At 59.1% G+C, this 56,841-nt stretch carries 51 protein-coding genes and 3 pseudogenes (2 of these 54 running past the window's edge); 27 read left to right on the forward strand and 27 right to left on the reverse strand.

Features of this window, described 5'->3' with window-relative positions:
- Positions 1–60, reverse strand: partial view of an AraC family transcriptional regulator gene (locus HU722_RS19755; protein ID WP_225930642.1) — the start only. It extends 720 nt beyond the left edge of the window; only the first 60 of its 780 coding nucleotides appear in the window; its start codon is at positions 58–60; its stop codon lies off the left edge, out of view.
- Between the two features lie 87 nt (positions 61–147).
- On the opposite strand from HU722_RS19755, the gene HU722_RS19760 reads away from it, so the two are divergent.
- Positions 148–753, forward strand: coding sequence for a VOC family protein (locus tag HU722_RS19760; protein ID WP_225930643.1), 606 nt, complete (start codon positions 148–150; stop codon positions 751–753).
- 392 nt (positions 754–1,145) lie between these two features.
- Here the strand turns inward: HU722_RS19760 and HU722_RS19765 are convergent, their stop codons facing one another.
- The gene (locus HU722_RS19765) at positions 1,146–1,604 is read right to left on the reverse strand and encodes a GNAT family N-acetyltransferase (RefSeq protein ID WP_024074954.1); all 459 of its coding nucleotides are present in this window, start codon (positions 1,602–1,604) and stop codon (positions 1,146–1,148) included.
- Between the two features lie 463 nt (positions 1,605–2,067).
- On the opposite strand from HU722_RS19765, the gene HU722_RS19770 reads away from it, so the two are divergent.
- Positions 2,068–2,481 carry a contact-dependent growth inhibition system immunity protein gene (locus tag HU722_RS19770; protein ID WP_065890391.1) on the forward strand — a complete coding sequence of 138 codons (414 nt, stop codon included), beginning with the start codon at positions 2,068–2,070 and terminating at the stop codon, positions 2,479–2,481.
- 616 nt (positions 2,482–3,097) lie between these two features.
- Here HU722_RS19770 and HU722_RS19775 read toward each other — a convergent pair.
- Positions 3,098–3,985, reverse strand: coding sequence for a serine hydrolase domain-containing protein (locus HU722_RS19775; RefSeq protein WP_065890393.1), 888 nt, complete (start codon positions 3,983–3,985; stop codon positions 3,098–3,100).
- 270 nt (positions 3,986–4,255) lie between these two features.
- On the opposite strand from HU722_RS19775, the gene HU722_RS19780 reads away from it, so the two are divergent.
- Positions 4,256–5,470 (forward strand): aldose 1-epimerase family protein, encoded by a 1,215-nt coding sequence (locus tag HU722_RS19780; RefSeq protein ID WP_065874200.1) that lies wholly within the window; start codon positions 4,256–4,258, stop codon positions 5,468–5,470.
- Positions 5,471–5,479: 9 nt separating this feature from the next.
- On the opposite strand, the pseudogene HU722_RS29375 reads toward HU722_RS19780, so the two are convergent.
- Positions 5,480–5,598: pseudogene (locus HU722_RS29375) on the reverse strand (magnesium chelatase subunit ChlI family protein); the annotation flags it as partial.
- A gap of 343 nt (positions 5,599–5,941) precedes the next feature.
- Between HU722_RS29375 and HU722_RS19785 the strand changes: the two are divergent.
- Together HU722_RS19785 and HU722_RS19790 are read left to right on the forward strand one after the other, a co-directional pair.
- Complete coding sequence (locus tag HU722_RS19785; RefSeq protein WP_065874201.1) at positions 5,942–6,196, forward strand: hypothetical protein; 255 nt, start codon at positions 5,942–5,944, stop codon at positions 6,194–6,196.
- 57 nt (positions 6,197–6,253) lie between these two features.
- Complete coding sequence (locus HU722_RS19790) at positions 6,254–6,775, forward strand: hypothetical protein (protein WP_065874202.1); 522 nt, start codon at positions 6,254–6,256, stop codon at positions 6,773–6,775.
- A gap of 199 nt (positions 6,776–6,974) precedes the next feature.
- Here HU722_RS19790 and HU722_RS19795 read toward each other — a convergent pair whose 3' ends face one another.
- The gene (locus HU722_RS19795) at positions 6,975–7,583 is read right to left on the reverse strand and encodes a LysE family translocator (RefSeq protein ID WP_065874239.1); all 609 of its coding nucleotides are present in this window, start codon (positions 7,581–7,583) and stop codon (positions 6,975–6,977) included.
- 112 nt (positions 7,584–7,695) lie between these two features.
- Here HU722_RS19795 and HU722_RS19800 point away from each other — a divergent pair, with 112 nt between their 5' ends.
- Complete coding sequence (locus HU722_RS19800) at positions 7,696–8,559, forward strand: LysR family transcriptional regulator (RefSeq protein ID WP_065874203.1); 864 nt, start codon at positions 7,696–7,698, stop codon at positions 8,557–8,559.
- A 156-nt stretch (positions 8,560–8,715) separates the two neighbouring features.
- On the opposite strand, the gene HU722_RS19805 is transcribed toward HU722_RS19800, so the two are convergent.
- Together HU722_RS19805 and HU722_RS19810 are read right to left on the reverse strand one after the other, a co-directional pair.
- Positions 8,716–9,450, reverse strand: coding sequence for a BPL-N domain-containing protein (locus tag HU722_RS19805; RefSeq protein WP_065890395.1), 735 nt, complete (start codon positions 9,448–9,450; stop codon positions 8,716–8,718).
- Between the two features lie 315 nt (positions 9,451–9,765).
- Entirely contained in the window at positions 9,766–10,392 is a 627-nt protein-coding gene (locus HU722_RS19810) for a glutathione S-transferase family protein (protein WP_065890397.1), read from the reverse strand.
- A gap of 163 nt (positions 10,393–10,555) precedes the next feature.
- Here HU722_RS19810 and HU722_RS19815 point away from each other — a divergent pair.
- Positions 10,556–10,690, forward strand: a pseudogene (locus tag HU722_RS19815) (DUF4442 domain-containing protein); the annotation flags it as partial.
- A 38-nt stretch (positions 10,691–10,728) separates the two neighbouring features.
- On the opposite strand, the gene HU722_RS19820 reads toward HU722_RS19815, so the two are convergent.
- The 4 genes from HU722_RS19820 to HU722_RS19835 form a co-directional block, all read right to left on the reverse strand.
- Complete coding sequence (locus HU722_RS19820) at positions 10,729–12,456, reverse strand: OPT family oligopeptide transporter (protein ID WP_065874209.1); 1,728 nt, start codon at positions 12,454–12,456, stop codon at positions 10,729–10,731.
- Between the two features lie 237 nt (positions 12,457–12,693).
- Complete coding sequence (locus HU722_RS19825) at positions 12,694–14,751, reverse strand: methyl-accepting chemotaxis protein (protein WP_065874210.1); 2,058 nt, start codon at positions 14,749–14,751, stop codon at positions 12,694–12,696.
- Between the two features lie 435 nt (positions 14,752–15,186).
- Positions 15,187–15,882, reverse strand: coding sequence for a tRNA (adenine(22)-N(1))-methyltransferase (locus HU722_RS19830; RefSeq protein ID WP_065890403.1), 696 nt, complete (start codon positions 15,880–15,882; stop codon positions 15,187–15,189).
- Positions 15,879–16,598: a FadR/GntR family transcriptional regulator gene (locus HU722_RS19835; protein WP_065880850.1), complete on the reverse strand. Its 720-nt coding sequence runs from the start codon at positions 16,596–16,598 to the stop codon at positions 15,879–15,881. The genes HU722_RS19830 and HU722_RS19835 overlap by 4 nt, the downstream gene beginning before the upstream one ends.
- A 339-nt stretch (positions 16,599–16,937) precedes the next feature.
- On the opposite strand from HU722_RS19835, the gene HU722_RS19840 reads away from it, so the two are divergent.
- Both HU722_RS19840 and gudD read left to right on the forward strand, forming a co-directional pair.
- Positions 16,938–18,293, forward strand: a complete 1,356-nt coding sequence (locus tag HU722_RS19840) for an MFS transporter (RefSeq protein ID WP_065890405.1) — start codon at positions 16,938–16,940, stop codon at positions 18,291–18,293.
- Positions 18,294–18,312: 19 nt separating this feature from the next.
- Positions 18,313–19,638, forward strand: a complete 1,326-nt coding sequence (gene gudD / locus HU722_RS19845; protein WP_065874217.1) for a glucarate dehydratase — start codon at positions 18,313–18,315, stop codon at positions 19,636–19,638.
- Positions 19,639–19,783: 145 nt separating this feature from the next.
- Here the strand turns inward: gudD and HU722_RS29090 are convergent.
- Positions 19,784–19,945 (reverse strand): annotated as a pseudogene (locus HU722_RS29090) (helix-turn-helix domain-containing transcriptional regulator); the annotation flags it as partial.
- 60 nt (positions 19,946–20,005) lie between these two features.
- A complete protein-coding gene (locus tag HU722_RS19850; RefSeq protein WP_065874218.1) occupies positions 20,006–20,929 on the reverse strand; it encodes an ABC transporter substrate-binding protein in 924 nt (307 codons plus the stop codon).
- A 240-nt stretch (positions 20,930–21,169) separates the two neighbouring features.
- Here HU722_RS19850 and HU722_RS19855 point away from each other — a divergent pair, with 240 nt between their 5' ends.
- Both HU722_RS19855 and HU722_RS19860 read left to right on the forward strand, forming a co-directional pair.
- A complete protein-coding gene (locus HU722_RS19855) occupies positions 21,170–22,411 on the forward strand; it encodes an acyl-CoA dehydrogenase family protein (RefSeq protein ID WP_065890407.1) in 1,242 nt (413 codons plus the stop codon).
- A 149-nt stretch (positions 22,412–22,560) separates the two neighbouring features.
- A complete protein-coding gene (locus HU722_RS19860; RefSeq protein WP_065874220.1) occupies positions 22,561–22,872 on the forward strand; it encodes a hypothetical protein in 312 nt (103 codons plus the stop codon).
- A gap of 137 nt (positions 22,873–23,009) precedes the next feature.
- Here HU722_RS19860 and msrA read toward each other — a convergent pair whose 3' ends face one another.
- Entirely contained in the window at positions 23,010–23,516 is a 507-nt protein-coding gene (gene msrA, locus HU722_RS19865) for a peptide-methionine (S)-S-oxide reductase MsrA (RefSeq protein WP_065874221.1), read from the reverse strand.
- Positions 23,517–23,786: 270 nt separating this feature from the next.
- Here msrA and HU722_RS29035 point away from each other — a divergent pair, with 270 nt between their 5' ends.
- Positions 23,787–25,808: an FIST N-terminal domain-containing protein gene (locus tag HU722_RS29035; RefSeq protein ID WP_065891044.1), complete on the forward strand. Its 2,022-nt coding sequence runs from the start codon at positions 23,787–23,789 to the stop codon at positions 25,806–25,808.
- Between the two features lie 91 nt (positions 25,809–25,899).
- Here HU722_RS29035 and HU722_RS19875 read toward each other — a convergent pair whose 3' ends face one another.
- Positions 25,900–27,255: a hypothetical protein gene (locus HU722_RS19875; protein WP_139114575.1), complete on the reverse strand. Its 1,356-nt coding sequence runs from the start codon at positions 27,253–27,255 to the stop codon at positions 25,900–25,902.
- An 865-nt stretch (positions 27,256–28,120) separates the two neighbouring features.
- On the opposite strand from HU722_RS19875, the gene HU722_RS19880 reads away from it, so the two are divergent.
- Genes HU722_RS19880 through HU722_RS19890 form a run of 3 tightly spaced genes read left to right on the forward strand, consistent with a single transcriptional unit; the run spans position 28,121 to position 31,155 of the window.
- On the forward strand, positions 28,121–29,155 hold the full coding sequence (locus HU722_RS19880; RefSeq protein WP_065891045.1) for an alpha/beta hydrolase family protein: 1,035 nt from the start codon (positions 28,121–28,123) through the stop codon (positions 29,153–29,155).
- 32 nt (positions 29,156–29,187) lie between these two features.
- The gene (locus HU722_RS19885; RefSeq protein WP_065880842.1) at positions 29,188–29,706 is read left to right on the forward strand and encodes a DUF2569 domain-containing protein; all 519 of its coding nucleotides are present in this window, start codon (positions 29,188–29,190) and stop codon (positions 29,704–29,706) included.
- A 54-nt stretch (positions 29,707–29,760) separates the two neighbouring features.
- On the forward strand, positions 29,761–31,155 hold the full coding sequence (locus HU722_RS19890; protein WP_065874227.1) for an aminotransferase-like domain-containing protein: 1,395 nt from the start codon (positions 29,761–29,763) through the stop codon (positions 31,153–31,155).
- Here HU722_RS19890 and panB read toward each other — a convergent pair.
- Positions 31,143–31,958 carry a 3-methyl-2-oxobutanoate hydroxymethyltransferase gene (panB, locus tag HU722_RS19895; RefSeq protein ID WP_065874228.1) on the reverse strand — a complete coding sequence of 272 codons (816 nt, stop codon included), beginning with the start codon at positions 31,956–31,958 and terminating at the stop codon, positions 31,143–31,145. The genes HU722_RS19890 and panB overlap by 13 nt on opposite strands.
- Before the next feature lie 150 nt (positions 31,959–32,108).
- Between panB and HU722_RS19900 the strand changes: the two genes are divergently transcribed.
- Positions 32,109–32,270, forward strand: a complete 162-nt coding sequence (locus HU722_RS19900; protein ID WP_065874229.1) for a DUF2986 domain-containing protein — start codon at positions 32,109–32,111, stop codon at positions 32,268–32,270.
- A 770-nt stretch (positions 32,271–33,040) separates the two neighbouring features.
- On the opposite strand, the gene HU722_RS19905 is transcribed toward HU722_RS19900, so the two are convergent.
- The 5 genes from HU722_RS19905 to HU722_RS19925 form a co-directional block, all read right to left on the reverse strand.
- Positions 33,041–33,838 (reverse strand): DNA/RNA non-specific endonuclease, encoded by a 798-nt coding sequence (locus tag HU722_RS19905; protein WP_065880841.1) that lies wholly within the window; start codon positions 33,836–33,838, stop codon positions 33,041–33,043.
- A gap of 133 nt (positions 33,839–33,971) precedes the next feature.
- Positions 33,972–34,991, reverse strand: a complete 1,020-nt coding sequence (locus tag HU722_RS19910; RefSeq protein ID WP_065891046.1) for a sensor histidine kinase — start codon at positions 34,989–34,991, stop codon at positions 33,972–33,974.
- 8 nt (positions 34,992–34,999) lie between these two features.
- Positions 35,000–36,460 carry an ATPase domain-containing protein gene (locus tag HU722_RS19915; protein ID WP_065874232.1) on the reverse strand — a complete coding sequence of 487 codons (1,461 nt, stop codon included), beginning with the start codon at positions 36,458–36,460 and terminating at the stop codon, positions 35,000–35,002.
- Entirely contained in the window at positions 36,457–36,891 is a 435-nt protein-coding gene (locus tag HU722_RS19920; protein ID WP_065874233.1) for a hypothetical protein, read from the reverse strand. The genes HU722_RS19915 and HU722_RS19920 overlap by 4 nt, the downstream gene beginning before the upstream one ends.
- A 62-nt stretch (positions 36,892–36,953) precedes the next feature.
- Entirely contained in the window at positions 36,954–38,165 is a 1,212-nt protein-coding gene (locus tag HU722_RS19925) for an MFS transporter (RefSeq protein WP_065874234.1), read from the reverse strand.
- A gap of 121 nt (positions 38,166–38,286) precedes the next feature.
- Here HU722_RS19925 and HU722_RS19930 point away from each other — a divergent pair, with 121 nt between their 5' ends.
- The 4 genes from HU722_RS19930 (at position 38,287) to HU722_RS19945 (ending at position 43,123) form a co-directional block, all read left to right on the forward strand.
- Complete coding sequence (locus HU722_RS19930) at positions 38,287–38,991, forward strand: TetR/AcrR family transcriptional regulator (protein WP_065874235.1); 705 nt, start codon at positions 38,287–38,289, stop codon at positions 38,989–38,991.
- Positions 38,992–39,173: 182 nt separating this feature from the next.
- The gene (locus HU722_RS19935) at positions 39,174–39,695 is read left to right on the forward strand and encodes a sigma-70 family RNA polymerase sigma factor (protein ID WP_065874236.1); all 522 of its coding nucleotides are present in this window, start codon (positions 39,174–39,176) and stop codon (positions 39,693–39,695) included.
- Positions 39,692–40,642, forward strand: a complete 951-nt coding sequence (locus HU722_RS19940; RefSeq protein WP_065891047.1) for a FecR family protein — start codon at positions 39,692–39,694, stop codon at positions 40,640–40,642. The genes HU722_RS19935 and HU722_RS19940 overlap by 4 nt, the downstream gene beginning before the upstream one ends.
- A 75-nt stretch (positions 40,643–40,717) precedes the next feature.
- Positions 40,718–43,123: a TonB-dependent siderophore receptor gene (locus HU722_RS19945; RefSeq protein ID WP_065891048.1), complete on the forward strand. Its 2,406-nt coding sequence runs from the start codon at positions 40,718–40,720 to the stop codon at positions 43,121–43,123.
- Positions 43,124–43,163: 40 nt separating this feature from the next.
- On the opposite strand, the gene HU722_RS19950 is transcribed toward HU722_RS19945, so the two are convergent.
- Complete coding sequence (locus HU722_RS19950) at positions 43,164–44,060, reverse strand: LysR family transcriptional regulator (protein WP_065873285.1); 897 nt, start codon at positions 44,058–44,060, stop codon at positions 43,164–43,166.
- A 123-nt stretch (positions 44,061–44,183) separates the two neighbouring features.
- Here HU722_RS19950 and HU722_RS19955 point away from each other — a divergent pair, with 123 nt between their 5' ends.
- The 3 genes from HU722_RS19955 (at position 44,184) to HU722_RS19965 (ending at position 47,438) form a co-directional block, all read left to right on the forward strand.
- Positions 44,184–44,846: an RraA family protein gene (locus HU722_RS19955; protein WP_065873286.1), complete on the forward strand. Its 663-nt coding sequence runs from the start codon at positions 44,184–44,186 to the stop codon at positions 44,844–44,846.
- 11 nt (positions 44,847–44,857) lie between these two features.
- Positions 44,858–46,066, forward strand: a complete 1,209-nt coding sequence (locus tag HU722_RS19960) for a pyridoxal phosphate-dependent aminotransferase (protein WP_065891049.1) — start codon at positions 44,858–44,860, stop codon at positions 46,064–46,066.
- Positions 46,067–46,160: 94 nt separating this feature from the next.
- Positions 46,161–47,438: a cation:dicarboxylate symporter family transporter gene (locus HU722_RS19965; protein ID WP_065891050.1), complete on the forward strand. Its 1,278-nt coding sequence runs from the start codon at positions 46,161–46,163 to the stop codon at positions 47,436–47,438.
- Positions 47,439–47,489: 51 nt separating this feature from the next.
- Here HU722_RS19965 and HU722_RS19970 read toward each other — a convergent pair whose 3' ends face one another.
- The 4 genes from HU722_RS19970 to HU722_RS19985 all read right to left on the reverse strand — a co-directional run bounded on the left by HU722_RS19970 (position 47,490) and on the right by HU722_RS19985 (position 52,019).
- The gene (locus HU722_RS19970; protein ID WP_049712265.1) at positions 47,490–47,948 is read right to left on the reverse strand and encodes an Hsp20 family protein; all 459 of its coding nucleotides are present in this window, start codon (positions 47,946–47,948) and stop codon (positions 47,490–47,492) included.
- Between the two features lie 210 nt (positions 47,949–48,158).
- Positions 48,159–49,526, reverse strand: coding sequence for a glutamine synthetase family protein (locus tag HU722_RS19975; protein ID WP_065880834.1), 1,368 nt, complete (start codon positions 49,524–49,526; stop codon positions 48,159–48,161).
- Between the two features lie 69 nt (positions 49,527–49,595).
- Complete coding sequence (locus HU722_RS19980; RefSeq protein WP_065891051.1) at positions 49,596–50,996, reverse strand: aspartate aminotransferase family protein; 1,401 nt, start codon at positions 50,994–50,996, stop codon at positions 49,596–49,598.
- Between the two features lie 237 nt (positions 50,997–51,233).
- Positions 51,234–52,019 (reverse strand): SDR family NAD(P)-dependent oxidoreductase, encoded by a 786-nt coding sequence (locus tag HU722_RS19985; RefSeq protein ID WP_065873291.1) that lies wholly within the window; start codon positions 52,017–52,019, stop codon positions 51,234–51,236.
- A gap of 96 nt (positions 52,020–52,115) precedes the next feature.
- Here HU722_RS19985 and HU722_RS19990 point away from each other — a divergent pair, with 96 nt between their 5' ends.
- On the forward strand, positions 52,116–53,021 hold the full coding sequence (locus tag HU722_RS19990; protein ID WP_065873292.1) for a LysR family transcriptional regulator: 906 nt from the start codon (positions 52,116–52,118) through the stop codon (positions 53,019–53,021).
- A gap of 69 nt (positions 53,022–53,090) precedes the next feature.
- Here the strand turns inward: HU722_RS19990 and HU722_RS19995 are convergent, their stop codons facing one another.
- A complete protein-coding gene (locus HU722_RS19995; protein ID WP_065873293.1) occupies positions 53,091–53,981 on the reverse strand; it encodes a LysR family transcriptional regulator in 891 nt (296 codons plus the stop codon).
- A gap of 165 nt (positions 53,982–54,146) precedes the next feature.
- On the opposite strand from HU722_RS19995, the gene HU722_RS20000 reads away from it, so the two are divergent.
- The 3 genes from HU722_RS20000 to HU722_RS20010 form a co-directional block, all read left to right on the forward strand.
- A complete protein-coding gene (locus HU722_RS20000; protein WP_065873294.1) occupies positions 54,147–55,229 on the forward strand; it encodes a 4-oxalomesaconate tautomerase in 1,083 nt (360 codons plus the stop codon).
- A 43-nt stretch (positions 55,230–55,272) separates the two neighbouring features.
- Positions 55,273–56,586 (forward strand): dicarboxylate/amino acid:cation symporter, encoded by a 1,314-nt coding sequence (locus tag HU722_RS20005; RefSeq protein WP_065873295.1) that lies wholly within the window; start codon positions 55,273–55,275, stop codon positions 56,584–56,586.
- Between the two features lie 130 nt (positions 56,587–56,716).
- On the forward strand, positions 56,717–56,841 hold the 5' portion of the coding sequence (locus HU722_RS20010; protein WP_065873296.1) for a CitMHS family transporter. The gene runs 1,180 nt beyond the window's last position; the window shows 125 of its 1,305 coding nt (coding positions 1–125); the start codon lies at positions 56,717–56,719; its stop codon lies off the right edge, out of view.

A 56,841-nucleotide genomic window follows, 5' to 3' on the forward strand; every position in this document is an offset into this window, starting at 1 on the left:
TTCGCGGATCGCCCGGTCGCGTTGCTCTATCGCCAACAGTGGCATAAGCGCGCGGTTCATGGCTGGTTTACGTTATCCAATGTCATATCCGAGGTAGCCATATCCTGAATGCCTAATGGAGAATAAGACCGGTCAGAGGAATACTCAATGTCTAAAAATCGCAAATGTTGCTTCTCTTGGATTGGCCTGATTATGCGTACCTCTCACACATTTATTTTCTGTGTTTTGGCCGTAACAGCTGGATGCGCAAGCTCACCTCCCTATTTGGCCCGTGAACCTTTAAAGGATCATTTGATGAATTCTAACCACATGGTGCATGCCGTCGATCATATTGGCTTCGCAGTCAGTTCATTGGAAGAAGCCATTCGCTTCTGGACAATTGGACTTGGGTTCACTCTTGAGCGTCAGTCGGAAATGGGCGGATCATTCATTTTGCAAGTAACCGGCACCGCCGATCCGAGCGTGCGAACGGCGATAGTCAAAGGCCCGGATGGCAGCCGAATAGAGTTGCTGGAATATTCGCAGGGTGACCGCCACGGTATCACCCCACCTACGGCATCAGCGATTGGTTCAGCGCATTTGGCATTGAGAGTGCAAGACATATACGCCGTACTCGAACGCATTGAGCAAGCAGGCTGGAAAGCAAGAGGCAAGCCTCAAGCGATTCCCGCAGGCCCACGCAAGGGAACTCTAGTTGTATATGTGACCGGGCCAGATCATATCACTCTGGAACTGATGCAGGCTAATGAGTAGCTTCCTGCCGAAGGCTGTTAAGCTTATTTCCCTAAAGCAATTACTTAAAGCGCTCTCCGTCGCGCATGACGTCTCATGGCAAACATAAAGATCATCACTTTCAAGTATACAGCTGGCGTAATCATACACTTCGCCGGCCACATAAAATTTGGATTTCCTTTCAGGCACTCTACTGCGCAGATCGAAAAGCTAAAGCCCTGTTAGTGCGCTAGAGCGCAGATCACTAACGCGTAAAGGCGCAAATCTTAAATTACCGCCATATAGGATCTATTAATAACTGCTTTTGGCGGCGGACATTCCTGAATTAGCAGCTTCTAGCCTTTCGTCCCTATTGCGAACATCCGCGCTCCCAGGCGTTTGCTCTCCATCTTATGCTGCAAACCTGAGCGAGTTCAAAGATCCCGCAGCATCAATCGCTGCTCCTTACCCCACGCCCGAAAAAACTCCTGCACCTGCCATCCACGCTTGGCGTAGTAGTCGCTGCGATCATAGGTGTGCAAGTACAACCGCGTGGTGCCGTTGGCCTTTGCGGCGTCGCAGATGCCTTCTATCAATTGTTCCGCCAACCCTCGCTTCCTTGCCTGCGGGGCGATAAAGACGCAGGCTAACCAGGGCCCCAGCTCCGGGCGTTCGGGCAAGTCGCTGGCGGCAAGTGCAGCGCCGCCAAGTAGCTGGTCATTCTCTAGGGCGATCAGACATTGCCAATCACCGTTGCCCTGGCCTTCCGCGAATTCGCGTTGCCAATCGGCCAATGGCTGCTCAACAAACTCGTATGCGAACTGCTGATGCAGCCACTGCGCCAGGGTGTCGCTGTGTTGCATATGGTCACGCAGCCAAACCAGGCGGGGCATGTGAGAGTCTTCCTTGTTTTTGGATCAGTACGCGTATGTGGCCGCAAGGAGGGAATAGGGTCAAGCGCAACGGTGAAAAGGTGACTGAAACGGTGACAGATTTTTTTTTCTTCCGGAATGACCGCTTCTGGCCGATTACTGCCGTTCGTGACGGGCAGCTATCGGCCAGAAGCAGCCACTCGGCCCACGGCACCAAACGGTCCAATGAGCTCAAAGGTGAGGATGGAATCTCGGTTGAGAAGGCCAATTAGCTCGGCGATCAGACACTGGCTGCTCGAAAGCACATCACTACCCAGCATTGAGAAGGCATACTGCCACTCTGAGAAACTGCTTGGATGGCTAAGAGGGCTTACCAGCCATGCCGAAACGCTTAAGAATGTAATTAGCCCAGAGGCGCAAGCGGCCCGACAGGCAGCTTTAGATACTTTAAAACGTATCTCTGACCTCTAAATGGTGCGGGTATATGAAAAAGACATTTCGTCAAATAGATGAGAGTAATGGGTTTAAGTGGGAAGTTGAGCCTGATGAGTCTGCGCTTGAGTCATGGCACAGGTCGATTCTGGACACTCCGATTACTGAGCTCGATATTGGCGACCTTTGCAGATCGGTCAGGCAAGATATGTATACGTCGGAATTATTGCCTATCGTGGTTCGCGAGTTGGATAAGGAAGTGCTGGTAGGATTTCTGGATGACGCCGAGTTGCTAAAAGGAACCTCAAAATTATCGGAGGCAGTCTGGGCGAAAAATTTACTGCTGACGCAAAAAATGTTGAATATTCTGAGGCGAGATAAAGAGCTTATTGCTGTGGAGCCTCGCGCTGTCGAATATGCTCAGGCTTTAGAGAGGAAACTGCTGGCAGCGCTTAATGGTAAATGACACAAGAAGGAATAGGGGAAAGGGGGACAGATTTGAATGGCACTTACTTAACAGCTAACAGGCTGATCTGATTACAAAAAAATAAAAAAAGGCCGCCCTCGGTCTACGGTGATAGTTGCGAAAAGGTCAGTGACATAAAGGACTATACACAGCCGCATTTGCGCAATTGTATGACCGATATTCCATCCATCCCGACGCAGAGCAGCAGGGAATTTATCTTGTGATCTGGTTCGGCGGCGATGAACTGGTCGCAAACAAAAAATACAACCTTAAACTCCGCTTCGGAACTGAAGGCCAGCATCAAAGAGACGCTCCCGCCTGAGCTAGTTGGGCTAATTGATGTGTTCGTCTTGGACGTTTCCGAGTCCTAAAGTTATGCCTGAAACGCAGAGACGAAGACTATATGCGACAAGCCCAGGAGATTCGAAAAATAGCACTCTGAGTCGTCCAGATTTTTTATACGCTTGGTGCAGTGACAACGCCCGCTAATGGGCCGGTAGCGTGCGTTTCCAAACGTCCGCTTATGGCCGATTGCAGTCGGGGGGGACAGGCAGCTTTCGACCCAGGCGGTCATTCGGCGAATCTTTTGACCGACGCTAAAAGGAGTTGAATGCAGTCAGCTCTTTTGACGCAGAACTTGCATGAGCTGCTCAACGACGATGGCTTCGACGAAGCCTTCACTGGACCCCACCTCAAAAGCAGCACAACAAGCCGATCCGTCTCCGTCGCAGAGACGGTAGACAGCAATGACATTGCTCGGTCCGCAGCCGGTGTGCCCGCATAGCGAATACCCGCCGTCAATCGACCCTTGCATCACGCCAAGGCCATAGCCCGGCGTGATCCAAGGGCGACCGGGAATCGGGCCGCCCAATGTTCGTGCTCTCTGCATTTCCTGAAGCAAGTCCGTGGAGAGCAGGCCTGCACAAAAGAGTCGATCCAGAAATAACGCTGCTTGCGAAATGTCACCGATCAACAAGCCGTGGTAAACCCAGGCGGGATCATAATTTGAGGCACTTCCAAGGTGGGTCGTTTGTAAGTCTGCTCGCGTTTTTGCAAAGCGAACACTCGATAAGCCCAGAGGAGAAAGTGTCCGTTGAATTACCGCTTCATCAAGCTTCAGATCAGTCAGCCGTTCAATTAGCCTGCCGACAAGCAGGTAGCCGACATTCGAGTAACGCCAACCGTTTCCGGGACTGTATCGGAGTCGAGCACCGTCAAGGCGTTGCATCATTTCATCGGCCGGCCAGGCTGGCTCACTGTTTTTAACGGCAGAGTGATACTCCGCAAGTTCTCCGTAATCAGCCAGACCGGCCTCATGCCGCAGTAGCTGGCGTAGCGTAAAAGGCTGATCAAGAACCGGGTCGTCCAATCCGACCAACCCGTCACGCACCAACGATAGGGCAGTAGCAGCCAAGACTGTTTTCGTGAAACTCCACCAGGGGACCATCAGTTCTGAGCGATCAGCCGCTTGTAGCTGACCATTTGAAACGAGTGAACTGAGCATTGGCTTCCTTGGAGTCTTCAGCGGATCGGCATCTTGACAAGATACCTCAATCATTGCTCTTCGCGGAGGCAAAGGTCAGCCGTTGCACTGTCCTGAACGACTGCTCTTGGCCGATTGCCGCCTTTCGCGAAGAGCATCTTGGGGTCGATTTTAGCCGGTCACAGAATGCAGAAATGGGCTATCCGCGACATCACCGTGTCGATCTTTTAGCTTGCTGAAACGTTTCATCCCATTTATAAAAATGGCACAACTCCAAGAAAGGCTGCCGCCATGACCCCGCTCAAACTTTTTGTTGCCATCAGCGCACTGTCCGCTGCCTCCCACGCCATGGCCTGGGATTACGTTCTGCTCGACACTGACAAAGCCGCGCAGGGCTGGCAGATCACCAGTCAGCAACTCGGAATAAAAACCGACAAACCCTTCAGCGTTACCTTGCGCACCTTGCACGGCGGTCGGCAGGAGGGCGTCAGCATCGTCGACATCGATAACGGCACGATGAAACTCTCGGTAGTGCCGACTCGCGGAATGAACGTCTTGCAGGCCTCAGTTGGCAATGTACGCATGGGCTGGGATTCGCCGGTCAAGGAAGTGGTCAATCCGTCTTTTATCGAACTCAATGGCCGCGGTGGTCTGGGCTGGTTGGAGGGTTTCAATGAGCTGGTCACCCGCTGTGGATACGAATGGGTCGGCCACCCCGGCGTCGACAACGGCGAACTGCTGACCCTGCACGGTCGAGCCGCCAACATTCCTGCGAATAAAGTCACGCTGCATATCGATGAAAAACCACCGTACGCCATTACCCTGCGCGGCGAGCTGAAAGAGCAGGCGTTCAAAAAGGTCGACTTCTCGGTCGCGACCGAACTGGTGACCGAACCCGGCAGCGTCGTGTTCGCCCTCAACGACACTCTGACCAACAACGGCGACTATCCGAAGGAATACCAAGCGCTGTATCACAGCAACTTCAGCACCCCGTTCCTGGAGCAGGGCGCTCGTTTCGCCGCGCCGGTGAAACAGGTGTCGCCCTTCAACGACAAGGCCAAGGACGATCTGCCCGACTGGCAAACCTACCGCGCACCGACCAGGGACTACGACGAAACGGTGTACAACGTGGTGCCGTATGCCGATGCCAAGGGCGATACGTTGACCGTGTTGCATAACAAGGCCGGCAGCCTGGGCGTTTCGGTCGGTTTCAATACCCAGACACTGCCCGTGTTTTCCCTGTGGAAAAACACCGACACCGAAGGCCAGGGCTACGTCACAGGGCTGGAGCCGGGGACAAGTTTTTCCTACAACCGCCGTTATCAGCGGCCACTGAATCTAGTACCGACAATTGGGCCCAAGGAACACAAGCAGTTCCGCATCAGCTATAGCTTGTTGGCGGATAAGGCGGCGGTGGATAGAGCCTTGAAGCAGGTTAGCGAGATTCAGGATGGGCGGGAGACTGAGGTGCGGCAGACGCCGTTGGTTGATCTCACCAAGGGGTGAAACGGGCTGGAGCATTGTTGGCCGATATTGCAGCCCCTCGGCCCTGTGTTCGCGTCTGATCCCGTCGGCTTGTTCAAGGTCCACCAGCGAGCGCGCGACCTTGAGCGGCGATGGGCTGCTCGCAACGATTCGGTCACTGTCCGCAGTTGGCCGAATCCTGCCAGCGCTAATAGTCCCATCAAAGCGATTGCACCCGATGAAATCCTGGAGAGAACTCTGCATCCCAACACGCGGTATCCTCGGCATTAGGTATTCTCCGCTGCGTGAAACAAGATCCTGGCCTGCGACGAACGACCGCCCGTAACAGCCCTTCGAGCAATCTTAAAAGCAGTGCATACGGAGACCTGCATGTTGATCGGCCATCGCTTCGAGCGCACCGCGCTGATCCGTGAGTAGAAACCAGAACACATGCGCACCCATCCCCACACGTTTACACTGGCGCTTTTACCCGAATCATCAGGGAAGAAATCGATGCCTACCGATCCGCTATGCCTGGTCTTCGTGCCCGCCCTCGTGGTCTTGCTCACCGCCGCCGAGAACAAAAAGGGCCTGCCGCTTACGGAGCTTGAGGTGTGTAATATCCGCGACCAAGCCACCTGTGTTGCGCTCACCTTCAGCACCGCGTTGGAGATGGAAGAACAGCGCGGTTATCCGGATATCGTTGCCGAAGACTGCTGGAATGAGTGGCAACGGGTGCGCCTCGATATTCAAACAAGCCCCCTCTAAAGCGTCGCCGCGACCGAAACGGCGCGACTCGCGCCCTCTACGAATGGAATCGATACCATGAACAAAACCTTCTTATTGATGCTGCTATCAATCCCACTCTTTTCCGGATGCTCTACGGTCACAGGGCTTAAGTCCTATACCACCGCGTATAACGAACCACAGCCCGCCACGTCCAGCAGGCTAAGGGTCATCACTGATCAAACCGTCAGGCTGGTTCCCAACAGCCAATGCATTGACTGGCACTTACCCGACTCAGGAATAGTCAATTCAAGGTCCTTGGCGCCGTTGAACAATCACAAATTCAACGACAGGAGCCTTGGCATTCCAGGGGGCGGCGGCGTGCAAAATAGCGCCGAAGTTTATGTAAGCCCGAACATACCGATCACCCTGGTGTATGCAGGTGCTACGCGGAAATATCAGTGCGTCACCGGTCTCTATTTTGTGCCTGAGCCCGGCGCAGACTATGAATCCAGTTCAGAGCCGTGCGGGATTTGGATCAGCAAAATCGTCAAGAACGGCACAACGGGAGCTGTAAGCCGTGAACCTGTTACCAGCTACACCGCGAAGGCATGCCGTTAGTGATCGCCGCGTAGTTTCCAAAATCAGAAGCCGCCATCGGCATGGAGCGGCCTCTTGAAAATCGAGACTGGGGAATGGGCGCTCTCTTATGATTTTTACTAAGGCTTCGCGAGCGCTCAGTGACTGACTATCTAGGCCTGAAAGCTGTTTGCGAAGACCGCAAAAAATAACGCGGGGGCCCTCGCAAGCGAGCTTACGTTCAGCTATGAATGGGTAATGCCAACCCAAACAGTACAAAAAAACCGCCGCAGATTTTATTGAACCGCCGCCCGGTTCGCGCCAACCACGGCCGGACCCGGTGCGCTGCGCTGGCCACCATGTATTCAACGAAAAACTCCACGACGGCGTAGGTCAGCGCGATGGCGGCCGTCTGCGCGATGAGGCTCCTGTGCGGGTCCAGGAACGGTGGAATAAACGCGGTGAACAGCAGCAATGCCTTGGGGTTTGATAGGGCCGATACCAGCCCTTGGCGGAACAGCGACCAGCGTCGCAGGCCTGTTTTACCGGGTGTATCAAGGCTGACGGGGGCTGAGCGCCATAGGCCGAACCCCAACCAGATCAGATAGAGCCCGCCGGCAATCTTCAACGCCATGAACCAGGTGGCCGAGGCCTGGATCAGTGCCCCCAGGCCCACCGCGCACAGTGTCAGCACCAAGGCAAAACCAAGCACGCCACCGCTGATGGTGAACAGTGTTCTGCGGCTGCCGTGGATCGCGCCATGGGTCAGTGCCAATAGCGCGTTCGGGCCTGGCACTACGGCAATGCCGCAGCAGGTAATCAGGTAGAGCAACCAGGTCTCGAATGGCATGATCAGGTCCGCAATGGCTGGGTTCAAGCCAGCATCTTGCGAATGAACTCGCTCCGTTAAAAGCGCATAATTCACGTCACAGTCATTCGATTAACGAATAAAGGTACGTGCAATGTCCTCCAGCGATTTGCAGATCGATTGGCTCAAGTGCTTTGTGGCGGTGGTGGACGCCGGTTCGCTGTCGGGCGCGGCCCATGAGGTGAACCGATCGCAGTCCGCCGTGAGCATGCAGATGAAGAAACTCGAGGCCGCGCTGGGACGCTCCCTGTTGAACCGAGGCCCGCGGCACCTGCAACTCACGGATGACGGCCAGACGCTGCTGAGCTACGCCCGTCGAATGCTGGCGCTTCACGCCGAGACTCAGGCGGCTTTTCATGGTGAAGCGTTGACTGGCCGCATCCGGCTGGGTGTCGCGGAGGATTACGCGGCAAGGTACCTCACGCCGGTTCTGAAACGTTTTGCACCGCGTTACGCGGGGGTGGACATAGAACTGACCTGTGAACAGTCGACCGCACTGATCCCACGCTTGCGCAACGGCGACCTTGATCTGGCGCTGGTGTCCAGGGACTCGCCGCACAGCGGCACCTTTTTGTTCAAGGAGCCGATGGTGTGGGTGGGGTCGCCCCAGTTCGAGTTGTGGCGGCGCGACCCGGTGCCTATCGCCGTCTACGAAAGCGAGAGCCTGGCGCGACGGTATGCGGTGAATTCACTGGCGCAGCAGGGTCGCCAATTCAAGGTGGTGTACAACAGCTCCAGCTTGGCGGGCCAAGTGGCTGCCGTTGAAGGCGGACTCGCGATTGCCGCGATTACGCAGTGCACTGTGCAGCCGTCACTTCAGGTCTTGAGTAGCGAGCACGGCTTGGGGAATATCGAACCGATGGAGGTTTCGATTCTACGTAGCCGAGCGTCTCGTGGGTCCAAGGCGGTTAATAGTCTGCATGCGTTTATCATCAGTGCGCTTAGAGTTCAGGCGTAGGTTCTGGTAGACGGCCGTCAAAAAGGAGGTTCAGATCCTAATAGCGGGCTGGGGAGCGGGAGCGATACAGACGCTGCGGTTTACTGGGGGACCGAAGTGATACCTTCGTAACCCAGCGCGGGGCAAGCCCGCTCACTACAGAGGACGGCGTGGGCTTCAGAAGCTGCGTATCAACGAGCCGAACAGATCGCCTCGGGGCATTTTGCTCAACGGGATCTCGGCATTCTCGAACCATTCGCGCCCGGCCTCGGGATGCGGTCCGCTCAGCACGACCACGCCCTTCTCATAGGTATACCGGGCCGCCGCCACGTCGCCGTTGCGGTAGGTCGCAATGACCTCGTAGGGCGCGGCCGTATGGGCGCTGGGGAAGTAAGGGCCGTCCTGGTAGAAAACATGGTCGGCATTGCCCTCCCACGTGACCTGCACGGCGGCGTCGGCGATGCCGGACACTTCAAAGCCGGGGCGGCCAGCTTCGGAGTCGAGGTCCAGGGGGATCAGGCCAAGGTTGCCGTCATCCGCCAGGTAGGCCCCCATGCACAAACCCAGGTAACGCCCACCGCCGGCGACGTAGCCACGGATGGCATCGATGCGCGCATCACCCAGGCTGCGGAGCGCGCCGGGAATATCCTGACCACCGCCGGGTTGCACATAGAGGTCATAGCGCGCCAGGGTTTGCGGTGTGATATCGACCTGCTCATCGGCACCGACAAAGTCGATGTGATAACTGGGGTTGAGGCGGTGCAGGGCCTTTGCCACGTTTTCAGAGCAGTCATCGCAGCCTGCCGGGCCACGGTAGATGGCGACATGGGTGATGGGCGTCGCAGCCTCGGCCGGTGGCGCCAGCAAAAAGGCAAATGCAAACAATGTGGCGACGAGGGCGTGCTGATTCATGGCTGGGGGCTCTTATGGATACCCATAGCCTATAGCGGTCGCGTCATCCAATCCGTAAACAGTTGTAAACAATGTTCAGCGGAGGATAACGCGCAGCCGTGCCCTTCAAGCGAGCGGCCGCTATTCCTCTTCTGAAGCCTGGGACCAAAGGGTTCGTTGCAACAGCGATAAAGCTATTTTTTTACTGCCATCAGCACGTCAAACAGCAACTGTGCCACTGGCGATAGCGACGGTGTTGCTGGTCGGGATGATTGACCGAGACCTCTGGGCCGGACCACGTCGATGATAGACGTGGCCTGCCTCGTTTATTTCAATTTACTTGGCAAACGCATACTCCCCGCCCTGCTCCACCGCTTTGCGATAAGCAGGCCGCGCCTGGAATTTTTTCACCCACGCGGTCAGGTTCGGGTAGGCCTGCAACTTGCCCTGGGCCCCGGCAACTTCGCCGATAAAGCTCATCTGGATATCCGCGCCGCTCAATTCATTGCCGACCAGATAAGGCGTCTGCCCCAGCACGTCGTTCAAATAACCCAAATAATTGGCCACTTCCGATTCGATACGCGGGTGCAACGGCGCGCCTGCGTCGCCGAGGCGGCCGACATAGAGGTTGAGCATCAACGGCAGCATGGCCGAGCCTTCGGCGAAGTGCAGCCATTGCACGTAGCTGTCGTAGGTGGCGCTGGCCGGATCCGGTTGCAGGCGGCCCTGGCCGTGGTGGCGGATCAGGTAGTCAATGATGGCGGCAGATTCGATCAGTACCTGGCCACCGTCTTCGATTACCGGGGATTTGCCCAGCGGATGGATGGCCTTGAGCTCAGGCGGCGCGAGGTTGGTTTTGGGGTCGCGCTGGTAGCGCTTGATTTCGTAGGGCAGGCCGAGTTCTTCGAGCAGCCACAGGATGCGTTGCGAGCGTGAGTTATTGAGGTGGTGGACGATGATCATTGAATGCTCCGCTGGGCGACAGGGTGTCTTGGAAACAGACTACGCCAGCGCCCGGGAGTGCCGACAATTATATTTCTGGGTGTCGAGGTGGCGTGTGGCTGTGCGGGCCGTTGGCCACGGCAAAACGGCTCTGGAACACAAAGCGCGCCCACTCGGGTTGCGCATCCACGCACTGGCGGATGGCAGCGGCGTTGATTGGTCAACCGCTGGGGACAAGATCGTGCCGGTGGATATTTTCGATGAGGGCGACGTAAAGGTGTTCACCGCGAAGATCACCATGAATGTGAAGATCGCCTGAGGCCATGGCGGCAGGCTCGGCCTTTGTCGAGCCACACGTCAGTTCACCATCGACCACAGTGAAGCTCCCACGCCGGTGATGCTCTCCCCCGCAATCAGGCCGGCGGCGACGGTGATCGCAAAGCGCTCGGTGAGGCTCGGCCAGCGGCAGCTCACCAGCCAGGTCAGTATGGCGCCCAGGGCCATCATCAGCGAAACCGAGGCCGGCAGTACAAAGGCCAGGCCCAGGGCGGCCGCACTCGGGAGGAAACGGGCGCGATGGGCAGGCAACGTGCTGTCCAGCACACCGAGCACCACGCCGACCAAGCCGCCAATGACAATCGCCCAGCGGATGCTGGTGGACAGTGAACCCAGCCCATGGGTGAGGGTTTGCGCCACGGCTTTCCAGGTGGCGACCGCCGGTGCAGGCCATTCTTCGGTGAGCAGCATGGTCTGTGGATCAGGGATCAACGCCAGGTAGGCGAATACGCCGACGATGCTGCCGATGAAAATCCCCAGGATCTGCGCGATCACTTGCTTATGCGGCGTGGCGCCAATGGCCTTGCCCACCTTGAAATCATTCATCAAGTCCGTGCATTGCCCGGCCGAACCGCCGGCTGTGTTGGCGCTCATCAGGTTGATCGGCACCTGCCCCGGCGCGATGATGCCGAAGCTCAGTTGGGAGAGTTGCCCGATAGCGCCGATAGGAGGAATGCCCGTTGCGCCCACCACGCGCGCGGCGACGGCGGCCAGGCAGATCGCCAGGGGGATAGTGAGCAATGCCATGCCCAGATGGATGCCGAACAGCAGCGCCTGCAGGCTCACCACCAGCGCAATCGCCAGCGCAAAACCAGCGGCCGGACCTGGCTTGGGTACCGTCCAGGTCGAACCGCCGCTGGACCGCGTTGACCTGTACAACGCCCACAAACGAATCGCCAGCGACGCCAGGGTGGAACACACCATCAGGCTCACACCGGGCCACAACAACCACTCCACCAACGCGGCGAACTGCGGCCCACTGCTGCCCGCAGGCAAGGCCACCAGGTGTTGAGCCAACAGCCACGGGCCCAGGCCGCCCCAGGCGATCAGCGCACCGAGCAACAGGGTCAGGCCCACGCGAATACCAATAATGCCGCCGAAGCCCACCAGCAACAGCGAAGGGTCGGCGGTGAAGGTCAGACGCTCCAGCTGTACGCTCGGCGACCAGCGCGGGAAGGCCCACGCAAAGGTGTCCACCCACTTGACCAGCCCGGAGAGCAACGCGGCGCTGAGTAACACCTTCAAGCGCGTAGCGGCTTCACGACCGTGGTTGTAGATGTGCAGCAGGGTTTCCAGAGTGGCCATGCCTTCGGGGAATTTCAGCGCCTTGTCATTGAGCAGTGAGGGCCGTAGATACCAGGCGATCCAGATGCCCAGGAAACTCACCGAGAACACCCAGGCGATCATCGGGACGGCGTCCAACTGGTTGCCCGTCAGCAATGTGTAGGCCGGGATCGGCGCCACCAATCCACCGGAAATGATCGAAGCGGCGGCCGATGCGACGGTCTGGTTGATGTTGCTTTCGTGCAAGGTCCACGGCAGGTGGTCGGTGGAACGCTTGGCCACGCCCTGAAAGATGGCGTAGCCGATCAACAGCGCGATGATCGACATGTTGAACGACCAGCCGATCTTCAGCCCGGCATACACGTTAGAAGGCGTCAACAAGATGCCGAGCACGCTGCCGATGATAACGGCGCGCAGGCTGAGTTCTCGGGTAACGGGGCCGTGCGGGAAGGTCGTTGCAGGCATGCGGATTCCTTTCGGCAGGGGAACAGGGCGACTTAGTAAGTGAGCGCTGTAGCGGCCGAAGGTTCAGGTGGAGGGCCTGATTGGCTACCGAAAACACCGGAAATCAAATGTGTGCGGGCTTGCTCGCGAATGCGGTTTATCAGTCACCAGATGGATTGACTGATCCACCGCATTCGCGAGCAAGCCCGCTCCCACAGGGGGGGTTGCGTCAGCCTGTAAAAATGATGGGGTATCAGCTCAGCCCAGGCGAAACCGCGCGGTGTTGTCGCTCAGCGCCTGGCTGCCCTTGCTCAGGGTGTCGGCCGCTCGGTTGACTGCCCTTGCGCCGTCGAGCAAGCGCCCGGCGGCCTGGTCAACCTGCTGGATATTGCCGCTCACTTCATCCGCCGTCGTGGCCTGCTCCTCCACTGCCGTGGCGATTTGCGCCAAGGTGTCAGTAACGTTCTGCACCGCACCGGCAATCTCGCCCAATCGAACGCCAAGCCCGGTGACCGATTGCGCATCCGTCAGCGCTTGTTCGCAGGCGACGCCCATCAGCGTGACTGCCTGACTGACCGTCGCGCGCAAGCTGTCGACAGTGCCGGCGATCTGTGCGGTCGAGGCCTGGGTGCGCTGTGACAGACTGCGCACTTCATCAGCGACCACGGCAAACCCCCGGCCCTGCTCGCCGGCACGGGCGGCTTCGATGGCGGCGTTAAGTGCCAGCAGATTGGTCTGTTCGGCGATGCCCCGAATGGTATCGACCACCGATTGAATCTGCTGGCCCTGCTGGTTGACTTGCTCCAGCGCATTGGCGGTGTCAGTCAGGCGTTGATTGAGCTGCTGGATGCTGGCCGTGGTGCGTTGGCTGTCGCGACTACTGTCCTCGGCAATGCGCCGGGTTTGTTGGGCGCTGCTCGAGGCTTGTTCGCAACTGCGGGCAACGCCCATGGAGGTGGCGGCCAATTGGGTAGCAGCGGCGGCAATCTGGCTGATCTGGTGTTGCTGGTCTTCGACCTCGTTAAGGGTACTGCCCGATTGCGCGTTGAGGGTCTGTACCGCCGAGCCAAGCTGCTGGGTTTCGTGATTGACGCCTAGCAGACTGGTGCGCAATTGCACCACTGCAACGTTCAAGGCCGCGCTGATCGCGGCGAGTTCGTCGCGCCCCTCAACGGCCACTTCCACACACAGATTGCCGTCGCGCAAGGATTCGGCCAGGGTGGTGATGCCACTGGCGCTACGGCGAATCGAGGCCTGCAGGCAAATGAACAGATACAACGCTGCCAACGCCAGCAGGCTGAAGGTCGCCGCCACCGGGATAAACTGCTGGATGGAACGCGTGTGGTAATGGCCCAAGCGCGCATCCAGCGAGGTCAGCGACTGCTTACGCAGTGCGGCCAAACCGTCGAGCATGCCGTCGACACCGGTTTCGAAGGCCGCCGTATCGAGCTTGATGGTGCCTCCGAACACGCCGTCGTCGAGCACTTTGAGTTCGTTGTCCAGCCGTTGCAGGCTGTTGTCGTACTGCGTGGTCCAGGGCTCCAGACCCGCGTATTGCTTGGCTCTAAGGGAGGCGGCGGCCTTGACCAACTGGTCCCGCGCATCGCCGATGCGGCTCCGCAAGTCACGCATCTGCAAACGGCTTTGCAGGGTGAACTGCCCCGAGGCGATGGATGACTGACCCACACTGGCCATGCGGCCGATCCGCTCAATCAGGTCAGGCGTGTGCTGGGTGGAAATCTGCATCAACAGGTAGGTCTCCAACCACGGGTCGAGGATCAAGCCGGCATCCTGGGTGATCTGCTCGCGCAGGGTTTGCATCGCGGTCAGGGCCGAGGTGAAACGGTCGTAGCCGTCCGGCCACCAGCCCACGGTGCGCAGGGATTGGGAATCCATGCCCTTGACCGTGGCCTGCAACGCTTCGAAGCGGGCCAGGATATCGGCGCTGGCGTTCTGCGATTTAAGTGAATCGCCCAACGCTTGCAGGCTTTGCAGGATCACGGGGAAATTCGCGTCCACCTTGTCCATCGCCGCCTTCGCTGCCGGCGTCGGAGCGTGCAGGATGTCTGCCGCTTTCCACCGCGCGGCCAGGTTGCGCTGGGCCGTCAATTGGCCATCCAACGAGTCCAAGGCTAGTAATTGCCGAACGCCGGACTGCTCGCTCGAGATCACGGTTAATTTGTCGCGATAGTCCGAGCCAATCATCCATAGGCTACCCGCCAGGGGCAGCATAAACAGGAAGAACAGGATCTGGAACTTGCGCGCAAAGCCGAAACGACCCAGCAGGCGGATACCCGGTGATAAAAGGCTGTGCATGTCCGACCACTCTCCAAAAACGACCCACGCGGTGCACCGCTGGGTGAAGCCTTGAAATGACTAACGGCAAAATGCCATGTCATTGATTGGGAAGGCACAAGCAAAAAATGGGCCTGTGGAGGAACGCCCCGAAATAGGCGGGCTCGCACCAAATAAACAACGAGAAACGCACGAAAATGGGGCAGAAACACTCATCCCAGAGCTGCTCCTGTAACTAATGGCGCAAATTCCCCAAACAACACCATCCCCTGTAGGAGCTGGCTTGCCTGCGAAAGCGGCGTACCCGACACACATGCGCCAACTGACCCACCGCCATCGCAGGCAAGCCAGCTCCCACATTTTTGACCTCACTCCGCCCCTCAACCCCGCGACCTCCCGGCTGAAAGGTTTGATCGTAAAGTGTGCCCCAGGTCATCAGGTTTGAATAAAGGCGTATCAAACCAGTAGCGCAGCGATCCACCTGGCCTGCTGGGAAATCTCCTGCCGCGTCTCTTCAGGCACCGCCTGCCGCGCGCGCTCAAGGCTGGCCAGGGTCTTTTGCTTTTGATGCAAGATGCGCTGCCACTTGGCCAGGAACGCCGGACTGCGCGCCTGCATCTGCAGCGGGCCGAAGTACAGCTGTTCGGCGCTATAAGCCACCGGCCCAGCGCGCTCGGCGACAATGATTTCGTAGAAGAAGCGGTTCTCCCACAGCAGCTCTTCACTGAGGATGGAATAACCGTTATCCATCAGCCATTGACGCAAGGGTTGCTCGCCGCCGTTGGGTTGCAGGATCAGCCGTTCCTGGCCGCTCAGGTAAGGTTTGCCGTTTTCGAGAATGTCGCGAATCGTCTCGCCACCCATACCGCAAACGCTGATCGCGGTGATGCCGTCGCGGGGTTCGATGGCGGCCAAGCCATCGGCCAGGCGCACCGTAATCTGCTGCTCCAGGCCATTGTCACGCACGGTGCGCTGCGCCGCATGGAATGGCGTAGCAGCCACCTCCCCCGCTACCGCCGCCACAATCAAGCCACGGCGCATCAACGCCACCGGCAAATAGCCGTGGTCGGAGCCAATATCGGCCAGGCGCGCGCCAGTAGGTACGTTCGCCCCCACGCGCTCCAGGCGCATGGATAACGTGTGTTCGTTCATCGGCCCTGCTCCCCCGAAAAACGGTCCCGACTGTTGGTCAAGTGCAGCACCATGGCGGCGCGTGCGGCGTCCGGGTCCCGGCGTTTGATCGCGTTGAAGATCGCCTCGTGCTCCAGGTTCGCCAGTTGCCCCAATTGGGCAAAGTCGGCACCGCCACGCTCGTCCCCCTTGAGCTGGGTGCGCGGGATCATCGCGTTCCCCAAATGCAGCATGATCTCGGTAAAAAACGTGTTGCCGGTGGCCTCGGCGATCAGTTGGTGAAAGCGTTTGTCTTCTTCCACGCAATTGTCGTTGTTCGCCAGGGACGCCTGGTAATCGTCAAGCGCCTGGCGCATGTGGGCCAATTGAGCGTCGGTTCGACGCACCGCTGCCAGCGCTACGGCCTGTACCTCCAGGCCCAGACGCAACTCGAGCATATTGCGCACGCTGGCCACCGTGTCCACATGCAGGCGCAAACCCTGCTGGGCGTGGAGCGCCAATACAAAGGTGCCGATGCCGTGACGGGTTTCCACCAGGCCAGACGCCTGCAGCTTCGAGAGCGCTTCGCGCACGACGGTTCGGCTCACGCCATGCTCAAGCACGATGGTGGATTCCGATGGCAGTTTCTCACCGGGCTTCAATTGGCCAAGCAGGATGCGCTGGGTCAGCGCATCGACCACGCCTTGGGCGAGGTTGGTGGAGCGTCTACGGAGGGGGGGTCCACTTTCAATGGGCATTGCTACAAGTCCACGGGGTTGAGCTGGAGGGAGCTTAACACCCCACCCGGAGAGGGGCTCAGGTTGATTCAAAAAACCCTCAACTTGTATGACAACCAATCATAGCATTCACATTGCTCACTCGAGCCATTGCGACTAATCCAGACAACCCGACCGCTCAAAAAACCGCATAAAACCCAACAAAACCTTTACAAATAACCAAAACACCTGATCTACGCAGGGCGTTAGAAGAACAAAAACACCGACCAACGCATTGCGATCTCAAGAAACCTACTTGTATGATGTCTATCAACAAGACACGCAAACCCGCATAAAAATAATCAGGGGGAGTTTTGAATTGTGAACAATTCAAGCCATGCATCTGCCGCACCAGAAAGTGATCCAGTCCTCGCGCGCGCCGTGAGCAAAGTGAAGGGCCACGTGCTCCCACTGTTCGTGATCATGTTCATCCTCAACTACATCGACCGGGTCAATATCGGCTTTGTGCGCACGCACATGGAGCATGACCTGGGCATTGGCGCCGCAGCCTATGGCTTTGGCGCCGGCCTGTTCTTCATCGGCTACGCCCTCTTCGAAGTGCCCTCCAACATGCTGCTGCAAAAGGTCGGGGCGCGAATCTGGCTGACCCGCATCATGTTCACCTGGGGCATCGTCGCGACGATGATGGCGTTCATCCAGAACGAAACCCACTTCTACATCCTGCGTTTCCTGCTGGGCGTGGCCGAAGCCGGCTTCTTCCCTGGGGTGATCTACTACTTCACCCGCTGGCTGCCCGGCGTGGAGCGTGGTAAAGCCATCGCGATTTTCCTCAGCGGCTCGGCGGTCGCCTCACTGATTTCCGGCCCCCTCTCAGGCGCACTGTTGCAGATCGAAGGGTTTGGCTTCCACGGCTGGCAGTGGATGTTTGCCATTGAAGGCCTGGCCTCGGTGGCGCTGGGGTTCTTTGTGTGGTTCTGGCTGGACTCCAAACCCCACGACGCCAAATGGATGACCCGCGAAGAACAGGACGCATTGGTCAATGCCATCGACAGGGAACAGCGCGAACGTGAGGCCCTCACCACCGTCAAACCGACCATCGGCAAGTTGCTGAAAGACCGCCAGATCCTGCTGTTTTGCGCGCTGTATTTCTGCATCCAACTGACGATCTACGCGGCGACATTCTGGCTACCGAGCATCATCAAGAAGATGGGCGACTTGAGTGATATACAGGTCGGCTTCTTCAACTCGATCCCGTGGCTGATCTCGATCATTGCCATGTACGCCTTCGCCTCGCTGTCGGGCAAGTTCAAGTTCCAGCAAGCCTGGGTCGCTGCGGCGCTATTGATTGCCGCAGCGGGCATGTTCATGTCCACCACCGGCGGGCCGATCTTTGCCTTTGTGGCGATCTGTTTTGCGGCCATCGGCTTCAAGTCGGCGTCGTCGCTGTTCTGGCCTATCCCCCAGGGCTACCTGGATGTGCGCATCGCCGCCGCGGTGATCGCGCTGATCAACTCGATCGGCAACCTGGGCGGCTTCGTAGCACCGACCACCTTTGGCTTTCTGGAACAGACCACCGGTTCGATCCAGGGCGGCCTCTATGGCCTGGCCGGCACCTCAGTGCTCGCTGCGATCCTGGTGTTTTTTGCCAAGACGTCGCCCTCAGCCGCGCTGGCGCCAACTGTGCCTACGGGCGCCGCCCTCAGCAAACCTCTTTGAGCCCATTTAGGAACTTGCCATGAACACTCCCGTTATTACTCACTTCCAGGTCATCCCCGTCGCCGGCCACGACAGCATGCTGCTCAACCTCAGCGGCGCCCATGGGCCTTACTTCACGCGCAATATCGTCATTCTCAAAGACAGCTCCGGCAACACCGGCGTGGGCGAAGTACCCGGTGGCGAGCGCATCCGCGAAACCCTGGAAGACGCCCGCAGCCTGGTGATCGGCCAACCCATTGGCCAGTACCAGCGCGTGCTCAACCAGATGCGCAGCACCTTTGCTTCCCGCGACGCTGCCGGGCGCGGCCAGCAGACGTTTGACCTGCGCATTACGATCCACGCCGTCACCGCCATGGAAGCCGCGCTGCTCGACCTGCTGGGTCAATTCCTCGACGTCCCGGTGGCCGCCTTGCTCGGCGAAGGGCAGCAGCGCGATGCCGTGAAAATGCTCGGTTACCTGTTCTACGTCGGCGACCGCAGCGCTACCAACCTCGCTTACCGCAACGAGGCCGACAGCGACGATGAATGGTTCCGCCTGCGCCACGAAAAAGCCCTGACGGCCGACGCCGTAGTGCGCCTCGCTGAAGCCGCCAAAGCCAAATACGGCTTCAACGACTTCAAGCTCAAAGGCGGCGTGCTCAGTGGCGATGCCGAAATCGAAGCCGTCACCGCCCTGGCCGAACGCTTCCCGGATGCCCGCATCACCCTCGACCCAAATGGCGCCTGGTCATTGAAAGAAGCCATCCGCCTGTGCCGCGACCAGCACCACGTGCTCGCCTATGCCGAAGACCCCTGCGGTGCCGAAAACGGCTACTCGGGCCGCGAAGTCATGGCCGAATTCCGTCGGGCCACCGGGCTGAAAACCGCCACGAATATGATCGCCACCGACTGGCGCGAAATGGGCCACGCCATCCAGCTGCAATCCGTCGATATTCCTCTTGCCGATCCACACTTCTGGACAATGCAGGGCTCAGTACGCGTCGCGCAAATGTGCCATGAATGGGGCCTGACTTGGGGCTCGCACTCCAACAACCACTTCGATATTTCCCTGGCGATGTTCACCCAGGTCGCCGCCGCCGCGCCGGGCGACATTACCGCCATCGACACCCACTGGATCTGGCAGGACGGTCAACGCCTGACCAAGGCGCCACTGAAAATCGAAGGCGGCTACGTGAAAGTGCCGAGCAAGCCAGGCCTGGGTGTGGAGATCGATATGGACGCCGTGGCCAAGGCCCATGACGTGTACAAAGGCATGGGCCTCGGGGCCCGGGATGACAGCGTGGCGATGCAATTCCTGATTCCGGGATGGCGCTTCAACAACAAGCAGCCGTGCCTGGTGCGGTAAGGCAAAAACACGCAAACAACTGTAGGAGCTGGCTTGCCTGCGATGGCGGACTGTCAGCCGGTACACCTTTAGCTGATCCACCGCGATCGCAGGCAAGCCAGCTCCCACACTCGAACTGCTTCGTGCTTAAGTGCGCGTTTTCGTACTAAGGTTTGCGGACGACTGCCGGTGTTTTTTGGATCGCAATCGGCTGCACAGTCAGCTCAACCCCTAACGCCATCATCAGCTTCTGAATCGTCTCATAGCGCGTTTTTGATCCGCCCTTCAGCGTTTTGTAAAGACTCTCGCGATTAACCCCCGCCGCCTCTACGGATTCTTTGTTTCAGGAAGGCTGGGGACACCTACTCCAGACTCGGCACTCCGCGTTTTAAAGCACCCGATCAAACAACGGCGCCACGTCATACCGCTGCTTCAACATCTGCGCATCCACCAAAAAATCCGCCGTGGCCTGGGCCTCGCTGACGATCGTCGGCGAGATCGGCAGCACCTGGATCGCATCGCGCTTGAACCACACTTTGGCGATGTCCGGCGCCGACTGGTTGGCCTTGGACCACGCCTCGGCGTACTCATCAACGTGCGTGCTGCTCCACGCCCGAGCGCGGGTGAGGCGCGCAATGAAGTCTTTGATGATCGCGCTTTTTTGCGCCAGGGCCGGCTCGTACGCCACGATGTAGGTCGGCGCGCTCATCAGGCCCTTGGCATTGCGGATCAAGGTGCTGCCCTCTTTTTCCTGCAACGACACGTAGGGTTCCCAGGTACCGAAGGCGTCGATGTCACCCTGGGTCAGCGCCAGGCTCGCCTCTGCCGGCAACAGGTACTTGAAGTTGACGCTGCTGCGCGGCACACCCGCCTCATCCAGCGCCTTGTACGCCAGTTGTTGGCTCCACGAACCATTCCAGATAGCGACGGTCTTGCCTTTAAGGTCGGCCACCGACTTAATCCCCTTGCGCGCCACGATGCCCACGCCGTCGAGGCTGGTCTGGGTGCTGGCGACCACTTTGACCGGCGCGCCATTGGCGGCCAGGCTGATCACCGGGGTATCGCCGACGATGCCTACATCCAGCGCGCCACTCGCCACGGCAGAGGCCACCGGGGAGCCGGTATTGAAGCGCTTGAAATCGATGGTGTAGGGCAAGTCTTTCAGCTCGCCCGACAACTCCAGCACGATGCGGTTGGAGAAGAACTGGTCGCCCACGGTGAGGGTCAGCGGTCCGGCTGCCCCTGCCGATTGGCCATAACATGCAAGAGAGGCCAAGCCCAGCAAGGACAGCAGTGTGCGACGGTTGATCATAAGAAATCCCACAGGAATAGATGGCTGTTGAACCATCTGTGGGCATGCAGTCTGGTCGTTTGCCGTAGAAACTATCGCAATAAAAGCCCGACGCTTAATACTGTTGGGCACTATCGATAGAACCGTCTCACAGCTCGCTAGCTAATTTTCGTATTAAAAACTTCGCCACCCTTGGGTTAGGGTGACGTCACCAGACCACTGGACCCCAGCACCTGAACCACTTTCAGCAAGGTCCATTGCATGCCAATTCCCGCTTTGAATATCTGGGGCACACCGCCCACTGCCCGCTACGAACAACTGGTCGCGCCGTTTCGGCCGCTCTTCGCGCAGATTCTCGCCCAGGCAGCCGTGGCTGATCAGACCCGCGGCAGCCTCGCCACAGTGATCCAGCAACTGAACGCATTGGGCTTGCCGCGCTGGCGCCTGCCAGCCAGCTATGGCGGCCAGGATGCAACGCTGGTCGAGCTGCTGGCGCTGCTCACGGAATTATCCGCCGCCGACTCCAACATCACACAAGCCCTGCGCGGGCACTTCGGTTTTTGCGAAGACGTGCTCAGCGCCAAGGACCACGACTGGCGCGCCAAATGGCTGGACCGCCTCGGCCAGGGCGCCCTGCTGTCCCCGGGCAGCACCGAAGTCGGCAACCAGACGCGCGGTGATTTCGAAACCCGCCTACACCGTGACGAAGCAGGCGCGTTGCGCATCACCGGCAAAAAGTTCTACACCACCGGCGCGCTCTACAGCGACTTGATCAACACCATCGCCACCGGCGAAGACGGCACGATCTACAGCGTGGTCGTCGACCTGAAAGCCCCCGGCGTGCAGATCGTCGACGACTGGAACGGCTTCGGCCAACGCCTCACCGCCAGCGGCACCTGCCTCTTCGATAACGCGCCCGTGGTGGACGACGATGTGCGCCCCACTCAACAGCGTTTTGGCCATGGGCAATCGTTCTTCCAGCTCTACCACCTCAGCACCCTCGCCGGCATCGCCCGCCGCGCGGCCCTCAGTGGCGCCGAAGAGCTGAGCAGACGCGCCCGAACCTTCACCACCGGCAATGCCGACACGGCAGGCCAGGATGTGCAACTGCTGCAAGTGATCGGCGAAGTCGCCAGCCAGGCCTACGCCGCGCGAGCCATCGCCCAGCAGGCCGCGCAGCGCCTGGAGCACACGGCGCAGTACGTGATCGCCCACGATCAGCCGTTGCACGATGACGACCCGCACGTCGCATTGGCGGAGCTGGAAGTGTGCCTGGCCGTGAACCCGGTGGTGGATGCGACGCTGGCAGCAACCACCGCACTGTTCGATGCCCTGGGCGCCAGTGCCACCGCCAGCAACAAGGCGCTGGACCGCCTGTGGCGCAACGCGCGAACCCTGGCAAACCACAACCCGCGCGTGTACAAGTCGCGGATTGTGGGCAATTACCTGGTCAATGGAATCCTGCCACCTGCGCAATGGCGTGTAGGCGTAGCAAAGGGATAGCAACGGTCACCAAGCCTGTGGCGAGGGAGCTTGCTCCCGCTGGGACTGCGCAGCAGTCCTCCAGGCACAAACGCAAATCCGAGAGGCTGTAGTACAGGAGGGTTTACCGTAGAATGCGCCCCCTTGAACAACCTCAAAGGAATGAACCTGTGTCAACGAACAGCACCATCACCTGCCCGCACTGCATGAACAACGTCCCATGGGGCGCCCGCGTATGTCGCGGCTGCCATGCAGAAATCTCCTACGGCACCCCTCTCGCAAGCGTGATCTTTTTTATCGTGCTCTCAGTCGGGGCAAGCTGGTATGTCACCAAGCTGGCCCACGACCATCTGTTTACCAACGCCACGCTGTTGTGGTGCGTATTTGCAGCCGTGCTGACTCCCTGCGCCATTCTTTCCAGAAAAGCCTGCAAGCGCCTGTATGACGGCAAAACCGAGTTTCGACGCCATTACCGCAAGTGATTCGTCGTTTATCTACAGGTGAAAGCATCGCGCCAGCACTGCTGGCGTGAGACGCAAGGAACAGTCAATAATTTCACTGGGAGATGAATCACGACCACGCGATTTAAGGCCTAATCATCTTCCTCTGCCGCCCCCTCTCAACCCCGCTTCGGCAGCTTCCAATTCGGCCGCACGAAGTGGCAGGTATACCCATTCGGTATCCGCTCCAGATAATCCTGATGCTCAGGCTCCGCCTCCCAAAATGGCCCCGCCGGCTCAATTTCAGTCACCACACGCCCCGGCCATAACTTAGAAGCATCAACGTCTGCTGCCGTATCTTCGGCAATGTCCCTTTGCTGTTCGCTCAGGTAATAAATCGCCGAACGATAGCTGGGCCCAAGGTCATTCCCCTGCCGATTAGGCGTGCTCGGGTCATGTATCTGGAAAAAGAACTCAAGAATCTGCCGGTAAGTGATTACAGCCGGGTCAAAGACGATCTCAATCGCTTCGGCGTGGTTACCGTGGTTGCGATAAGTAGCATTCGGCACATCACCGCCGGTATAGCCGACACGGGTGTGCAGCACGCCGGGATAGCGTCGGAGCAGGTCTTGCATGCCCCAGAAGCAGCCGCCGGCGAGGATGGCGGTTTCGGTTTGGTTGGTCATGGTCTGCCCCTTGTGTTCAATGGATACAGGGTAGTTATGGGGTTGTATTGACCAATACCAAGGTTGAGCGGCAGATTGTCCCGGATTTAAACCACTACTCTCTAAGGTCACGCACTAATTGCAGGACCCGCGGCTTCACATAGTTCTCACTGCCAAGTGCGGCCATCCGTCGCCCCCCCCCAACCTCCCCTCCTGTCCTCCCCCCACCCGCCGATAACCTTACTAACCGCATGCCTACACCCTGCGCCCCCTCCCGATCGAGCCCCCACCATGAACCCACTCGCCCTTCTCAAAAAAGCCCGGCCCGACCGTCAAGGCACCACCACGCTCACCTGCACAGCCAGCGAACTGGAGCCGTCCTTAGCCCTCCTGCGCATCAGCCCTACGCTCATCACCGGCTTCATCTCCCCGCACCTGGACATCGACCCAATCGCCGCCAAGCTCAAACGGCGCTTTCCCCAAAGCACCATCAGCCTGTGCACCACGTCCGGCGAGTTGTGCAACGCAGCCAATTCGCTCTACTGCGCCACTGGCGAACGCTGGGACCGGATTGTGTTGCAGCTGTTCGACGACAGCGTGATCGCTTGCGCCGAGGTGGTGATGGTGCCGTTGGAGTGTGAGGACATTCGCAGTGGCGGCAAGCGCCTGGGGATGCAGGAGCGGATTGCCAAGTTGGTGAGCAATATCAAGCGGGTGCAGGTGCGTACGCAGATCGATCATCGCGATACCTTGGCTTACGTGGTGTTCGACGGGCTGTCGGCGTCGGAGTCGTTTTTCATGGAGGCACTGTATGAGTCCGGGCGTTTTCCGTGTTTATTCGTGGGCGGGTCGGCCGGGGGCAAGTCGGACTTCCAGAAGACGCTGATCCACGACGGCCAGCGCAGTTATCAGAACCATGCGCAGATTGTGTTCCTGAAGACGGCAGCCCAGGTGCGGTTTGGCGTGTTCAAGAGCCAGAATTTCAAGCCGGCGGATTTGACCTTCAGCGTGCTGACCGCGTCGGTAGAGGACCGCACGATTGACCAGGTGATCGACAGCAGCGGCAACATCAAGAGCATGGTGCAAGCGCTGTGCGATGCGTTCAACTGCACGCCCCAGGCGCTGGAATCGAAACTGGCGGACTACTCGTTTGCCATCCGCGTGGGCAGTGAATTGTTCGTGCGCTCCATCGCGCGCATCGACTATGAGCAGCAGATCGTGCAGCTGTTTTGCGACGTGGCGCCCGGTGAAGAGTTGGTGATGGTGCGGCGTACGCCGTTGCGTGAGGCAACGCGTTTGGACTACGAGCAATTTTTGCGCGGCAAGGGTGGCCAGCCGGTGGCGGGTATCCTAAATGACTGCATTTTGCGCCGGCTGAACAACGGCGCCGAACTGGGCAGCATGGCCGGCACGTTTGGGGATGTGCCGCTGGCGGGGTTTTCGACCTTTGGTGAAATCCTGGGGCTGAACCTGAACCAGACGCTGACGGCGATTTTCTTCTTTCGGGTGGCCAAAGGCGCCAGTTTCAATGACGAGTACGTCGACAATTTCATCGCCCATTACGGCGAGTTCAAGGCGTTTTTCCTGCGCCGGCAGGTGAAGAAACTGGCGGGATTGAACCATGTGGTGGTCAAGCAGATTAACGCGTTCAAGAACAAAGACTTTACCGACACCCTGAATACCCGTGGGCTGGACCGCAATATCCTGCCGGTGTTCGAAGGCCTGGCAGACTTGGGCCAAGTGTTGGCGCAAGCCGAGCGGCAGCAGGAGGACATTGCTTCGCAGCTCAAGCATTACTCGGGTGAGTTGCATGCGTCGATGGATGATTTGGTGGGCACCATTGATCGGCAGAACAGCGTGTCTGCCCAGGCTGGAGCGACGGTGGAGGGGCTGTCGAACCAGGCAGATGTCGCAGTGGAAGGCGCACGCACCCTGGCGGGTTCAAGTTTGCGTATCCAGTCGATTGTGCAGGTGATCCAGCAAATCGCCGGGCAGACCAACCTGCTGGCGCTCAACGCCGCCATCGAGGCGGCGCGCGCGGGCGACCTGGGCCGGGGCTTTGCAGTGGTGGCGGACGAAGTGCGCAAACTGGCAGAGATCACGCGTAAGAATGCGGCGGAGATTGGTGTGGATATCGATCTGCTGTCGAGCGAGATCCAGCGTGTTGCCCAGCAGATTGAGGACCAGTCCACTGGGGTGGGCGCGCTGCGCGAAATGCTCGATGCACTGGAGGCGTCAAGCCGTGCGACTGAGGGGACAGCGCAACGCACGAAGACCATTGCGGATACGTTGACGGGGCTTACGCACGCGTAGGCTTTAACGGGGAGGCGCGGGTGCCTGAGGCGGCTGGGCTGCAATGCGCATCAGCAAAATGCGCTTGCAGTGCCTGGCAGACAGTCGCGCTTCAGGGTTTGAAGTTTTTCATCAGTTTGAACAGATGGCCGGGCCAGATCCATCGTGTTGTTGGCTGCTCGCGGGTGTCTGCGAGAGCGTCGAGCAGGGTGTTGTTGGGCGCTTCGCCGGCAGGAATATTCAAGGGCGAACGCTGTTGCACTTGATCGCTTAGAGGATCACTGGGCTTGTACAGCCTACCGGTGGACTTATCCATCAAATAGCCATCGGTCTTGCCGTGCTCGGTGAGGTGCCAGACACCATTCACGGTTTCGGTAAGTGCTTTGAAAGACGGGAGCCTTATGTTTTTGTCCGTGGTTTGAACGACATGGTCTTCGCGCTTGGCTCTTTTGAAGGTGGCGAACTCGCTGCCCAGTGGAGGTTGATCAGCGCCTTCACTGGAGAATTTTTTTACCATCCGCTCCAGGAAGGGTATGCCCCCAATATTGGAGAACGTTCCCTGGCTCGGACTCAGGATATATCGTAAAAAGCCTTGGTCGAGACGGGTGCTGTTGATCGCCGAACCCTCCAGGATTCCTGAAGCGCTTGTGGCGTCCTCTGGCTTGTAGTCGAACGTCACCTGGAACCCGTCCCAGTTATAGCGAACGTTGCTCCCCGCGAGTTGAAGGCCGTCACTGTAATGACGGTAGGTGCCGAGTTCTATGGCCACTCGATCTACGAAATACAGGTCCGCACCTTCCGCTTTTGCATAGGCGTACATATCCGAGATCAAGGCACGGTCATCACGGTTGAGGAAGTCGGCGTGGTTTTGAGTGCCGTTGTAGATAGTGGCAGGTGGCTTGGCGACGGGGGGTTCATTGCCGTTGTACAAGCGCGAAATCATGAGGTCGCGGCCGTTAACGGAAGCTGGGGCCGACTGGGTGGCGACCTTGGGCGCCGTTGATACCAGCGCTTCCCACGCTGCACGTCGTTCATTGACGGTGAAGGAGCCATCGTCATCCCCGGCAATCAGGCTGAGCTGATTGCGCGCGAGTTCTTTAAACGGGTTGCTGTCCGTACCGTTGACGAAACCAGTGGCTTGCCGCGCCCGTGCCAGGAGCTCCGGGTTTTCGGTGCTGGGCGTTTCCGTATCGTGCTGGGCTTTATTGGCGAGGTAATTGTCACCCATTATCGAATGGAGTGGGTTGGCGCTCATCTGGCCGGCCCGGGTTTCAGCCCGGGTTGCGGCTTCGCTCAGTTGACGAGCCAGGATTGAGACCGTGCTGCTAGTAACGTCACGGATCGTAGCTGAAGCCACAGCCGTCTTATCGTTAGCGTGTGGAACCGTAGACAACGGCGCGGCACTGACGGAACTACTTGTTGTCATGCGCCCGTAGGATGCGGATGCCTGAGGTTGAACAGTGATCATGGATGTTCTCCCAGCCCAGGAGGAAACCGAAGCTACCCGGCATTAAATATACGTTGGTTATCTATTTAAAAATAAACACGAAAGCCACTTAATCCCAAGCAGTTTCCATTTAGTTAGTACCTGTATTTAAATGCCACTGAGTCTGCACCCGAAGGCCGAGTGTAGCGGGGCGTCCCCCCGTATACATCATGATAGATTCTGACACGTGAGCCATTACCGAAAGATTGAACATTGAAGTCCGATAGTATTCCAGAAGAGTTTGGAAGAATTTTCCTGCAGTCCTCTTGAGAACTGAAGGGGCGCGAGTAGCACAACTTCACATCCTCCATGATGCTTTCAGGATAGTAAGTCGTATTCCATTGCACTTCCACTAACTGCTTGGGATCAGCGAGGGTCCCGGGTGGAAAATCAGAGTTCACAACACTGAAACTTGCGAACCCTACACCGTGACTGGTATCGGAATTAGATAACACGAGCACGGGGCCGGGCGCCTCAGACTTAGGAATAGACCTTTCCTGCGCCTGCACTACTTCGTTAATGAAAATCACCAAAGCAGCAACCAATGCGAGCAGATATTTGCGTGGGACTGAACTACGAACAAACACAATCGTGCCTTCCATAATCATCACCATAGCGTCAGGAGTAAACACATAAGGCTCAAATCAATCCAACTGTAAGATTTACGCCCCCACCATTGCACGATTAATTAACCGAATAAAGCCACCCACGTCCTAAAATAACGAAGGACAACGCCGTCATACTTAAAAGTAGGAATACGTCAGCAACTTCCTAGTCCCGCCTCCCCTCTATTAAAACGTTCTGTTTCAAGGCATGATGCGGCCCTCACATCAAGGACGATAAAACTGTGAAAAGCACCCTCACCGCACTGCTGCTGATTATCATGGCGGCGCCGGTATTCGCCGATACCACAGCTATCGGCTTCAAAAACATCACCGTCCTTGATAAGCAGCGCCCGTTGCAAATGGTCGTCTGGTACCCCACCGCCACCACCACCGCACCCGAGCTGATTCGTGACGACGCAGTGTCCTTCGGTGCCCTCGCGGTGCCCGACGCGCCTGCGCAAAGCGGCGAACACCCGCTGGTGGTGCTCTCCCATGGTTACGGCGGTAACTGGGGCAATCAGGTGTGGCTGGCCAGCGCCTTGGCCCATCGGGGTTACATCGTGGCGGCGGTCAACCATCCCGGCACCACCAGCAAGGACCGCAGCCCGCAGGCTGCCGCGCAGTTATGGCAACGGCCCAAAGACCTGAGCCGGGCCATCGATGCGGTGATCGCCCAGCCGAAGCAGTTCGGCACGGTGGCGGAAAACCGGATCGCCGTGGTGGGTCACTCTATTGGGGGATGGACGGCCATGGAAATCGCCGGTGCCCGCTTCGACCCGGACCTCTTCGCCCAGGACTGCACTGCACACCCGAAGTTGGGTGGCTGCATCGGCTACCAGCAGATCAAACCCGCCGAGACACCGGCTGCGAAGGCCCAACTGGCCGCTGCCCTGCGCGACCCACGCGTCGGCGCCGTGGTGACATTGGACCTGGGCCTGTCGCGCGGCTTCACCGACGCCAGCCTGGCCGCACTGCCGGTGCCGGCACTGGTGATTGCGGGGGGCGTGCCAACGGAGGATATGGACCCCAACCTGGAGTCCGCCGACATGGCCAAGCGGTTGCCTAAAGCATCGACGCACTACGTAGAGATCGCCGACGCCACTCACTTCAGCTTTATGTCGACCTGCAAGCCGGGCGGCATGGCGTTGATCGAAGAGGACTCGCCAGGCGATGGCATGATTTGCCGCGATGGTGAAGGGGCCCGACCCAGAGTAGAGATCCAACAACAGGTGGTAGGACTGATTACTACGTTTCTGCGGCAATCGTTCAGCAAATGAATTCGAACCCTTACTCACCCACGGAGTGCAACATGCAAGAGAGCAACGATTTGAAAGGATTACGAGGCTGGCTCGTGCTCGTTGGAATAGGCCTGTTTATATCGGTTATCCGCCTAAGCTATAACGTTCTCGCCGTGTATTACCCCATCTTCGCAAATGGCACTTTTACGGCTGTGAGCACGCAGGGATCGTCCTTGTATAACCCGCTATGGGCGCCGATTCTGATTTCAGAAACAGTCATCAGCGTACTACTGGCTGCTACCTATGCTTATTTGGTCTACCTGTTCCTCAGGAAGCATTACTTGTTCCCCAAGGTGTATATCGCCACGGTCATTTTCTCGGTGATTTTCATTCCTCTCGATGCCTGGGTCTGCTCGTTTGTCCTGGTGAATCAGCCCCTGTTCGATTACAACACACTAAAAGAAATGGTCCGGGCATTGTTTGGCTTGTTTATCTGGGTGCCTTACATGCTGGTATCCAAGCGGGTACAGGCAACGTTTGTAGAGCATAGGCCTGAGAGCGCTGACACTCGCACCGTCGTCAACCTTTAACAGAGCACCCTGCCCGTGTCCCCTGCAATGGCAAGTCATGCGGCGCAAAGGGTTATGGATACACCTAAAGGCGCCCCGTTCGCCTATCAAGCGGTGTACCGCTACCTCGTCGAGTTGATCGAGGCAAGCCCTTCGCAAGGCGACCACAAGTTGCCGTCGCTGCGCCAGTTGGCGCAGCGCCTCGGCGTATCGGTGTCGACCACCAAGTACGCCTACGCGCTCCTTGAGGATGAAGGACGGGTATACGCCAGGGCCAAGTTCGGTTACTTCACTTGTTTGATGCAGGCGCCTTTATTGACTGAGCGCGCACCCTGCCTGCTCGATCAGGTCTTTGCCAGCGCCCGCCAGCCGGGCATGCTGGCCCTGAGCAGCGACGCGCCGGCCATGCTGATGTCGCTGGAAAACCCACTGTTGATGATTGAGCGGGAGATGGCCCGCCAATACCCGCGCTCACTGGCACCGTTGTACCTGCCCTTTGGCGAACCGGAGCTGCGCGCTGCATTGGCCGAGCGCTACACCTGCGCCACTGACAACTACTGGCAGGCCGATCAGGTCTACGTCGGCGCGGACCTGCACAGCGTGCTGGAGTTGTCGCTGAACGCCTTGGGCTTGGCGGGCACAGTGGCGTTGGTGGAGTCACCGTGCTCGTGGGCGATCTTGCGCCAGCTCAAAGCCGCGAACATCCGCGTGATCGAACTGCACCTCGACGCCGACGGGCGCTTCGACCTGCCTGCGCTCAATCACCTGCTCAAGCACGCGCCCATTCGCCTGGCGGTGCTGTCGTCCACCGTGAACATCCCCCACGGCAGCCGCATGCCGGCTGAGGATAAACAGCAGATCTGCCAATGGCTGGCGGAGCGGGATATCTGGTTGTTCGAAAACGACACCTACGGCGAGTTGTATTTCACACCCCGGCCGGCCCGCTATCGCGACGTTGCCGACCCGCAGAAACTGCTGGTGTTCTCGACTTTCGACAAGGTGATCGGCTCGGAGGCACCCTACGGCTATGTGCTGTGCCGTGGGTTTGGGGCGCAGTTGCAGCAGGCGTTCCTGGCGCGGGCATTTCGTCTGTCGCCGATCCGCCAGAAGGCGATTGCCAAGCTATTCACCTCCAAGCGCATCGACGCGCATCTGCACACACTACGGGCCTTGTTGCAGGACTGTATGACCCGGATGAAAGGCCTGCTGGACGAACACGGCAAGGGTGCCTTTGAGGTGCAGATCCCGCAGGGCGGCGCGTGCTTTTGGCTTGAAGCCACGCACCCGGTCGACATGCACCGCGTGTTCGATCGCCTGCTGGCAGAACGCATCGTCATCGCCCCCGGCGAACTGTTCAGCCAGCAAGGTGCCTGGAAGCAGCATGTGCGCCTGAGCTTTACCCTCGATTGGAGCAAGGACATCGCCCAGGCCGTGGAGCAACTGGCCCGGGCAATCCGTCAAAGCCCGTAACAGTGCCGCGCCTCAGGGAAACGACCGTGACGCACGTCGTCGGCAAACCGCTCGCAGGCATCGCGGATCACCGCGCCCACGTCCGCGTATTGTTTGACGAAGCGTGGCATCTGCTCGCCGCCCAGGCCCAGCACATCTTCAGTCACCAGGACCTGGCCGTCGCAGGCCGGTGAAGCACCGATGCCGATCGTGGGCATTGCCGAATCGAGGGTAATCTGCCGGGCCACGCCCTCTGCCACCCCTTCGAGCAACAGGCTGAACGCACCCGCCTGCAGATTGGCTCGTGCATCCTCGGCAATCCGAGCACCGGTTTCGGCGGTGAGCCCCTGAGCCTTGAAGCCGCCCATCACGTTGACGAACTGCGGCATCAGCCCCACATGCGCCATCACCGGAATACCGCGCGCCACCAGAAACTCGACGGTGCCGGCTAACGCCTGGTTGGCTTCCAGCTTGACGGCGTCGCAGCCGGTGCGCGCCAGCACCTGGGCGCAATTGCGAAAGGCCTGTTCATTGGATTCCTGATAACTGCCAAACGGCATGTCGGCAATCACACAGGCCAGGCGCGTGCTATCGACCACGGCCCGGGTGTGGCCGATGATTTCTTCAAGTTGCATGCTCAAGGTCGAGGGACGGCCATACCCGACCATGGCCGTGGAATCACCGACCAGGATGAAATCGACCAAAGGATCGATCAGCTTGGCGATGGCGCTGGAGTAAGCCGTCAGGGAGACGATTTTCTGCTGGCTCTTCATGGCGACCAGTTGCGGGACGGTCATGCGTTGGGTGCGGCTGTGGATGCTCATCAGTGTCGTCCGTTGTGCGCTGGAGGACCCGATTATTGGCAAAAGTGAGGGCGATTCAATGCACAGATTGGTGCTAAAAAGCGACTCAGGGAATGGCGTCGGTTTTTAAGCTGGTATCATCCCGAGCCTGTACAGCCCGGGTAGAAAGACATGAACCGCCAGAAAAAACTGAAGCAGCTCTTCAAGGCCAAGGCCAAAAAGGCCAGCGCCAAATTGGCGCCGAAGAAAAAGGATACGTACGTCAGCAAGGCAGACCGGGAAAAGCTGGCGGCTGAAGCGGTTCAAGAGCCAGGCGTGTCCCCGGAAAGCTGATTCAGCCACCGCTCAACACCTCAGGCAAACGAAAACTCAACCAACACCGCCAATCCCCTGTGGGAGCTGTCGAGCTTTAGCGAGGCTGCGAAAGCGGTGGGTCAGGCGATGGAGATGTTTGCAGTACCGCCGCCTTCGCAGCCTCGCCTGGGCCCGACAGCTCCCACATTTGATCTTTATCGCTGCTGGAATTGCGCCCGCAGCCAAGACCGAAATCCAACCAACACCGCCAATCCCCTGTGGGAGCTGTCGAGCTTTAGCGAGGCTGCGAAAGCGGTGGGTCAGGCGAGGAAGATGTTGGCAATGCCGCCGCCTTCGCAGCCTCGCTGGGGCTCGACAGCTCCCACCTTTGATCTTTGTCGCTGCTGAAATTGCGCTCGCGGCCAAAACCGAAATCCAACCAACACCGCCAATCCCCTGTGGGAGCTGTCAAGCTTTAGCGAGGCTGCGAAAGCGGTGTGTCAGGCGATGGAGATGTTGGCAGTGCCGCCGCCTTCGCAGCCTCGCTGGGGCTCGACAGCTCCCACATTTGATCTTTATCGCTGCTGAAATTGCGCTCGCGGCCAAAACCGAAATCCAACCAACACCGCCAATCCCCTGTGGGAGCTGTCGAGCTTTAGAGAGGCTGCGAAAGCGGTGGGTCAGGCGATGGAGATGTTGGCAATGCCGCCTTCGCAGCCTCGCCTGGGCTCGACAGCTCCCACATTTGATCTCTGCTGCGGTTGGGTGCTGCGCCCGCCGTGCCGGTCAGGAGAGTGGAGATGCGTCGGTCAACCCCTCCCCACCGACCCTGACACCGGAAGATTCCCCAGCAACTTGAGGCCGGTGCTCTTCACAAAGGTGTCGTAGTCCATCGGCTTCTGGATGCGCGTCTCAGCGTTGGGTAGCACATACGCCCAGGCTCGCTTGCTTGAGGCGTCGTACACCAATTTAAACAGCCGCGTCGGCACCCAGACGTGGTTGTCGCCAATGGTGCCGTGGCCCGGGTCGAACAGCGGACCGGTGAATACATACACATCGCCGCCAGCACGCTTGGCAAACTTGCGCACGTCGGCCTCGACCTTGCTCCAGATCTTGCGGTTGTTGGTGGGGTCTTGCGGCACCATGTTCGACAGTGCGAAGGATTGGGCCATCGCGTGGGCATCCGGTGCGTCGGCGGCCGGGGCCTGGTGGCCGCGGTCCACAGCCGGGTGCTGGCTGCGGTAGTCACTCAACTCAGCGCGCCCAGCCTTGGGGATGCGTGGGTCGGGGTAGAACTGGTTGGTACGCTCCTCGCCTTTCGCCTCTTTCAACTGCGCGGCATTCAGGCGTTCGACCACCACCAGCGGCGTCTTGCTGGTTTGCGAGTACAGCACTGCAAACGTGTCGGAACACAGCGCCAGAGGTTTCATCGACGCGGGGATGGTGGCGGTTTTGATCGGCGTGTTGGCAGGGAAAAGCTCAGCGCAACCCTCAAATGAAGCGCGTTGCTCGGTGGGGGTGTAGGGGTTTGCCAGATTGCGGGCTTCTACAGCGGTAGAGAGCAAAACAAGGGCCGACAGCCCGACTGCAATGTTGCGTAGGTACATGCTTTAGATCTTATGCTGAGGGTAAAACGGACGACAGGTTCCGAGGCACGGAACCGACAGGCGCACGACCACAGACAGCCGTGCGGGGTTTATGGACCCTCATAAGTCACTTTGGTGCCGCGCGTTCGCCCCATTACACCGACAGGGGCAGCATCACCACAAATTCGCTGCCCTTGCCATGCCCGTCACTCTTGCCCGAGACCGTGCCGCCGTGGGCTTCGACCAGTTCGCGCACGACGGTCAAGCCAATGCCCAGGCCGGCGCTGTTGAACCCGATGGCGTGGGCGTCTTGCACATAAGGATCAAAAATGAACGGCAGGGCATTGGCGGTCACGCCGATGCCATTATCGGAAATGCAGATCCTCAGTTGCTCGGCCTCCACAGTGACCACCATCGAGACGGTGCCACCGGTCTGGGTGTACTTGGCCGCATTGCCCAGCAGGTTGTGCAGGATCTGCGCGAGCCGCACGGGGTCACCGCTCATGATCAGGCTAGCGTCGGGAAGCGCCACGTCGAACTGCTGATTTCGCGCGATCATCACCGGGCTGCACGCGTCGACCGCGGCATTCAAGATGCGCAGCATGTCCACCTCGCGACACTGGATGCGCAGCTTACCGGTGCTGGCGCGTGAGACATCCAGCAGGTCGTCGACCAGTTGGGAAATATGCTGGACCTGGCCTTCGATCAACTCACGCATGCGCGGCAGTTGGTCGCTGGGCAGCCTGACCATGCGCTCGGCAATCAGGCTGATAGGCGTCAGCGGGTTACGCAGTTCATGGGCGACCATCGCCAGGATGCTTTTCTGCTGGCCCAGTGCAAGCTCGGCCGTGGCCTGAAGGTCCTGGGCGCTGAGTGCGGCGATCACCAATTGCGCATTCGCTTCGCGCAGCTCCTGGAACAACAGCAGCTCCTCGACCTGAGGCGCCGCGATTGCGTCGGATTGCGTCAGGAGTATTGCCAGCACCAGTTGCTGATTGGCTTCGATCAGTTGCTCGACGTGCTGGGCGTCTTCCAGACGATTATTCGCGTCACTCAGCTGATCCTGCAGCGCAGCCAATACCGCGCGGGCTTCAACGGTTTTGCGGCCAAGCAGGAAGAGTTCGTGGGCAGCATTGGCTACCTTACGCTCCTCCTCTCCAGCACGGTCACTCATGAGTCAGCTCAAACATTGTCACTCCCTGTGTTCCGGGTAGTCGGGCGACCGCCGAGCAGTCCTTCCTGATCGGGAAGCATCTCGCCGATCTGCAGGCCATCGTCAGTGATGCGGTATTGGCGCAACTCATCGCAGTGGGCACTGGCACGCACTTTGACCACCGCCATGATGCGCAACAGGCGGCTACGCACTTCAATGTAGCGCTGCACGATGATCGCGTCGGTCAGGAACGCCGTGCCGTAGGGGCTGAAGCGCAGGTCGGTGTAGCGGTCTTCCAGTTCCGAGGTCATCAACACGCTGACGCCGACGCGGGTCAACGCCGTGACCATGCGCGACAACGACTCACGAAAGTCCGCCCGGAAGGTCGGCGCCAAGGCCAGCTCAAAGCCCGACAGTGAATCGATGACCACCCGCGTGGCGTTCAAGCGCCTGATTTCACTGAGCAACTGCTGGACGATTTCGTCGATCGACAGGTCCGGCGCCCGGCTGTCCACCAGGCTGACGTTGCCACAGGTAATCAGGTCGGCCAGTGTGGCGTTTTGCGAGCGGTTGGGCCGTTGCTCGAAGACCGCAATCACGCCGGTTTCGCCATTACGCGCACCCTCGGCCAGGAACGTCGCCGCCAGGATGCTTTTGCCCGACCCCGAAGGCCCCGCGACCAACAGTGAGTAGCCCCGTGGCAGGCCGCCTCCGAGCATCTCGTCAAGGCGTGGCACGCCCATTTTGAGGCGTTGGATAGGCCGCGGCATCGGTGTCTCGACCGGGTCGATGGCCGCGGGCGCGAAGACCTTGATGCCGGAGCTCTCGATACGGAAGGTGTGCAGCCCCGGCAAGGTCGGCTGGCCGCGCATCTTCATGATTTCCATCTTGCGCACCATCGAATTGCGCTCGACGCTCTGGCGCAACCAGATCAGCCCATCGGCCACGGTGAAAATCGGGTTGGTGTCGGTTTCGGTGAAATACTCGCCGATCAGAAAGGTGGTCGCCTGCCAGGTCGTCATCAACATGCCCAGTTGCTGAACGAACTGCGGCAGGTTGTTATTGGGGTTGGTCTGCGTCTGGCTGGCCAGCACCACGGAGCGGAAGGAATCGACAAACACCAGCGACGGCGAATGTGTCTCCACTTCGCTGACAATTCGCCGCAACACCTCATCCAGATTACCGGCCAGGGTGTCATCGGCCAGGTTGATATAGCGGATCGACTGGTTGATCGCTTCATTATCGAAAAAGTCGAACTGCTGCTGATAACGCAGCATCTTCAGCGGCGGCTCGCCCAACACGGTGAAAAACAGCGCGGGGCGTTCAGGGGTCGCGAGGGCAAACATCATTTGATGCGCCAGCGTGGTCTTGCCGCAGCCAGGTGGGCCGGCGATCAGGTTGAACGAAAATTCCGGCAATCCTCCGCCCAGCACCTCGTCCAGACCTGGCACACCGGTAGCCAGGCGGTTGATAGTTACTTTGGAGCTCATGGCGAATTTTCCTGCGAAGGGGTGTCGCTCAAAGAAGGTTCCCACACGTTGCGCAGTAACCGGGCCGTCAGCGACCGCCCGACCAGCGAGGTCAGCAACGTATAAAAAGTGGTCAGCAGCACCTCACCGAAAAACAGCGCATCGGCTTCGCTTTGCTCGATCAATACGGTTTTGAGGCCGATCAGATCCGGCGTGACCTGTACACGTTCGTACGTGCCAGCCAGCCGGGAGTGCTTCGAGGCACTGAGGAGCAGGCTGCGGCGCAAGAGCGCCACAACCCCTTGCTGCCCGATGATGGGCGTGAGTGCTGCGTCCATGTCCTGCAATATCGAAATGATCGCCTCGGCGATGCCTGCGATATCAGCGGTGGGACCAACACGGTGCGCCAGAGACGCTACGATCTGGCGGCTCTCTTCGCTTAGCGTGGACATGACAGGCTAATATCTGATGAATTGAGGTACCAGCCTACACCCTATGGCGGTCGACCGAAGGTTTAATGAGCCATGGCCTCTATATGGGTCCGTCGCCCTGGCTTAAAACCATGATCACGTGCCGCCCACGCGATCACCAGCGCCACGCCGATCAATACCAGCATTGCCCATGGAAACGCCGCTACGCCCCAGTGGTCCAGCAATACCCCGCCCATCACGCCGCTCGCGGCAATCGCGCTGTTCCACGCCACCACATTCAGCGACAACGCCACATCCGCGCCATCACCCGCCGCATCCGCGAGGGCCGTTTGCAGCAAGGTGGCGGCACCGCCGAAACTCAAGCCCCACACGGCGACACCGACGTAGACCACGCCAGGCACCTCGCCCGACACGCCAAACACCAGCGAGATCACCGCAAATACCACCAGGCTGACCAGCACTGTCTTGCGTAATAACGGCTCGACCAGCTTGGCCGTCAACCAAATCCCCGCCAATGCGGCAATGCCGAATACCAGCAACACCACGTCCACCCGCCCAGCCAGCCCCGCCCGTGCGACGAACGGGGCGATGTAGGTGTACAGAATGTTGTGCGCCAGCATCCAACTGATGACCACCGCCAGCACCGGCCACACGCCCGGCGTCGTCAGCACCTTGCCCAACGACACGCGTTGATGCGCGGGTTGGGGCGCGTAGTCCGGGACTTTCACCAGCACCCACACAATCAACACCAGGCTAACCGCCGACATCAGACCGAACGTGGTGCGCCACCCCAGCAGCCCACCCAGCCACGTGCCCAGCGGCACACCCAACGACAAGGCAATCGGCGTGCCGACCATCGCCAACGCCAGCGCCCTGCCCTGTTGATGCGGCGCAACCATGCGCCGGGCGTAACCGGCCAGCAGGCTCCAGGCCAACCCTGCCGCCACACCGGCGAAGAAGCGCGCCACCAGAGTCACGCCATAGTGAGACGACAGCGCGGTGATGGAGTTGAACAATAAAAAACCGACGATGGTCAGCAGCAACACATTGCGTCGGCGCCAGCCACGGGTAGCAATCGTCATGGGAATCACCGCCAACAACGAACCCAGTGCATAAGCGGTGACCATCTGCCCGGCCATAGAGGGCGAAATCGCCAAGCCGTCGCTGATCAACGGCAAGAGGCCGGCGGGCAAGGTTTCGGTGACGATGCAGATAAAGCCGGTCATGGCCAAGGCGAGCAAGGCGCCGATGGGCAGGCGGTCGGATGACCTAGATAACGTCAGTGAGGGTGTCACGGTAAACTCCTTGAGCGAGACTTAGATACTGATCGATATAGATGTTGCCGGCGACTGCAACACGTTGTCAACGACTTATGTATCGACTAGTATTTATATCGCTTTCCACCGGAGACCTGACATGGCGCAAATGGGCCGCCCCCGTACCTTCGATCGCGAACACGCTGTGGAACAGGCCATGCACCTGTTCTGGCAGCACGGCTACGACGCCACTTCCCTCGCCCAACTCAAGGCCGGCCTGGGTGGCGGAATCTCCGCGCCGAGTTTTTACGCGGCGTTCGGTTCCAAAGAGGCGTTATTTGACGAATGCGTGCAGCGCTACCTGGCGACCTACGCCCAGGTCACCGAATGCCTGTGGGACGAAAGCCTGATACCGCGCCAGGCCGTTGAGACAGCGCTGCGTCAGTCGGCGCGCATGCAGTGTGAAGACGGGCATCCCAAAGGCTGCATGGTGGCACTGGGGGTGATGAGCGCGCCAAGCCCGGAAAACGCGCGGGTGGCGACTGGGTTAACGCAGTCGCGGCTGCGCACGCGCGCTGGGATTGTGGCCTGCGTGGAACGGGCGATACGCCTGGGGCAGTTACCGCAGACGCTCAACCCGGCCGTGATGGCGACGGTGTTTGACAGCTTCCTGCAGGGCATTTCGATCCTGGCACGGGACAATGTGCCCCATGCCACTCTCGACGCGGCGATCAGCCAACTGCTGCTCACCTGGGATATCGCCGCCTCTGCTGTACCGCCCCTTCGTCCCGACGTTGCCTCAGGAAATCCACAATCGCCCGCACTCGATGCGGCCCATACCGCCCATGGGCATACAGCAAGGTAAACGGCCGCGAGCGTCCGTGATAAGGCAGCAACACCTCCACCAAACTGCCACCGACCCTTACTCGGCGGTGAGGCTGCTGGGGCTGCCCAGTTGCAAATCTTCGAAATGGCGCTTCACGCTTGCTTTCGCTGATGACACACCGCTAATCTTGCGAATAATTCTTATCCGCAGACTTAGCCTCCATGTCGGCCAGCAATCTTCCCTTGAACCAGGCGGTCCAGGCGCTCTACACCGAGCACCATGGCTGGTTGTTCGGCTGGCTGCGGAAAAAGCTCGGCTGCCCGTATAACGCGGCGGATCTCTCCCACGACACGTTCCTGCGTATCCTCGCCTCCCGCGACGCGCTGGGAGCGATGCGTGAACCGCGGGCGTTCCTCACGACCACGGCGCGTCACTTGATTATCGACCGCGCTCGCCGTCGCCAGCTGGAAGACGCGTATCTGCGGGAACTGGCGCTGACCATCGAGATGATGGAGCAGTGCCAGCAATCGCCGGAGCAAATCCTGGTCACCCTTGAAGCATTGGAACAGATCGCCTTCGTGCTCGACGGCCTGGCGCTGAATGCGCGGCGGGCGTTCCTGCTGTACTTCCTCGAAGGCCTGCGCCAAAGCGAAATCGCCAGCCGCCTGGGCATTTCCGAGCGCATGGTGCGCAAGCATCTGATGAATGCCTTGATGCATTGCAACCACGCGTTGGACGTATGAGCGACGACCTCGACCAGCAGGCCGCCAACTGGGTGATTCGCCATAACGAAGGCCACCTCAGCAAGCGCGAACAACAGCACTTCGAACGATGGAAAGCCGCCGACCCACGGCACGGTGCAGCCTTTGAGCGTTTGCAAGGCTTTGTCGGACGCTTGCAGGCAATGCGCCCGCAACAGGCGCCGGTGCAGGCTGCGCTGGAGGCCGCGCGGGTGCGTCGGCGCAACCCGGCGGGCCGCGTGCTGCTGGGACTGTTGGTGGCCTTGCCGGTGGCCCTCGCGTTGCGGGCTTACCCTCCCAGCTATCTGCTGGCAGACCAGCGCACCGCCCCGGCGCAATGGCAACGCGTCAACCTGGAAGACGGTTCGCAACTGACCCTCAGCGGCAACAGCGCCGTGGACCTGACCTTCAATGGCGAGCAACGCCAGGTGCGTTTGCTGCGCGGTGAAATCCTGGTGCAGGTTGCCCATGATGCGACACGGCCGTTTACCGTGGTCACCGATGACGGCCAAATGCGCGCCCTTGGCACGCGCTTTACGGTAAAGCGCGAGACGCCGGGCACCCTGCTCAGCCTGCTTGAATCCAAAGTCGCGGCGACTGGCGCCAGCCAGCATGACGCCGTACACGTCAGCGCCGGCGAGCAAGCGCGCATCACGCCGAACGCTGTCACGCTGCTCGGCAAGATCGACCCACGCACCACCGACGATGCCTGGCAGCGCCATCAACTGGTGGTGCAGGACCGGCCATTGCCGGAGGTGCTCGACGAACTGGCGCGCCAATTCGGCGGCCATGTGCAGTTCAATCGCGAGCAACTGGCCGACCTGCGTGTTTCCGCCGTATTGCCGCTGGATAACCCACGCCGCGCCCTGCAGTTGATTGCCGATGGTCTGCCGGTGCGTATCCGCGCGTTCAGCCCGCTGTGGTTGCAGATTGAGCGTCACGAAAAATAGTCTTGCGGGCCGGGTTCCGCTTTTCACGACTGCTGCGTCAAGGAAGAAAGCACCTCAATCACAGGAATTTCTTCCATGCCCCGCCACTTCAAGCGTTCTGCGTTGCCCCTCGCCCTGGCGATCAACCTGGCCAGCCTGGCTGCGCTGACCCTGGCCATCAGCAGCCCGGTGGCGGCGCAAGAAACCGTGCGTTATGCCATCGCCGCCGGCGCCTTGGGCCCGGCGTTGAACCTGTTTGCCCAGCAGGCGCATGTGGCGCTGCTGTTCGACAGCAAGACCGTCGCTGGCCTGAACACCGCCGGTTTGCAAGGCGACTACCCGGTGGCGCAGGGCTTCGCCCAGTTGCTGCGCGGCAGCGGTTTGCAGGCGGTGCAAGGCACCAACGGTTACGTACTGGTGCCACTCACGACCAGCGGCTCGCTGGAGCTGGGCCCCACCGCCATCACCGGCCTCAGCGAAGAACGCAGCACTGACCACGTCAAAGGCTACGTCGCCACGCGCAACCTCAGCGCCACCAAGACCGACACCCCGATCATCGAAACCCCGCAATCGCTGTCGGTGGTCACCAATGACGAAATCCGTGACCGCCAATCCGAAACGCTCTCGCAAACCCTCGACCTCACGCCGGGCTTCACCAGCCAGCCCACCAGTTTCAACCGCACCTCGGACCGCTTCCGTATTCGCGGTTTCGACGTGGAATCCGCCACGGGTGGCTCCCTGCGCGATGGACTGCGCCTGCAAAACAACTCCTACGACGGCGTGCAGGAACCCTATGGGCTGGAACGCGCCGAGGTGATTCGCGGCGCGGCGTCGGTGCTGTACGGCCAACTGTCGCCGGGCGGCTTGATCAACACCGTGAGCAAGCGCCCAAGCCAAACGCCCTACCACGAGATCAACCTGCAAGCCGGGCAGAACGATCGCAAGCAACTGTCCGCCGACTTCACGGGCCCGGTGGGCGACAGTGACACCTTGAGCTACCGCCTGACCCTGCTCGACCGCAAGAGCGACACCGCTGCCGATCACATCCAGAACGACAAGGTCTACGTCGCCCCGGCCCTGACCTGGCAACCGGATGACGATACGTCGCTGACCCTGCTGTCGTTCTATCAGAAGACCGAGACAGGCTTCTCCGCGCCCCTGCCCTATCAGTTGACCAAGGGCGTGGGCAGCGGCGGTTTCCAGATCGGCCGCCACGACTTTATCGGCGAGCCGGACTACGACGAAATGAATGGCGAGATGTCTGCGCTGGGCTATGAATTCGAACACCGCTTCGATGAGCACACGCGCATCAGCAACAAGCTGCGCTACTACCAGTCGGATGTGACGTGGCGGTACCTGCAAGTCAACACCGCCGGCATCGCCGCCGCGCAGACCACCGGCATCCTGCGCCGCCAATACAGCGACCGCCAAGAGCGCTCGCGGGGCCTGGCCAGCGACACCAACATCGAAAGCAAATGGCAATTCGGCGACTGGCAGCACACCTTCCTGCTGGGCTTCGACGGCTATGACACCAGCTACGACTCGCATAACTTCCGTGGCACTGCACCGTCACTGAACCTGGCAACCTACAACTACGGCCAGCCGGTGGTGGTGAACCGCAACCCGGCAACCGACCGCGGTTCGCAGATCGATACCCTGCAAAAAGGCCTCTATTTCCAGGACCAGATCAAGTTCGATGAGCGTTGGATTCTGCTGTTGGGCGCACGCCATGACTGGGCCGACCAAGACACCGAACTGTTCCGCAATTCCGCCAAGAGCAGCCAGAGCGATGAAGCCACCACCTGGCGCGCGGGCCTGGTGTACAAGGCCGACAATGGCGTGGCGCCCTATATCAGCTACAGCGAGTCGTTCTTCCCGGTGGCCGGCACCAACAAGGCGGGGCAAAGCTTTGTCCCCACCGAGGGCAAGCAGTATGAAATCGGTATCCGCTATCAGCCCGAAGGCAGCGCCACGCTGCTGAGTGCAGCGGTGTACCAGTTGGAACAGCGCAACGTGCTGAGCCAGGACCGCACCGATCTCAACTTCTCGGTGCAGGTCGGCGAAGTGCGCTCGCGTGGCTTCGAGCTCGAAGCCAAGACCGAAGTCACCCCCAACCTCAGCCTGATCTCGTCCTACGCCTATATCGATGCACGCATTACCAAAAGCGATATCGCCAGCGAAATCGGCCAACGCAGTGAAGACACGCCTTACCACCAGGCCGCCCTCTGGGCCGACTACCGCCTGGCGGCATTGGGTATCCCGCAACTGCGCATCGGCGGCGGCGCCCGCTACAAAGGCACGACCCAAGCCTCCGGCGTACCGTCATCAATGCCCGCCTACACCCTGTACGACGCGCGCGCCAGCTACGAAATCGATCCGCATTGGGAAGTCGCGCTTAACGCCAACAACGTCACCAACAAACGCTACACCTACTGCGAATTCGCGATTTGCCGCTATGGCGATGAGCGGCAGTTGGTCAGTTCATTGACGTATCGCTGGTAGCGCTAAGAGCAGGCTGACGCGGGAAATGGCAAAAAATGACCTAGAACAGCAGTCGCGAAAAGTCGCAGCAGGCTTGGGCCAGCGTTGCGACGTCCTGGTTCAGGCCAAATTGTCGGTCCACGCGATGCAACGCCACATATTGGATATCCGGTAGCGCAGGCTGCGTGACCAACGCGCGCAAGGTGCCTTGCTCGATCAGATGGGACAGGCACACCACCGGCAGGTAGCTCACACCCACCCCCGACAACGCCAACCCGGCCTGCACCAACAGGTTATGGCTGGTCAGGGTGCGCGGCAGTTGCACATTGTTTGCCGCCAGCCAGCGTTCGTAGATCATCCCGGTACCCGACTGCGAACCCTGGGTGAGCACGGTGTAGCTGGCGAGCGTTTCCAGGCTGATGGGATCGGCGTCCGGGATCAGGCCTGGGGAGCACATCCAGGCGTTTTCCACGCATTGCAGCACGGTACTGTGGAAGCGCGGATCGCTGTAGACGTCCGGCACAATCACCAGGTCCAGTTGGTCGCTTTCCAATTTGCGAAACAGCTCGCTGCTCAGCTCTACCGACGGTTCGATCTGCACCTTGGGGTAGGCCTGGCGCAGCGCTTCGACCAGCGCCGGCAACCAGGTCAGCGCCGTCAGCTCGGTGACCCCGAGGCGAAACCGGCGCACCAGCACTTCGCGGGCACTGACGCGCTCGAGCAATTGGTCGCGGCTTTTGAGCAGGTCACGGGCGTAATCAAGCAGTTCACCGCCTTTTTCCGTCAGCCGGGCGTTGCGTTTGCTGCGGTCGAATACCTCGACGTCGAAGGTGTCTTCCAGCTCCTGTATACGCTTGGAGATGGCCGACTGAGACATGTTCAGCTTGTTGGCCGCGGCTTCGAAACTGCCCAGCTCGGCGATCCAGTACAGCGCGTCGATTTGCTTGAACGTGATCATGGTGTGCCAGTCATGAAAAAAATCGATGCTAACACATCATAAAATATCGCTAAAACTCTCCGTTCATCGCTCCTAAGATCCGGCCATAGCCCATCGCTATCCAAACGACTCTGGAGATTTGCCATGTCCTTGCCCGGTTCTCGCATCCTTCCCAACGCGCCCATGGCCTCGGCCGAATTGGTCGAGGCATTTGCCCACGTAGTCACGCCGCACATCAGCGACAACCTGGCCCGGCACATCGGCGCCCGTGGGCTCACGCGCTACAACCGCAGCGGGAAGCTGGTAGGCACGGCGATCACCGTCAAGACGCGCCCCGGTGACAACCTGCTGATCTACAAGGCCATGAGCATGCTGCAACCCGGCCATGTGCTGGTGGTGGACGGCCAGGGCGACACCAACAACGCGGTGATCGGCGAGCTGGTCAAGCTCTACGCCCAGCAACGCGGTTGCGTAGGGTTTGTGATCGACGGCGCGATTCGTGATGTCGCCAGCTTCGAGGACACCCCCTGCTATGCCCGCGCCGTGGTGCATACCGGCCCGTACAAAACCGGGCCCGGCGAAGTGAACGTGCCAGTGTCCATCGGCGGCATGATCATCAACCCGGGCGACCTGCTGGTAGGCGATGAAGATGGCCTGGTCGCGTTCTCCCAGGCAGACGCTGGCGAAGTGCTGCGCCGCGCCGCCCAGCACGCCGACCATGAAGAAACGGTCAAGGCCGAAATTGCCAGCGGCGCGGTGCGCCAGAGCTGGATCGACAAAGTCCTGCACAACGCAGGCCTGGCGTGAAGGAATCCGTGATGAGTCATGCATTTTTGTCGGACCGCGTCCTGGGCATTGCGCCCTCCCCGAGTATCGCCGCCAATGCGTTGGTGAGCGAGTTGCGTGCCCAGGGCCGCGACATCGTTAACTTCACCGTGGGCGAGCCGGATTTCGACACGCCTGCGCATATTCTGGAGGCCGCCAGCCAGGCGATGCACAGCGGCGACACCCACTACACCGCCACCACTGGCACCCTTGCGCTGCGCCAGGCGATTTGCCTCAAGCTGGCGCGCGACAACGACTTGGCTTATGGCCTGGACGAAGTGGTCGCCGGTTGTGGCGGCAAGCACATCATTTATCACGCGCTGGCGGCGACGCTCAATCGCGGCGATGAAGTCATCGTGCACACGCCGTACTGGGTGTCGTATCCGGATATAGCGCGGCTCAACGATGCCACCCCGGTGATCATCCCCGGTGATGAAAGCCTGGGTTTCAAGTTGTCGCCCGAGGCCCTTGAACAGGCGATCACTGCGCGCACCAAATGGGTGATCCTCAACAGCCCGAACAACCCCAGTGGCGCGGTGTACAACGAGGCTGAACTGCTCGCGCTGGCGCAGGTGCTACGCCGCCATCCCCATGTGCTGATCATGGCTGACGAGATCTACGAACACTTCGTCTACGGCGAGGCCCGGCATGTACCGTTAACGCGCCTGGCTCCCGACCTCAAGGCGCGTACCCTGATCATCAACGGCGCCTCCAAGGGCTATGCGATGACTGGCTGGCGCCTGGGCTTTGGTGCGGGCCCCGCCTGGCTGATCGCAGCCATCGCCAAATTGCTGTCGCAAACCACCACCTGCCCCAGTTCGTTGAGCCAGGCCGCTGCGGTGGCCGCGTTTGCCGGCGAGCAGGCGCCCATTGGCGCGATGCGTGAGGAATACCGGCGACGCCGCGCATTGATGCTGGAGCGGTTGGAGGGCATTCCCGGCGTGAGCTGTACCCCGCCGGACGGTGCGTTCTATGTGTTCGCCAATGTGAGCGGACTGATGGGCAAACGCCCCCCACAGGGTCATCGCCTCGAGAGCGATAGCCAACTGGTCGACTACCTGCTGCGCGACTACGGCCTGGCCACGGTCAGCGGCGCGGCGTACGGCATGTCGCCGTATGTGCGCTTGTCTTTTGCCAGCTCGCCGCAAGTGATCGAAGAAGGTTGCCGCCGACTCAAAGACGCATGCCACGACCTGCGCTGACAGCTGCCTGCCACACCCTGCGGCCAACGGACGGCTGCTTATTGACTGCCTAGAACAACAACTCAAAATCATTGATCTCAAATGAGGCATTCCCATGCACACGCCCCGTATCGCGCTGGTCTGGCAAATCATGATCGGCTTGCTCGCCGGTATCGCCATTGGTGCCCTGCTGCACCGCTTTCCCGAATCCCGGCCGTGGCTGGTGGACAACCTACTGCAACCGGCGGGCGATATCTTTATCAAGCTGATGAAGATGATCGTCGTGCCTATCGTATTTTCCTGCATGGTGGTGGGCATTGCCGGCCATGGTGACGGCAAATCCCTGGGCCGAATCGGCGTGAAATCCCTGAGCTATTTCTTTTGCATCACCACCCTGGCCATCATTATCGGCCTGGTCATGGGCAACCTGCTCAAGCCCGGCGCCGGCACTGAACTGTCCAGCCTGCATGCCGCCAACATCACCCTGCCCACCAGCAACGGCGCCGGTCATAGCCTGGGGCAGATTATCGTCAGCATCATCCCCGACAACGTGATCAACGCCATGGCCCAGGGCAGCCTGTTGTCTGTATTGTTTTTTGCGGTGATGTTCGGCCTTGGCGTGGCACGCCTGCCGGCCGAGCGCAAAGACCCCGTGATTGCGCTGCTGCGCGGCGTTGCCGATGCAATGTTCAAAGTGACCTCGATGATCATGGCCTACTCGCCCATCGGCGTATTCGGCATGATCGCAGTGACCGTCGCCAACTTCGGTTTCAGCTCATTGCTGCCGCTGGCCAAGCTGATCATGGTCAGTTACGTGGCTATCGCCTTTTTTGTGCTGGTGGTGCTCAACCTGGTAGCGCGAGTGTGCGGGATCAACCTGTTCGCGCTGATGCGCCATATCAAGGATGAACTGGTACTGGCCTTCTCCACCGCCAGCTCGGCGGCGGTGATGCCCCAACTGATGAAAAAACTCGAGACCTACGGCGTGCCGCCTTCGCTGGTGAGCTTCGTGGTGCCGGTCGGCTACTCGTTCAATCTCGACGGTGCCTCGCTGTTCCTCGGCATCGGCACCTTGTTCGTCGCGCAGCTGTACGGCATAGAGTTGAGCCTGGGCGATCAGGCCTTGTTGGTGGTGACCATGGTGCTCACCTCCAAAGGCGCTGCCGGGGTGCCAGGGTTTATGTTTGTGATCCTGTCGGCGACGCTCGCCAGTGCCGGTTTGCCGTTGGAAGGGATCGCGTTTATCGCCGGGGTGTATCGGTTGATGGAAATGCCGACTACCGCGCTGAATGTGTTGGGTAATGCGCTGGCACCGCTGGTGATTGCGAAGTGGGAGGGCCATGATGCCAAAGCGGCACATGAACCGAGCACTCGGAATATGCCTGCAGGCTAACGTGTACCTACGAATAAAGGCGCTCCGTGGAGCGCCTTTATTCTATTCACGTTACTGCTCGCTGATGGATTTCACATCAGCCTTGGCCGCACCACCAATCGCGATGCGCTTAGGCTTGGCTTCCTCCGGTACAACCCTGAGCAAATCAATGCTCAGCAAACCATTGGCGAGCTGCGCGCCCTGCACTTCAATGTGGTCGACCAGGCGGAACGACAAGCGGAACGCGCGCTGGGCGATACCCTGGTGAAGGTAGGTGATGCCTTCATTGTGTTCGCGCTTGCCGCCGGCGACGGTCAACACGCCTTTTTCCACCTGGATCTCCAGGTCATCCTCCACTAAGCCTGCGGCCGCGATGACGATCCGGTAATGGTCATCACCGTGCTTTTCGACGTTGTGGGGTGGGTAGGTGGTACCGGCCTCGCTGCGAAGCGCCGATTCAAAAAGGTCGTTGAAACGGTCAAAACCGACAGAGTGGCGGAACAGTGGGGCCAAGGAAAGAGTAGTAGCCATAGCAAAATCTCCTGAGTTTTCTCCAAGTGATTTGATACGCGACCCGGATTCGGCATCGCGTAAAGCCTAAGTAGGTTCAGGAGGAAAAATTTCAAGCGTCGCCCATAAAATTTTTTTAACGGCCCCATCAGAACAGTCCCCGTCATCCGTCACGAAGCAAAAACGCGGCAAGCTGGATGAGCATTTCCAGGCAGGCTGAGGGGCCAACATTCATGCGTGAGTGAGGTACCAGCGCCAGTCCTGCTCTCCGACTTCAGCATTGAATTGACGGAACTCGCGCCACTTGATCGCCAGAAACACTTTCAGGAATTCAGCTCCCAGCGCCTCGTGTGCCCACGTTGAACGTTGCAATGCGTGCAACGCGGTAAGCCAGTCGGTGGGTAGAAAATCGGTCGCCTGTTCATAGCCATTGCCCTCAATCGCCGCGCCAGGGTCGCTTTGATGCGTGATGCCGTAGTGAATGCCCGCGAGTACGGCGGCCGCGGCGAGATAGGGGTTGGCATCGGCACCGCAAATGCGGTGTTCGATGTGCCGACTTATCGCAGGGCCGCCAGGCACGCGCAGCGACACAGTACGATTGTTGACGCCCCAACTTTTCGCCAGCGGCGCGTAACTGCCGGTCTGGAACCTGCGATATGAGTTGGCATGGGGGCAAAATATTGCCAGCGAGTCAAACAAGGTTGCCATCATCCCTCCAATGGAGTGCCGCAACAGCGGTGTGCCCTGTGGGTCTTCGCTCGCGTACAGATTGTGACCCTGCTCGTCGGCCAGGCTGACGTGCAAATGCATACCGCTGCCCGCCTGATCGCTGAACGGCTTGGCCATGAAGCACGCTTGCAGCCCATGTTGGTTGGCAACGCCTTTGACCAAGCGTTTGTAACGTACGCCTTCATCAATGGCCTGGAGTGCGTCGAAACGATGCTCCAGCGTCAACTCGACCTGGCCCGGAGCGTATTCGGAGATCGCCGTACGCACGGGTAACCCCTGTAGCGCGCAAGCCGCGTAAAGGTCATCAAGAAACGGTTGAAGCTGCTCGAGTTCGTATACGCCATAAACCTGAGGTGCAACTGGGCGTGCGCCATTGGTCTGCAACGCCGGCTGCGGTCGACCGTTGACGTCGCGCTGTTGGTCCAGCAGGTAAAACTCCAATTCAACGGCCATTACCGGATGGAATCCATCGGCTTTCAGCCGTTCGATGGTGTTCACCAGTACATGGCGCGGGTCGGCGGGCGCGGCGGGAATGCCTTGGGTCGGGTGCATGCTGACCTGCACTTGACCGGTGGGACGGCTGCGCCAGGGTTGCAGGGTCAGGCTTCCTGGTAAGGGATAGGTCCAGCAATCAGCGTCAGCGACATCCCAGACCAAGCCTGTGTCTTCTACGTCCTCGCCCTGCACGGTCAAGGCGAGAATGGAACTTGGCAGCGGCCGACCATTTTCGTAGATCGCCAGTAATTCATCACGGTGCAACAGTTTGCCCCGTGGAACACCATTCGCGTCGATAAGGAACAACTCGATGCTCAGCACTTCAGGGTGAGCGGCCAGATAATCCTCGGCCTCTTTTTTATCAGCAAATTGCATGTCAAACCTCTTAGCGCTCATTCAAGCGACTTGGCGGTAGTTGAGAAAAACGGGGTGTCACACAGCTATTTATGAAGGGATGACCCGAGCCCCTGGTAGGGCAAGCAGCGTGGTCAGCGCGCTATCCAACTCACTGATCAGCCTGTCGATATCCGCATCACTTGTCTGCGGACAGCACAGGGTCATGTTGTGAAAAGGTGTGATCAGGATTCCGCGATTGATCAGATAGAGATGCAGAGCCATTTGAAGGCTGTCATGAAAAGCCGCTTCGGCTTGCGCACCCGTTCTGGGCGGGGTGGCACAGAATTGAAACTCACAACGCGCGCCCAACTCCGTGACTGACCAGTTCAGTTGGTGCCGTTTGAACAACGCCCGAAAGCCCTGCGCCAGTCTTGAGGCCAGGGGCAGCATGTGCTGGTACGCAGACGCTGTCATGACCTCTTCGAGGCTGACTCGCATGCAACGCATCGCCAGTGCATTGGCGGACAGCGTCGTTCCCATCCCACTGTGGCCGTGCCCGCTGCTCTCTTCGCTAACGCTCCTCTGCGCGTCTTGCATGGCCAAGGCGACGTGCTCACTGACGCCAAACACCGCGCAAGGCACGCCACCTGCGATGGGCTTACCCACCACGAAAAAGTCGGGTTTCAAATCCCATAGGCGAGTGCATCCACCGATGCCGGTGGAAATGGTGTGGGTTTCGTCAATGACCAACAGGCTGCCATATTTGCGGGTCAACACTCGGCACTTTTGCATGAAACCCGCATCTGGCAGGACCATGCCTATGTTCGTCATCGCCGGCTCGCACATCAGCGCACACACGTCCCCCTGGGCTAAAGCAGCCTCAAGTGCGGCAACATCGTTGAAGGGAATAGATCGACTGTATTGGGTCAAGTCGTAGGCTTGGCCCACAAGGCCTGCACGGTGCACCGTTTTGCCGTCGCGGTACCGCACCATCACGTCATCCACCGTCCCGTGATAGCAGCCGTCGAACACCAGCAAGACATTGCGCTTGGTAATAGCGCGCGCCCAGCGCAGAACATAACGATTGGCGTCAGTAGCCGTGGCAGTGACCTGCCAATATGGCAACTCAAATCGCTGAGCCAACAACTCGCCGCAGACCACAGCGTCTTCGCCAGGCAACATCGTCGTTAAGCCGTTATTCGCCTGTTCTGCGATAGCACGGGCGATAGGATCAGGTGAATGGCCAAACATGGCGCCCGTGTCGCCCAGGCAAAAGTCAACGTACTCATGATTATCGACATCTACGAAGCGTGCACCCTTGGCACGCTGAACGAAGAGCGGCGAAGGCATCGACCAATCGCTCATCCAGTGCATGGGAACACCGTTGAAAAGATTCGCCTTGGCACGCTTGGCCAGTGCCATTGACGTTGGGTTGTTTTTTATAAAACGGGCACGCTCGGAGGCGGTAAAAACAGCAATCGCTGATTCACAAATTCCACTGTTCGACATGGTCAAAACCCTAAGTTAATTATTAAACGTTTATTCCTGAATGACGGCCGAATACCGCTCAGTGAATTCACCTACTCTTTGATAAGTCGCACTTTTATATATCGCAGTGACAGCCGCGCTCCCACCCGGGATCATTGATTGATCGCGCGGGAGCGTCAGACTTAATAGCCGGCTTGAAGCGTTAAAATGCGCTGTTTACTTCTGGATAAAACAGAACGTAACGTCCGCGTCCTGAACTCAGGTTTGAGGGGCTTTGTTCTCGACCAGACAGTTCCCGCCATCCACCACGAGGACTTCACCCGTGATGTAACTGGCGTCAGGCGACGCCAGAAATGCAACTGCCGCCGCCACTTCGCGAGGCGTGCCTGCCCGCCCTATTGGGGTAAAACATCCCGCCTCTGCTTCAACGGGCGTGGTTGACGCAGTGGTGATCCACCCGGGAGCCACGCTGTTGACGGTAATCCCCTGCTTGGCGACTTCAAGTGCAAGTCCCATATTCATGCCAACCATTGCGGCCTTGGCGGCGCTATAAGCGGCTTCGCCCGGATTGCTTCCTCTGGTTCCGGTGGTGGAACTCATATTGACAATGCGCCCGTAACGTCGCGCCCGCATACCCGGTAAAACGGCCCGAGTCAGAAGAAAAGCTGTCGTTAAGTTTCTTGCCAGTGAAAGATTCCAGTCACACAGTTCCATTGTTACTAATTCCGAGAAAACCTCAGGGCTTCCTTGCATGGTCATGCCGGCGTTATTTACCAGAATATCGATCCGTCCCCAGACTGTTTCTGCCCATAGGCTGAATTCAAGCACCTGACGTTCATCGGTGAGGTCAGTGGGCCGACCTTCAACTTCAAACCCTTCAAGGCGTAACTCTTTAACCCGATCCGCGATGCGGTTGCTGCTAGCAGTGATGATCAACTTCGCCCCGGCTGCACCTAGCCGTCGAGCAACAGCCATACCGATCCCGGATTCACTCCCGGCACCACTGACAAGTGCCACATGCCCCCTCAATTCCGTACCCAACATGGTGTGCCCCACGTATTTAATTCGAAAGAGAGTAGAAATTAGGCCAGTAGACCTGATAAATAAAGACGATCATCATCAGAAAATCTGACAACCACCATGGCGTTTACCAGTGAGTCACTTAAAGTTTTCCTTGCGGTTGTCGACAGTGGATCCTTTTCTGCCGCCGCACGGAAATTGGGCCGGGTACCCTCGGCCATCAACATGGCTGTGTCACAGCTTGAAGCAGAGCTTGATTTATTGCTTTTTGACCGATCAACCCGCAAAGCTGTCCCTACGGCAGCCGCCAAAGCACTTGAGCCCCAAGCACGACAGGTGGCGAGCCAGATAAACCTGCTGGACGCGCATGCCCTGCAGCTTCATCAGGGGTTGGAGCGGCGCTTGATACTGGCGATGGCGCCGGAGTTGCAAACAGGCGTATGGAGTCGTCCATTGTCCATTATTGCCAAAGAGTTCCCCACGCTTGAGATCGAGATTCGCTCGGCTTCCCACCCGGAGGCGATTCGCATGCTCCATGAAGGGCGTGTGCAATTAGCACTTGGATTTGAACGGCCCGGGCTCGACGAGCGGGAGACGTTTCTTGAGGCGGGAAGCCAGTTGTTAGTAGCGGTTGCCTCTCCAGATCATCCTGCGGCTGCCGGCAAAAAAAGCCCTTTAAGCGAAGAGCAACTGGTGGATATTCGGCAGATCATAGTGGCTACTGGAGGGCCTACAGACTCTGACCCACGCGTTGTGCTGTCGCGGCGAATTTGGCTCAGCGACAGTTATCTGGCAACGCTGGATCTGGTGCAGCAAGGATTGGGCTGGGCTTATCTTCCCCAACCCCTGGTGCAACCTCTCATCACTTCGGGCGCATTGACGGAGGTGGTGTTTGACTACATGCCGAGTCAGATGCGGTTGTGGGTCGATATTATCTGGGTGAAGAATCGACCTCTGGGGCTTGCAGCCAGTCGCTACCTGAGCTTGATGCGCAAAATTGTCGAAGGTGAGCCTCGTCGTGTTTGAGGAATCACAAATACTGGCCATTCTTCGTGGTCGCCAGCGGCTTGGCGCGCACGGATAGCGCGATATACCTCATTGCGGCCATTGTTCAAGCAGTATTGAAACAAACTTTTCTGCCGCGGGAGAGAGTGATGCGCCGCGGCGGTAAACCAGACCCAGGGAGCGGTTCACTATCGGCTCAATCAACGGCACGCTGACCAAGGTGGGGTGATCATGCGCCGGCATGGCCAGGCTCGGCATCGCCGACACCCCCAGCCCGGCTTCCACCAGACCCAGCGAGGTAGAAAGGTGCTGTACCTCGTAGAACCATTGTGGACGCCAACTCAAGCCTGACAACGCGTGATCAAGCAACATGCGATTCCCGCTCAGGCGGCCCACCCCGATAAGACGGTAATCACTGAGCTCAGACCATGTGACAGCACTGCGTCCAGCGAGCTCATGATCACGCCGGCAGGCCAAAACAAACGGCTCTATGACAAGGGGCACGAACTCGATATCAGGATGCTGCCCACTCATCATGTTGATACCGAAATCAGCCTCCCCTCGCAGCACCGCTTCAAGCCCCTCGTTTGCGCTCAAGTCCAGCAGGCGGATGCGAATTTGCGGATAGCGCTCGTTGTACAGGCGGATCACCGACGGCAGGAAATAGAATGCGGCCGTCGGGATGCACGCCAGGGTGACTCGGCCAATCTGGCGCTGGGCAAGTTCGCGGATATTGAGAATCGACTCATCGAAATCATCCAGCAATCGGCGCGCCTTGGGCAGGAAGTCCCGGCCGACGCTCGTGAGGCTGACCTTGCGCGTGGTGCGATCCAGCAACGCGGTGCCCAGCCCCTCTTCGAGTTTTTTAATGCGACGACTGAGTGCAGGCTGAGACAGGTGAAGCGCATCGGCAGCTTCGTGAAAGCTGCCAAGTTCGGCGATCTTCACGAAAGATCGGATATCGTTAAGCTCATAATCCATGTCTTGCCTCACCAACAGAAGAAGTCGATCCGTAATTTAAAGCAAATCTATCATTCGTCAAACGCAATAATCTCGTCAATTTTTGCATTGGAAACATTTTTGAAACCTTGAGACTCTTGCTCCAAGAGCATCAATTACGTCGATTGATCAACAAGAGTCAGAGTCATGCAAAGAATTCCCTGTGTGCTGATGCGCGGTGGTACCTCCAAGGGGCCGGTGTTTCTCGACTGGGATCTGCCGGCTGTCATCGCGGAACGCGACGAGCTGCTGCTCAACGTGATGGGCTCCGGCCATGAGCTGGAGATCGATGGTATTGGCGGTGGCAGCCCGCAAACCAGCAAGGTCGCTATTGTCAGCCCTTCCCTGCACCCGGACGCGGACGTCGATTACCTGTTCGTCCAGGTGATGGTTTCGCAGCGCCGGGTCGACAGCGCCCCCAACTGCGGCAACATGCTGTGTGCCGTCGGCCCGTTCGCCATCGAGCAGGGCTTGGTCAAAGGTACGCCGGGGCGCACTCGCGTGCGCATTCGCAATGTGAACACCGGGACCTTTATCCATTCCGAGGTATGCACACCGGATGGCAAAGTCAGTTACGAGGGCGACACCGCGATCGACGGTGTGCCGGGTACTGCGGCGCCGGTGCAACTGACGTTCCTTGATGCAGCCGGCAGCAAGACCGGCAAACTCCTCCCCACTGGCAACACGCAAGATGTGATCGATGGAATTGCGGTCACGTGCATCGACATGGCAATGCCCATGGTGCTGATCGAAGCCAGCCAACTGGGCAAGCGTGGCGATGAAAGCCCGGCAGAACTGGACGCCGACAAAGACTTCCTGCGGCGCCTAGAGTCATTGCGACTTCAGGCAGGCCTGGCGATGGGCCTGGGTGATGTCAGCGACAAAGTGATTCCAAAGCCGGTGCTGGTCTCGCCCGCCAACGCTGGCGGTACGCTCCAAGTTCGTTATTTCATGCCACACAACTGCCACCGCGCGCTGGCCATTACCGGCTCGATCGGGTTGGCCACCGCGTGTGTGATCGACGGCAGCATCGTCGCGCAAATGCTCGGCGGCATCAGTACGCCGCGCCTTGAAGCGGTGCGCATCGAGCACCCAAGCGGTGGGATTGATGTCGTATTGTCCTACACGGGTGTTAACGGTGAGACAATTCAGGCTTCCGTCGTTCGCACAGCGCGCAGGCTTTTTTCCGGCTTCGTTTATGCCACGGACTCTCAACGCCTCGCCGGATAATTCCGGTGATCGTTGGCATTTTTGCATCCGCACAATTCTAAAAATGGGTGATGCCATGAAAGTTGTTAAATCGCTCTACTTCCAGATTCTCTGCGCCGTGGTGCTGGGTATCGTCGTCGGACACTTCTGGGCCCAGCAGGCCATCGCGCTCAAACCGTTGGGTGACGCATTCATCAAACTCATCAAGATGATGATCGCTCCAGTGGTGTTCTGCACCATCGTCACTGGCATCGCCGGAATGAGCGACAAACGCTCGCTTGGGCGCCTGCTCAGCAAAACCATGCTGCTGTTCTTCGTATTGACGGTGATCAGCCTGGTGATTGGCCTGGTGGCGGTGTATGTGTTCCAGCCGGGCGCTGGCATGAACATCGATCCCAGCCAACTGAGCACCAAGGGACTGACCCAGTACACGGAGTCGGCCGCGAAACTTGGGGTTGTAGAGTTTTTCATGCACATCATCCCCGAAACCTTTATCGGTGCCTTCAGTAAAGGTGAAGTGCTGCCGGTTCTGTTTATCGCGGTGTTGTCCGGCTTTGCCTTGTCGTCGCTGGGCGAGCGTGGCAAGCCGGTACTCGACGTACTCGAGTCCGCCTCGCACATGGTCTTCAAGATTTTCGCTTACCTGATGCGCTTTGCACCGATCGGCGCTTTTGGGGCCCTGGCGTTCACCGTCGGCCAGTACGGCATCACCTCGCTGGGTTCGCTGGCAAAGCTGATCATGACCCTGTACATCGCCTGCGGTTTCTTTGTCTTCGCGGTACTGGGCAGCATTTGCCGTGCGAACGGCTTCAGCCTGTGGAAATTGCTGCGCTACTTTCGCGAAGAATTCCTGGTGGTACTCGGGACCTCCTCCACGGAACCTGTCATGCCGCGCATGCTGGAGAAACTCGAAGCACTGGGTTGCAAGAAAGGCGTCGTGGGCCTGGTGCTGCCCACCGGCTACTCGTTCAACCTGGACGGCACGGCCATCTACCTGTCGTTGGCGGCGATTTTCATTGCCCAGGCCTGCAACATTGACCTGAGCCTGACGCAAATCATCACCATGCTGGCAATCATGCTCCTGTCCTCCAAAGGCGCCGCTGGCGTTACCGGCAGCGGGTTCGTGGCACTGGCCTCGACCCTGACGGTCATTCACGACATCCCGTTGGCCGGCCTGGCGTTGCTGATCGGCGTTGACCGATTCATGTCTGAAGCCCGGGCCCTGACCAGCCTGGCCAGCAACGCAGTTGCGACAGTGGTGATTTCGATGTCTGAAAACGCCTGCCACCGCGAAACGCTGAACCGGATGCTCGACGGCAAATCTTCTGCGGCACAGGGACAAGCCTGGGAAGACCTGACGGTCGCCAAACGCATCTAGCAAAAACCGAATAACACCTACTCCTGACTGAACCCCCCTCCCCGCCAGGCGCCGTTGTGCCGCCCGGCGGGTCAGGGCTCGTGCGCCTCGGCGTCAGCCATTTTTACGATAACAACAAGAGAATCGTCCTATGCTCGCTTTCCTTGGCCTGGCCATGGTGGTCGTATTCACCTTCCTCATCATGACGAAGCGCCTGTCGCCCATCGTCGCGCTCACCGTCGTACCTATCGTCTTCGCCGTGATTGGCGGCTTCGG

It is taken from the genome of Pseudomonas tritici (assembly GCF_014268275.3).
Taxonomy (GTDB): domain Bacteria; phylum Pseudomonadota; class Gammaproteobacteria; order Pseudomonadales; family Pseudomonadaceae; genus Aquipseudomonas; species Aquipseudomonas tritici.

Excerpts from the sequence above, each read along its gene's own strand:
- gudD (WP_065874217.1), top strand. The coding sequence starts at position 18,313 with ATGAACACTCCCGTTATTACTCACTTCCAGGTCATCCCCGTCGCCGGC.
- HU722_RS19985 (WP_065873291.1), bottom strand. The coding sequence starts at position 52,019 with ATGTTGGGTACGGAATTGAGGGGGCATGTGGCACTTGTCAGTGGTGCC.
- HU722_RS19810 (WP_065890397.1), bottom strand. The coding sequence starts at position 10,392 with ATGATCATCGTCCACCACCTCAATAACTCACGCTCGCAACGCATCCTG.
- HU722_RS19850 (WP_065874218.1), bottom strand. The coding sequence starts at position 20,929 with ATGATCAACCGTCGCACACTGCTGTCCTTGCTGGGCTTGGCCTCTCTT.
- msrA (WP_065874221.1), bottom strand. The coding sequence starts at position 23,516 with ATGACCAACCAAACCGAAACCGCCATCCTCGCCGGCGGCTGCTTCTGG.
- HU722_RS19765 (WP_024074954.1), bottom strand. The coding sequence starts at position 1,604 with ATGCCCCGCCTGGTTTGGCTGCGTGACCATATGCAACACAGCGACACC.
- HU722_RS19875 (WP_139114575.1), bottom strand. The coding sequence starts at position 27,255 with ATGATCACTGTTCAACCTCAGGCATCCGCATCCTACGGGCGCATGACA.
- HU722_RS19915 (WP_065874232.1), bottom strand. The coding sequence starts at position 36,460 with ATGAGCTCCAAAGTAACTATCAACCGCCTGGCTACCGGTGTGCCAGGT.
- HU722_RS19905 (WP_065880841.1), bottom strand. The coding sequence starts at position 33,838 with ATGTACCTACGCAACATTGCAGTCGGGCTGTCGGCCCTTGTTTTGCTC.
- HU722_RS19940 (WP_065891047.1), top strand. The coding sequence starts at position 39,692 with ATGAGCGACGACCTCGACCAGCAGGCCGCCAACTGGGTGATTCGCCAT.
- HU722_RS19885 (WP_065880842.1), top strand. The coding sequence starts at position 29,188 with ATGCAAGAGAGCAACGATTTGAAAGGATTACGAGGCTGGCTCGTGCTC.
- HU722_RS19910 (WP_065891046.1), bottom strand. The coding sequence starts at position 34,991 with ATGAGTGACCGTGCTGGAGAGGAGGAGCGTAAGGTAGCCAATGCTGCC.
- HU722_RS19975 (WP_065880834.1), bottom strand. The coding sequence starts at position 49,526 with ATGCAATTTGCTGATAAAAAAGAGGCCGAGGATTATCTGGCCGCTCAC.
- HU722_RS19920 (WP_065874233.1), bottom strand. The coding sequence starts at position 36,891 with ATGTCCACGCTAAGCGAAGAGAGCCGCCAGATCGTAGCGTCTCTGGCG.
- HU722_RS19890 (WP_065874227.1), top strand. The coding sequence starts at position 29,761 with ATGGATACACCTAAAGGCGCCCCGTTCGCCTATCAAGCGGTGTACCGC.
- HU722_RS19965 (WP_065891050.1), top strand. The coding sequence starts at position 46,161 with ATGCACACGCCCCGTATCGCGCTGGTCTGGCAAATCATGATCGGCTTG.
- HU722_RS19775 (WP_065890393.1), bottom strand. The coding sequence starts at position 3,985 with ATGCTCAGTTCACTCGTTTCAAATGGTCAGCTACAAGCGGCTGATCGC.
- panB (WP_065874228.1), bottom strand. The coding sequence starts at position 31,958 with ATGAGCATCCACAGCCGCACCCAACGCATGACCGTCCCGCAACTGGTC.
- HU722_RS19970 (WP_049712265.1), bottom strand. The coding sequence starts at position 47,948 with ATGGCTACTACTCTTTCCTTGGCCCCACTGTTCCGCCACTCTGTCGGT.
- HU722_RS19930 (WP_065874235.1), top strand. The coding sequence starts at position 38,287 with ATGGCGCAAATGGGCCGCCCCCGTACCTTCGATCGCGAACACGCTGTG.
- HU722_RS19770 (WP_065890391.1), top strand. The coding sequence starts at position 2,068 with ATGAAAAAGACATTTCGTCAAATAGATGAGAGTAATGGGTTTAAGTGG.
- HU722_RS19780 (WP_065874200.1), top strand. The coding sequence starts at position 4,256 with ATGACCCCGCTCAAACTTTTTGTTGCCATCAGCGCACTGTCCGCTGCC.
- HU722_RS19805 (WP_065890395.1), bottom strand. The coding sequence starts at position 9,450 with ATGAATCAGCACGCCCTCGTCGCCACATTGTTTGCATTTGCCTTTTTG.
- HU722_RS19830 (WP_065890403.1), bottom strand. The coding sequence starts at position 15,882 with ATGAACGAACACACGTTATCCATGCGCCTGGAGCGCGTGGGGGCGAAC.
- HU722_RS19790 (WP_065874202.1), top strand. The coding sequence starts at position 6,254 with ATGAACAAAACCTTCTTATTGATGCTGCTATCAATCCCACTCTTTTCC.
- HU722_RS19820 (WP_065874209.1), bottom strand. The coding sequence starts at position 12,456 with ATGCCTGCAACGACCTTCCCGCACGGCCCCGTTACCCGAGAACTCAGC.
- HU722_RS19935 (WP_065874236.1), top strand. The coding sequence starts at position 39,174 with ATGTCGGCCAGCAATCTTCCCTTGAACCAGGCGGTCCAGGCGCTCTAC.
- HU722_RS19980 (WP_065891051.1), bottom strand. The coding sequence starts at position 50,996 with ATGTCGAACAGTGGAATTTGTGAATCAGCGATTGCTGTTTTTACCGCC.
- HU722_RS19825 (WP_065874210.1), bottom strand. The coding sequence starts at position 14,751 with ATGCACAGCCTTTTATCACCGGGTATCCGCCTGCTGGGTCGTTTCGGC.
- HU722_RS19960 (WP_065891049.1), top strand. The coding sequence starts at position 44,858 with ATGAGTCATGCATTTTTGTCGGACCGCGTCCTGGGCATTGCGCCCTCC.
- HU722_RS19955 (WP_065873286.1), top strand. The coding sequence starts at position 44,184 with ATGTCCTTGCCCGGTTCTCGCATCCTTCCCAACGCGCCCATGGCCTCG.
- HU722_RS29035 (WP_065891044.1), top strand. The coding sequence starts at position 23,787 with ATGAACCCACTCGCCCTTCTCAAAAAAGCCCGGCCCGACCGTCAAGGC.
- HU722_RS19795 (WP_065874239.1), bottom strand. The coding sequence starts at position 7,583 with ATGCCATTCGAGACCTGGTTGCTCTACCTGATTACCTGCTGCGGCATT.
- HU722_RS19855 (WP_065890407.1), top strand. The coding sequence starts at position 21,170 with ATGCCAATTCCCGCTTTGAATATCTGGGGCACACCGCCCACTGCCCGC.
- HU722_RS19990 (WP_065873292.1), top strand. The coding sequence starts at position 52,116 with ATGGCGTTTACCAGTGAGTCACTTAAAGTTTTCCTTGCGGTTGTCGAC.
- HU722_RS19995 (WP_065873293.1), bottom strand. The coding sequence starts at position 53,981 with ATGGATTATGAGCTTAACGATATCCGATCTTTCGTGAAGATCGCCGAA.
- HU722_RS19760 (WP_225930643.1), top strand. The coding sequence starts at position 148 with ATGTCTAAAAATCGCAAATGTTGCTTCTCTTGGATTGGCCTGATTATG.
- HU722_RS19900 (WP_065874229.1), top strand. The coding sequence starts at position 32,109 with ATGAACCGCCAGAAAAAACTGAAGCAGCTCTTCAAGGCCAAGGCCAAA.
- HU722_RS20000 (WP_065873294.1), top strand. The coding sequence starts at position 54,147 with ATGCAAAGAATTCCCTGTGTGCTGATGCGCGGTGGTACCTCCAAGGGG.
- HU722_RS19950 (WP_065873285.1), bottom strand. The coding sequence starts at position 44,060 with ATGATCACGTTCAAGCAAATCGACGCGCTGTACTGGATCGCCGAGCTG.
- HU722_RS19945 (WP_065891048.1), top strand. The coding sequence starts at position 40,718 with ATGCCCCGCCACTTCAAGCGTTCTGCGTTGCCCCTCGCCCTGGCGATC.
- HU722_RS19800 (WP_065874203.1), top strand. The coding sequence starts at position 7,696 with ATGTCCTCCAGCGATTTGCAGATCGATTGGCTCAAGTGCTTTGTGGCG.
- HU722_RS19835 (WP_065880850.1), bottom strand. The coding sequence starts at position 16,598 with ATGCCCATTGAAAGTGGACCCCCCCTCCGTAGACGCTCCACCAACCTC.
- HU722_RS19785 (WP_065874201.1), top strand. The coding sequence starts at position 5,942 with ATGCCTACCGATCCGCTATGCCTGGTCTTCGTGCCCGCCCTCGTGGTC.
- HU722_RS20005 (WP_065873295.1), top strand. The coding sequence starts at position 55,273 with ATGGGTGATGCCATGAAAGTTGTTAAATCGCTCTACTTCCAGATTCTC.